This is a genomic window from Pseudocoprococcus catus, assembly GCF_019734885.1.
GTDB classification, from domain to species: domain Bacteria; phylum Bacillota; class Clostridia; order Lachnospirales; family Lachnospiraceae; genus Coprococcus_A; species Coprococcus_A catus.
In genome coordinates this window covers 186,257-243,927 of sequence record NZ_JAAXCM010000023.1, presented here as the reverse complement: position 1 = coordinate 243,927, position 57,671 = coordinate 186,257, and the positions used below count along the sequence as shown (strand labels likewise).

59 protein-coding genes, 1 pseudogene and 1 CRISPR repeat array (1 of these 61 cut by a window edge) are annotated in these 57,671 nt (G+C 38.8%); of the genes and pseudogenes, 54 read left to right on the top strand and 6 right to left on the bottom strand.

Annotated elements, in window-relative coordinates; genetic code table 11:
• The 10 genes from cas8c to HED67_RS06600 all read left to right on the top strand — a co-directional run.
• Positions 1 to 1,294: the 3' portion of a type I-C CRISPR-associated protein Cas8c/Csd1 gene (gene cas8c / locus HED67_RS06640; RefSeq protein ID WP_221717809.1), read on the top strand. The gene continues 656 nt to the left of window position 1, outside the view; 1,294 of the gene's 1,950 nt are visible here — the last part of the coding sequence; its start codon lies off the left edge, out of view; it ends in the stop codon at positions 1,292 to 1,294.
• Between the two features lie 18 nt (positions 1,295 to 1,312).
• Positions 1,313 to 2,161, top strand: coding sequence for a type I-C CRISPR-associated protein Cas7/Csd2 (cas7c, locus tag HED67_RS06635; RefSeq protein WP_221717808.1), 849 nt, complete (start codon positions 1,313 to 1,315; stop codon positions 2,159 to 2,161).
• Positions 2,122 to 2,829, top strand: coding sequence for a CRISPR-associated protein Cas4 (gene cas4, locus HED67_RS06630; RefSeq protein ID WP_221717807.1), 708 nt, complete (start codon positions 2,122 to 2,124; stop codon positions 2,827 to 2,829). The genes cas7c and cas4 overlap by 40 nt, the downstream gene beginning before the upstream one ends.
• Entirely contained in the window at positions 2,826 to 3,857 is a 1,032-nt protein-coding gene (gene cas1c / locus HED67_RS06625) for a type I-C CRISPR-associated endonuclease Cas1c (protein ID WP_221717806.1), read from the top strand. Before cas4 ends, cas1c begins: the two co-directional genes overlap by 4 nt.
• An 8-nt stretch (positions 3,858 to 3,865) precedes the next feature.
• Positions 3,866 to 4,156 carry a CRISPR-associated endonuclease Cas2 gene (cas2, locus tag HED67_RS06620; protein ID WP_221717805.1) on the top strand — a complete coding sequence of 97 codons (291 nt, stop codon included), beginning with the start codon at positions 3,866 to 3,868 and terminating at the stop codon, positions 4,154 to 4,156.
• A gap of 170 nt (positions 4,157 to 4,326) precedes the next feature.
• Positions 4,327 to 5,219: direct repeats of the CRISPR family, unit length 32 nt; unit sequence GTCGACCTCTTCGTGAGGTCGTGAGTTGAAAT.
• Between the two features lie 106 nt (positions 5,220 to 5,325).
• Positions 5,326 to 5,610, top strand: coding sequence for a transposase (locus HED67_RS06615; RefSeq protein WP_221717804.1), 285 nt, complete (start codon positions 5,326 to 5,328; stop codon positions 5,608 to 5,610).
• The gene (locus tag HED67_RS17020) at positions 5,607 to 6,050 is read left to right on the top strand and encodes an IS3 family transposase (RefSeq protein ID WP_246612126.1); all 444 of its coding nucleotides are present in this window, start codon (positions 5,607 to 5,609) and stop codon (positions 6,048 to 6,050) included. Before HED67_RS06615 ends, HED67_RS17020 begins: the two co-directional genes overlap by 4 nt.
• The gene (locus HED67_RS17015; protein ID WP_331467090.1) at positions 6,047 to 6,520 is read left to right on the top strand and encodes a DDE-type integrase/transposase/recombinase; all 474 of its coding nucleotides are present in this window, start codon (positions 6,047 to 6,049) and stop codon (positions 6,518 to 6,520) included. Before HED67_RS17020 ends, HED67_RS17015 begins: the two co-directional genes overlap by 4 nt.
• Positions 6,521 to 6,690: 170 nt before the next feature.
• Positions 6,691 to 7,032, top strand: a complete 342-nt coding sequence (locus HED67_RS06605) for an arsenate reductase family protein (RefSeq protein ID WP_215631830.1) — start codon at positions 6,691 to 6,693, stop codon at positions 7,030 to 7,032.
• A gap of 6 nt (positions 7,033 to 7,038) precedes the next feature.
• Entirely contained in the window at positions 7,039 to 8,139 is a 1,101-nt protein-coding gene (locus HED67_RS06600) for a transglutaminase domain-containing protein (RefSeq protein ID WP_221717803.1), read from the top strand.
• A 48-nt stretch (positions 8,140 to 8,187) separates the two neighbouring features.
• On the opposite strand, the gene HED67_RS06595 is transcribed toward HED67_RS06600, so the two are convergent.
• Entirely contained in the window at positions 8,188 to 8,823 is a 636-nt protein-coding gene (locus HED67_RS06595) for a LysR family transcriptional regulator substrate-binding protein (RefSeq protein WP_221717802.1), read from the bottom strand.
• A gap of 1 nt (position 8,824) precedes the next feature.
• On the opposite strand from HED67_RS06595, the gene HED67_RS06590 reads away from it, so the two are divergent.
• The 13 genes from HED67_RS06590 (at position 8,825) to HED67_RS06530 (ending at position 22,528) form a co-directional block, all read left to right on the top strand.
• Positions 8,825 to 9,607 (top strand): altronate dehydratase family protein, encoded by a 783-nt coding sequence (locus tag HED67_RS06590; protein ID WP_260702701.1) that lies wholly within the window; start codon positions 8,825 to 8,827, stop codon positions 9,605 to 9,607.
• 249 nt (positions 9,608 to 9,856) lie between these two features.
• On the top strand, positions 9,857 to 10,543 hold the full coding sequence (locus tag HED67_RS06585) for an SH3 domain-containing protein (RefSeq protein ID WP_221717801.1): 687 nt from the start codon (positions 9,857 to 9,859) through the stop codon (positions 10,541 to 10,543).
• A gap of 155 nt (positions 10,544 to 10,698) precedes the next feature.
• A complete protein-coding gene (locus tag HED67_RS06580) occupies positions 10,699 to 10,929 on the top strand; it encodes a hypothetical protein (RefSeq protein ID WP_221717800.1) in 231 nt (76 codons plus the stop codon).
• Positions 10,930 to 10,960: 31 nt separating this feature from the next.
• The gene (locus tag HED67_RS06575) at positions 10,961 to 11,629 is read left to right on the top strand and encodes an aldo/keto reductase (protein ID WP_246612125.1); all 669 of its coding nucleotides are present in this window, start codon (positions 10,961 to 10,963) and stop codon (positions 11,627 to 11,629) included.
• A gap of 228 nt (positions 11,630 to 11,857) precedes the next feature.
• A complete protein-coding gene (gene trkA / locus HED67_RS06570; protein ID WP_221717799.1) occupies positions 11,858 to 13,249 on the top strand; it encodes a Trk system potassium transporter TrkA in 1,392 nt (463 codons plus the stop codon).
• Between the two features lie 12 nt (positions 13,250 to 13,261).
• Entirely contained in the window at positions 13,262 to 14,761 is a 1,500-nt protein-coding gene (locus HED67_RS06565; RefSeq protein ID WP_221717798.1) for a TrkH family potassium uptake protein, read from the top strand.
• 72 nt (positions 14,762 to 14,833) lie between these two features.
• A complete protein-coding gene (locus tag HED67_RS06560) occupies positions 14,834 to 16,000 on the top strand; it encodes a galactokinase (protein WP_221717821.1) in 1,167 nt (388 codons plus the stop codon).
• A 16-nt stretch (positions 16,001 to 16,016) separates the two neighbouring features.
• Complete coding sequence (gene galE, locus HED67_RS06555) at positions 16,017 to 17,024, top strand: UDP-glucose 4-epimerase GalE (protein ID WP_221717797.1); 1,008 nt, start codon at positions 16,017 to 16,019, stop codon at positions 17,022 to 17,024.
• A 9-nt stretch (positions 17,025 to 17,033) separates the two neighbouring features.
• Positions 17,034 to 17,312, top strand: coding sequence for a DUF1292 domain-containing protein (locus HED67_RS06550; protein WP_221717796.1), 279 nt, complete (start codon positions 17,034 to 17,036; stop codon positions 17,310 to 17,312).
• 270 nt (positions 17,313 to 17,582) lie between these two features.
• Complete coding sequence (locus tag HED67_RS06545; RefSeq protein ID WP_221717795.1) at positions 17,583 to 18,842, top strand: BMP family ABC transporter substrate-binding protein; 1,260 nt, start codon at positions 17,583 to 17,585, stop codon at positions 18,840 to 18,842.
• Between the two features lie 65 nt (positions 18,843 to 18,907).
• The gene (locus tag HED67_RS06540; protein WP_221717794.1) at positions 18,908 to 20,458 is read left to right on the top strand and encodes an ABC transporter ATP-binding protein; all 1,551 of its coding nucleotides are present in this window, start codon (positions 18,908 to 18,910) and stop codon (positions 20,456 to 20,458) included.
• Complete coding sequence (locus HED67_RS06535) at positions 20,451 to 21,533, top strand: ABC transporter permease (RefSeq protein ID WP_221717793.1); 1,083 nt, start codon at positions 20,451 to 20,453, stop codon at positions 21,531 to 21,533. The genes HED67_RS06540 and HED67_RS06535 overlap by 8 nt, the downstream gene beginning before the upstream one ends.
• Positions 21,534 to 21,547: 14 nt before the next feature.
• Positions 21,548 to 22,528, top strand: a complete 981-nt coding sequence (locus HED67_RS06530) for an ABC transporter permease (protein ID WP_178437926.1) — start codon at positions 21,548 to 21,550, stop codon at positions 22,526 to 22,528.
• 126 nt (positions 22,529 to 22,654) lie between these two features.
• Here HED67_RS06530 and HED67_RS06525 read toward each other — a convergent pair whose 3' ends face one another.
• On the bottom strand, positions 22,655 to 23,551 hold the full coding sequence (locus tag HED67_RS06525) for a selenium metabolism-associated LysR family transcriptional regulator (RefSeq protein WP_221717792.1): 897 nt from the start codon (positions 23,549 to 23,551) through the stop codon (positions 22,655 to 22,657).
• A gap of 253 nt (positions 23,552 to 23,804) precedes the next feature.
• On the opposite strand from HED67_RS06525, the gene modA reads away from it, so the two are divergent.
• The 5 genes from modA to HED67_RS06500 all read left to right on the top strand — a co-directional run bounded on the left by modA (position 23,805) and on the right by HED67_RS06500 (position 29,371).
• Positions 23,805 to 24,680 (top strand): molybdate ABC transporter substrate-binding protein, encoded by an 876-nt coding sequence (gene modA / locus HED67_RS06520; RefSeq protein ID WP_221717791.1) that lies wholly within the window; start codon positions 23,805 to 23,807, stop codon positions 24,678 to 24,680.
• Positions 24,658 to 25,350 (top strand): molybdate ABC transporter permease subunit, encoded by a 693-nt coding sequence (gene modB / locus HED67_RS06515; RefSeq protein WP_221717790.1) that lies wholly within the window; start codon positions 24,658 to 24,660, stop codon positions 25,348 to 25,350. The genes modA and modB overlap by 23 nt, the downstream gene beginning before the upstream one ends.
• A gap of 1 nt (position 25,351) precedes the next feature.
• Positions 25,352 to 26,413, top strand: a complete 1,062-nt coding sequence (locus HED67_RS06510) for a sulfate/molybdate ABC transporter ATP-binding protein (protein WP_221717789.1) — start codon at positions 25,352 to 25,354, stop codon at positions 26,411 to 26,413.
• Between the two features lie 364 nt (positions 26,414 to 26,777).
• On the top strand, positions 26,778 to 27,815 hold the full coding sequence (locus HED67_RS06505) for a threonine aldolase family protein (RefSeq protein WP_178437916.1): 1,038 nt from the start codon (positions 26,778 to 26,780) through the stop codon (positions 27,813 to 27,815).
• Between the two features lie 203 nt (positions 27,816 to 28,018).
• Positions 28,019 to 29,371 carry a murein hydrolase activator EnvC family protein gene (locus tag HED67_RS06500; RefSeq protein WP_221717788.1) on the top strand — a complete coding sequence of 451 codons (1,353 nt, stop codon included), beginning with the start codon at positions 28,019 to 28,021 and terminating at the stop codon, positions 29,369 to 29,371.
• A 63-nt stretch (positions 29,372 to 29,434) separates the two neighbouring features.
• On the opposite strand, the gene ymfI is transcribed toward HED67_RS06500, so the two are convergent.
• Complete coding sequence (ymfI, locus tag HED67_RS06495) at positions 29,435 to 30,175, bottom strand: elongation factor P 5-aminopentanone reductase (protein ID WP_221717787.1); 741 nt, start codon at positions 30,173 to 30,175, stop codon at positions 29,435 to 29,437.
• Positions 30,176 to 30,192: 17 nt separating this feature from the next.
• Entirely contained in the window at positions 30,193 to 30,453 is a 261-nt protein-coding gene (locus tag HED67_RS06490; protein WP_178437910.1) for a metal-sensing transcriptional repressor, read from the bottom strand.
• Between the two features lie 276 nt (positions 30,454 to 30,729).
• Here HED67_RS06490 and HED67_RS06485 point away from each other — a divergent pair, with 276 nt between their 5' ends.
• The 9 genes and pseudogenes from HED67_RS06485 (at position 30,730) to HED67_RS06445 (ending at position 41,361) form a co-directional block, all read left to right on the top strand.
• Positions 30,730 to 33,306, top strand: coding sequence for a heavy metal translocating P-type ATPase (locus HED67_RS06485; protein WP_221717786.1), 2,577 nt, complete (start codon positions 30,730 to 30,732; stop codon positions 33,304 to 33,306).
• A 525-nt stretch (positions 33,307 to 33,831) separates the two neighbouring features.
• A complete protein-coding gene (locus tag HED67_RS06480) occupies positions 33,832 to 34,920 on the top strand; it encodes a PucR family transcriptional regulator (RefSeq protein WP_221717785.1) in 1,089 nt (362 codons plus the stop codon).
• Positions 34,921 to 34,949: 29 nt separating this feature from the next.
• Positions 34,950 to 35,633, top strand: a complete 684-nt coding sequence (gene ftsE, locus HED67_RS06475; protein WP_178437895.1) for a cell division ATP-binding protein FtsE — start codon at positions 34,950 to 34,952, stop codon at positions 35,631 to 35,633.
• A complete protein-coding gene (ftsX, locus tag HED67_RS06470) occupies positions 35,626 to 36,531 on the top strand; it encodes a permease-like cell division protein FtsX (protein ID WP_178437893.1) in 906 nt (301 codons plus the stop codon). Before ftsE ends, ftsX begins: the two co-directional genes overlap by 8 nt.
• A gap of 228 nt (positions 36,532 to 36,759) precedes the next feature.
• Complete coding sequence (locus HED67_RS06465) at positions 36,760 to 38,046, top strand: S41 family peptidase (protein WP_221717784.1); 1,287 nt, start codon at positions 36,760 to 36,762, stop codon at positions 38,044 to 38,046.
• Between the two features lie 203 nt (positions 38,047 to 38,249).
• A pseudogene (locus HED67_RS06460) lies at positions 38,250 to 38,525 on the top strand (DEAD/DEAH box helicase family protein); the annotation flags it as partial.
• A gap of 979 nt (positions 38,526 to 39,504) precedes the next feature.
• The gene (locus HED67_RS06455) at positions 39,505 to 40,410 is read left to right on the top strand and encodes an ABC transporter ATP-binding protein (protein WP_044963362.1); all 906 of its coding nucleotides are present in this window, start codon (positions 39,505 to 39,507) and stop codon (positions 40,408 to 40,410) included.
• A 2-nt stretch (positions 40,411 to 40,412) separates the two neighbouring features.
• On the top strand, positions 40,413 to 41,189 hold the full coding sequence (locus HED67_RS06450) for an ABC transporter permease (RefSeq protein WP_021739052.1): 777 nt from the start codon (positions 40,413 to 40,415) through the stop codon (positions 41,187 to 41,189).
• A 1-nt stretch (position 41,190) separates the two neighbouring features.
• Positions 41,191 to 41,361: a hypothetical protein gene (locus HED67_RS06445; protein ID WP_155958133.1), complete on the top strand. Its 171-nt coding sequence runs from the start codon at positions 41,191 to 41,193 to the stop codon at positions 41,359 to 41,361.
• A 99-nt stretch (positions 41,362 to 41,460) separates the two neighbouring features.
• On the opposite strand, the gene HED67_RS06440 is transcribed toward HED67_RS06445, so the two are convergent.
• Positions 41,461 to 42,663, bottom strand: coding sequence for an IS110 family RNA-guided transposase (locus HED67_RS06440; RefSeq protein WP_021739051.1), 1,203 nt, complete (start codon positions 42,661 to 42,663; stop codon positions 41,461 to 41,463).
• A gap of 370 nt (positions 42,664 to 43,033) precedes the next feature.
• On the opposite strand from HED67_RS06440, the gene metK reads away from it, so the two are divergent.
• The 4 genes from metK (at position 43,034) to HED67_RS06420 (ending at position 48,871) form a co-directional block, all read left to right on the top strand.
• Complete coding sequence (gene metK / locus HED67_RS17010; protein WP_246612124.1) at positions 43,034 to 44,176, top strand: methionine adenosyltransferase; 1,143 nt, start codon at positions 43,034 to 43,036, stop codon at positions 44,174 to 44,176.
• Between the two features lie 190 nt (positions 44,177 to 44,366).
• Positions 44,367 to 45,221 carry a GNAT family N-acetyltransferase gene (locus tag HED67_RS06430; protein WP_021739023.1) on the top strand — a complete coding sequence of 285 codons (855 nt, stop codon included), beginning with the start codon at positions 44,367 to 44,369 and terminating at the stop codon, positions 45,219 to 45,221.
• Positions 45,214 to 46,422 (top strand): MFS transporter, encoded by a 1,209-nt coding sequence (locus HED67_RS06425; RefSeq protein ID WP_021739022.1) that lies wholly within the window; start codon positions 45,214 to 45,216, stop codon positions 46,420 to 46,422. The genes HED67_RS06430 and HED67_RS06425 overlap by 8 nt, the downstream gene beginning before the upstream one ends.
• An 805-nt stretch (positions 46,423 to 47,227) precedes the next feature.
• Positions 47,228 to 48,871 (top strand): AMP-binding protein, encoded by a 1,644-nt coding sequence (locus HED67_RS06420; protein WP_021739021.1) that lies wholly within the window; start codon positions 47,228 to 47,230, stop codon positions 48,869 to 48,871.
• 259 nt (positions 48,872 to 49,130) lie between these two features.
• Here HED67_RS06420 and tnpA read toward each other — a convergent pair whose 3' ends face one another.
• Positions 49,131 to 49,457 (bottom strand): IS66 family insertion sequence element accessory protein TnpA, encoded by a 327-nt coding sequence (gene tnpA / locus HED67_RS06415; RefSeq protein WP_187118757.1) that lies wholly within the window; start codon positions 49,455 to 49,457, stop codon positions 49,131 to 49,133.
• A 610-nt stretch (positions 49,458 to 50,067) separates the two neighbouring features.
• Here tnpA and HED67_RS06410 point away from each other — a divergent pair.
• From HED67_RS06410 to HED67_RS06350, 13 genes are all read left to right on the top strand, one after another.
• Complete coding sequence (locus HED67_RS06410) at positions 50,068 to 50,445, top strand: helix-turn-helix domain-containing protein (protein WP_118146357.1); 378 nt, start codon at positions 50,068 to 50,070, stop codon at positions 50,443 to 50,445.
• A 27-nt stretch (positions 50,446 to 50,472) separates the two neighbouring features.
• Entirely contained in the window at positions 50,473 to 51,198 is a 726-nt protein-coding gene (locus HED67_RS06405; RefSeq protein WP_021739018.1) for a LytR/AlgR family response regulator transcription factor, read from the top strand.
• Positions 51,191 to 52,492: an ATP-binding protein gene (locus HED67_RS06400; RefSeq protein ID WP_021739017.1), complete on the top strand. Its 1,302-nt coding sequence runs from the start codon at positions 51,191 to 51,193 to the stop codon at positions 52,490 to 52,492. The genes HED67_RS06405 and HED67_RS06400 overlap by 8 nt, the downstream gene beginning before the upstream one ends.
• Positions 52,493 to 52,709: 217 nt before the next feature.
• Positions 52,710 to 52,862, top strand: a complete 153-nt coding sequence (locus tag HED67_RS17635) for a cyclic lactone autoinducer peptide (RefSeq protein WP_021739016.1) — start codon at positions 52,710 to 52,712, stop codon at positions 52,860 to 52,862.
• A gap of 1 nt (position 52,863) precedes the next feature.
• Positions 52,864 to 53,445, top strand: a complete 582-nt coding sequence (locus tag HED67_RS17630) for an accessory gene regulator ArgB-like protein (RefSeq protein ID WP_021739015.1) — start codon at positions 52,864 to 52,866, stop codon at positions 53,443 to 53,445.
• A 440-nt stretch (positions 53,446 to 53,885) separates the two neighbouring features.
• Positions 53,886 to 54,023, top strand: coding sequence for a hypothetical protein (locus HED67_RS06385; protein WP_154104359.1), 138 nt, complete (start codon positions 53,886 to 53,888; stop codon positions 54,021 to 54,023).
• 6 nt (positions 54,024 to 54,029) lie between these two features.
• The gene (locus tag HED67_RS06380; RefSeq protein WP_021739013.1) at positions 54,030 to 54,584 is read left to right on the top strand and encodes a hypothetical protein; all 555 of its coding nucleotides are present in this window, start codon (positions 54,030 to 54,032) and stop codon (positions 54,582 to 54,584) included.
• Between the two features lie 36 nt (positions 54,585 to 54,620).
• The gene (locus HED67_RS06375) at positions 54,621 to 55,568 is read left to right on the top strand and encodes a ParM/StbA family protein (protein WP_021739012.1); all 948 of its coding nucleotides are present in this window, start codon (positions 54,621 to 54,623) and stop codon (positions 55,566 to 55,568) included.
• Between the two features lie 11 nt (positions 55,569 to 55,579).
• On the top strand, positions 55,580 to 55,933 hold the full coding sequence (locus HED67_RS06370) for a hypothetical protein (protein WP_021739011.1): 354 nt from the start codon (positions 55,580 to 55,582) through the stop codon (positions 55,931 to 55,933).
• Between the two features lie 46 nt (positions 55,934 to 55,979).
• Positions 55,980 to 56,348, top strand: coding sequence for a hypothetical protein (locus tag HED67_RS06365; protein ID WP_044963348.1), 369 nt, complete (start codon positions 55,980 to 55,982; stop codon positions 56,346 to 56,348).
• A gap of 184 nt (positions 56,349 to 56,532) precedes the next feature.
• The gene (locus tag HED67_RS06360; protein WP_221717783.1) at positions 56,533 to 56,976 is read left to right on the top strand and encodes a sigma-70 RNA polymerase sigma factor region 4 domain-containing protein; all 444 of its coding nucleotides are present in this window, start codon (positions 56,533 to 56,535) and stop codon (positions 56,974 to 56,976) included.
• Entirely contained in the window at positions 56,957 to 57,184 is a 228-nt protein-coding gene (locus tag HED67_RS06355) for a helix-turn-helix domain-containing protein (RefSeq protein WP_021739072.1), read from the top strand. Before HED67_RS06360 ends, HED67_RS06355 begins: the two co-directional genes overlap by 20 nt.
• Positions 57,185 to 57,376: 192 nt before the next feature.
• Positions 57,377 to 57,610, top strand: a complete 234-nt coding sequence (locus tag HED67_RS06350) for a hypothetical protein (protein ID WP_021739073.1) — start codon at positions 57,377 to 57,379, stop codon at positions 57,608 to 57,610.
• Positions 57,611 to 57,671 lie beyond the last annotated feature (61 nt).

Below are 57,671 nucleotides of genomic sequence, written 5' to 3'. Positions count from 1 at the left end.
GACAGGTAATATAGAAACTATTTCTTATCTCCATTCAAAAAAAATTCGGAATGAAGGTGATGGTGCAAAGCTTATTTCCGCTAATGATAGCCAGAATTTTACTTACAGAGGGCGTTTTGTGGACAAGGAGGAAGCTTTTTCTGTAGGAAGTGTAGCATCTCAGAAAGCACATAATGCATTGAAATGGATGATCCGAAAACAGGGAATTTATTTTGATACTATGACTATTGTTACCTGGGAATCAAATCAATTAAGTATGCCAAAATGGAATGTGGATACGGATTCAATTGCATCTGATTTTGGGATTGAGCTAGAGAAAAATGAATCAGACGAATGGGAAGATGAGTGGTCAGAAGAAAAGGCAGTGTCTGATGGCAATCCCATTACAGCTGAGAAGTTTTATAAAGCGTTAAAAGGATATGGGAAAAAAGTTGACAATACATCGAACATGATTTTGCTAGCTTTTGATGCAGCAACTCCGGGACGGTTGGCAATGATTGAGAATATGACATTGAATACAGCAAGATATCTGCAAAATATAGAAAAATGGCATGAAGATTGTAGTTGGATTCATGAAAAAATGAAAGAGAAAAAAAGAATACAGTTTTCAGGAATGGTTGGTGTCAGAGATATTGCGGATATTTTATATGGAATTGAGAGTAAAGGAACATTGTCAATAGTTGATACAAATGGCAAAAAACTATATGCAGAAGTAGCAAAAAGGTTGCTTCCATGTATATGGAATGCTAGCCATATTCCATATGATTGTGTGAATATTGCGGTAGTGAAGGCTTCTAATCCGTTGGCTTATAAAGACCGAAAGAATTGGGAGAGAGTTTTAACTTTGGCATGTTCTTTGGTGAAAAAATATAAAAAAGAAAGAAAAGGGGAGGAATGGAACGTGGCATTAGATAATAAAGAGAAGGATAGAAATTATCTTTATGGAAGATTATTGGCTGTTGCAGATAGAATTGAATATTCTACTTACGATGAGAAAGATGGTGGAAGAGTGACAAATGCGAAGCGGTATATGAGCACTTTTTCTCAAAGACCTTATGAAACTTGGAAGGTGATAGAAGAAAATATTCTTCCATATATGAATAAATTAGGTATAGCGACACAGAAGTTTTACGAGAATCTGTTGAATGAAATTTATGATTTGTTTGAGAAAGAAACATTCATGGACAATAAGAGATTAGATGGTTTATATTTGCTTGGTTTTCATAGTCAAGCATATGATTTAAAATTAAAAAAAGAGAAGGTTGAAGATAAAAAAGAAAGTTCAGAAAATTAAAAAAAGGAGGAGTAGACTATGAGTGAATTAAAAGGGAAAATTGATTTTACATTATTTATCAGTGCAGTTAATGCGAATCCAAACGGGGATCCGTTAAATGGAAATCGTCCGCGTATTAATATGGATGGATATGGAGAAATTTCAGATGTTTGTATTAAAAGAAAGATAAGAAACCGTTTTCAGGATTTAGGACAGAAAATTTTTGTTCAGTCGGATGATAGAGCAGATGATACCTATACCAGTTTGAAAGACCGTGCAGATAGCTGTGAGGAATTAAAAAAGGAGATGGGAAATAAGAAAAATGCGAATAGGGATGCATGTGCAAAAATTGCCTGCAGAGAGTGGTTAGATGTGAGAACCTTTGGACAGGTGTTTGCATTTAAAGGTATTCCGGTATCTTTTGGTGTAAGAGGACCGGTTTCTATCCATCAGGCAGTAAGCTTATCACCCATAGATATTATTAGTATGCAGATTACAAAGAGTGTAAACAGTGAGTCAGGAAAAGAAAGCAAAGCATCTGATACAATGGGAACAAAACACAGAGTGGGATTTGCAGTATATAAAGTTATGGGCAGTGTTAATGTTCAGCTGGCGGAAAAAACCGGATTTAGTCAAGAGGATGCAGAGGTATTAAAAGAAGCGTTAAGAACATTATTTGAAAACGATGCATCTTCAGCAAGACCGGAGGGAAGTATGGAGGTTTGCAAGATGTACTGGTGGCAGCATGATGAAAAAACACCGTCTGTTTCAAGTGGAAAACTTCAGAGAGGATTTCAAATTAAAGCAAACACAGTTCATCCAAGAAAATTTGAAGATTATGATATTTCATGGTCTGTGGAAGGCTGCAAAGAACCGGAGGAATTTTAATATTGTATAATGAAGAAGATTTCCTTCAATTATCGGGAATTCAACATTTTGAGTTCTGCAGAAGACAATGGGCGTTAGCCTATATGGAGATGCAGTGGCAGGAGAATGTGAGAACAGTAGAAGGCAGAATACTTCATGAAAATGCACATGATGCAGGTCTGAAAGAAAAAAGAGGAGACCTGATTATTGTAAGAGCAATGCCGATTCACTCCCGGGAAATGGGAGTGAGCGGCGAATGTGATGTGATAGAATTTCATAGAGCAGAGGATGGAATCAATTTATTAGGAAAAGAGGGCTTTTACAAGGTGGTTCCGGTAGAATACAAAAGGGGAAAACCAAAGACAGATGATTCAGATATTCTGCAAGTTGCAGCACAAGCATTATGCTTGGAAGAAATGTTATGCTGTGAGATTCCTTATGGTTACATTTATTATGGAGAAGTACGACGTCGTATAAAAATAGAATTTACTGAGGCAATACGGGAGAAAGTAAGAAATATTTTTGCGGAGATGCATAAATATTATGAACAACGCTATACGCCAAAAGCAAAGACAAGTAAGAAGTGTAATGCCTGTTCACTAATAGATATTTGTGTACCTGTGCTTAACAAGAAAAAATCGGTTTCCGGATATATTGATAAAATCATTTCAGAAGAGGAAAATACATGAAAAGGCTTTTAAATACACTATATGTAACGTCTGGAAATAAATATCTTTCTTTAGATGGAGAAAATGTTGTTGTTTTGGAAGATCAAAAAGAAATTGGGAGAATTCCGTTGCACAATTTACAGTCAATTGTTACTTTTGGGTACACGGGAGCCAGTCCGGCACTTATGGGGGCCTGCACAAAACGAAATATAGATTTATCTTTTATGTCAGGTAATGGAAGGTTTTTGGCCAGGGTTACAGGTGAAGTTAAAGGAAATGTTATTTTAAGGAAACAACAGTATAGAATTAGTGATAATCAAGAGGAAAACGTTCATATAGCCAGAAATTTTATTCTTGGAAAAGTATATAATTCAAGATGGATACTGGAAAGAGCTGTAAGAGATTATGCAATGCGTCTGGATATGGAAAAAATAAAGAGAAAATCGGCATTTCTGGCGCAGAGCATGAAAGCAATACGAATATGTGAAAGTGCAGATGAATTACTAGGCTTAGAAGGAGAGGCTGCTTCTGTATATTTTTCTGTATTTGATGATTTAATTTTACAACAAAAAACAGAGTTTTATTTTCATGGAAGAAATAAAAGACCGCCGTTGGATAATGTAAATGCAATGCTGTCATTTGGATATTCATTGTTAGCGGGAATGTGCGGAGGTGCATTAGAAGCGGTTGGACTGGATCCGTATGTAGGATTTTTTCATACAGTTCGTCCAGGACGAATGTCGTTGGCATTAGATATTATGGAAGAATTTCGAAGTGTCATGGTAGATAGGTTTGTCCTGACTCTCATTAATAAGAGAATTATGAAAGAAAAATATTTTATAAAGAAAGAAAATAATGCGGTCATTATGACAGATGAAGGCAGAAAGGCTTTTTTATCAGCATGGCAAACCAAGAAACAAGAAATTATTAAACATCCATTTCTAGATGAAAAAATCGAATGGGGAATGGCTCCATATGTTCAAAGTATGTTATTAGCGAGATATTTAAGGGGTGATATAGACGAATATCCTCCATTTTTCTGGAAGTAGGTGATTGAATGTTAGTGTTGATTACATATGACGTGAATACGCAGACATCAACCGGCAGAAAACGCTTGAGAAAAGTAGCAAAAGAATGCACTAATTATGGACAACGTGTACAAAACTCTGTTTTTGAGTGTCAGATGGATACAACAAAATGCAGGCAGGTGAAAAATATTTTGGAAAATATAATCGATAAAGAAACTGATAGCTTACGATTTTACTATCTTGGGGATAAATACAAAAATAAAGTAGAGCATATTGGAGTAAAACCAGGATTTGATGTTACGGATACACTAATATTATAGTGCGAATGTTAAGTACACAGAAATTTTCTGGAATATTCGCACCGTGAACCAAGAGTATTTGAATGTAATTATACTCAAAAAACTATTTTAGTATAATAAAAAATGTTCAAAAATATAATATAAGCACAAAAAAGACAATTTTAAATGACGTAGTGTTGTATGAAATTGCTGTCGACCTCTTCGTGAGGTCGTGAGTTGAAATATCAATTATTGCATAAATAAACGCATCCCCGTGGTCGACCTCTTCGTGAGGTCGTGAGTTGAAATACATCGGGTTTTAATACGCAATTTTTAAACATTCGTCGACCTCTTCGTGAGGTCGTGAGTTGAAATATTTTCAACAAAACCCTGTGAATTCGTTTCAAACCGTCGACCTCTTCGTGAGGTCGTGAGTTGAAATATTTCCGTTGTCGCTTGACGCAGCATTCGTCCATCCCGTCGACCTCTTCGTGAGGTCGTGAGTTGAAATATCTCCAGACCCAGCTCATCTCTGAAAAATCGGGTCGACCTCTTCGTGAGGTCGTGAGTTGAAATGTATTTAGAAAGCGGAATCACTTCACCTTCGGTGTCGACCTCTTCGTGAGGTCGTGAGTTGAAATAGCTAAAGCACCTAAAGTTAAGCCTAAATCTGCTGGTCGACCTCTTCGTGAGGTCGTGAGTTGAAATGAAACTGGCAGATAAAGAGATTGACCGTTTAAAGTCGACCTCTTCGTGAGGTCGTGAGTTGAAATTCTTTTTGCTAGCCCATCTGAAACCATTTTGTTGTCGACCTCTTCGTGAGGTCGTGAGTTGAAATAGCGATACTTATATGAGATTTGCCAATAAAGATGTGTCGACCTCTTCGTGAGGTCGTGAGTTGAAATATCGTATAAACTCATAATACCACCTTTCTAAAATGTCGACCTCTTCGTGAGGTCGTGAGTTGAAATATTTTTTCTGTCTTCAACTGCCAAAAAAGGGACTCGGGTCGACCTCTTCGTGAGGTCGTGAGTTGAAATATTGAATAATGTATCGGCAATTATAAAAGGAATGTCGACCTCTTCGTGAGGTCGTGAGTTGAAATACAGGATGTATGGTGCTAGAATATAAATAGTACAAGTCAAAATGAGAATCCTTAATTACAAATTTTATGGTACTATGTAGTTACCGCACTGAAGGAGGATTTCATTATGGCAAAGCACTATGACAAACAATTTAAATTGGATGTAATCCAGTATTATCATGATCACAGAGAATTAGGATTGCAGGGTTGCGCTTCAAACTTAGGAATCAGTCATCAGACACTGTCTCGCTGGCAGAAAGAACTGCGTGACACCGGAGACATTGAGAGCCGTGGTTCCGGCAACTATGCTTCTGATGAAGCAAAGGAAATTGCACGTTTAAAGCATGAACTACGTGATGCACAGGATGCACTTGATGTATTAAAAAAAGCCATCAACATTCTGGGAAAATGACGGAAGCCATTTACCTCGAAGTTACTGAGAAGGCAGAAGAAGCCCGCAAGGCTAAACGCCGTGTTTCTGTCTCCGGAAGGTTGAAAATACTTGGCGCTTCACGTTTTGGCTATCACGCATGGCTGAAACATGTTCCTTCAAATGCTGAAAAGTGTCGGGAATCAGTAAAGGCCAAAATCAAGGATATTTACGATAAATCTAAACAGAATTACGGTGCTCCCAAAATCACACAAGTGTTGCGAAAAATAGGAGAAACTATTTCCGAGCGTACTGCTGGGCAGTACATGAAACAAATGGGCATTAAGGCTCAGCGGGTAAAGCCGTGGACAATCACCACAAGAGACTCCGATTTCAGTAGCAAACTTCAAAATATCCTTGATGAACAATTTAATCCAGAACGGCCAAATGTAGGTTGGTGTTCTGACATTACCTATATCTGACGATAGATGGCTTCCTCTATTTGACCAGTATTATGGATTTATATTCCAGGAAAATCATTGCCTGGACGCTGTCAAATACATTAGAAGTGTCCTGCGTGATTGAAACAATAAACAAAGCTAAGGCAAGACGAAAAATCGAAGAACCATTGATTATGCATTCTGATCGCGGTGTACAGTATGTTTCCAAGGAATACCAACGTATCACTGCAAACATGCAGCGCAGTTATTCTAAAAAGGCTTATCCTTGGGATAATGCCTGCATTGAATCATTTCATTCAGTGATCAAGCGCGAATGGCTGAATCGCTTCAAGATCCGCGATTATAATCATGCATATCGCTTGGTGTTCGAATATCTGGAGGCATTCTACAACACCAAGCGAATCCATAGTCATTGCGATTACATGTCACCAAATGACTACGAAGAATTATACCGTAGATTGCAACAGAACGAAGAGTCAATGGCAAGTTAAGATGGGGAAAACCTCATTTTAACTTGTACTAAATCTTGACATAGGACCAGTCGTGAGTTGAAATGAGAATGATGTAATGGTATAAAATAGGAAATTCTCTGTCAAGTTTGACAGGGAATTTTGTTATTTGGTAATTATTAAGAATGCAATATATTAAGAAAGGATTTTTTATGAACATACAGATTTTCGGCACTTCAAAGTGCTTTGATTCAAAGAAGGCCATGCGTTATTTCAAGGAGCGTGGCATTAAGTATCAGTGGATTGATATGAAGGAAAAGGGGCTCAGCAAAGGGGAGTATACAAAGGTGAAACAGGCGGTAGGCGGTCTGGATGCCATGCTGAATCCGAAGTGCAAGGATCAGGATACACTGGCGCTGATAAAATATATTGCTGATGAAGATAAGGATGAAAAGGTGCTGGAGAATCAGCAGGTACTAAAGACACCTATTGTCCGAAATGGTGCGCAGGCGACAGTGGGCTATCAGCCGGATGTTTGGAAAGGCTGGAAGTAAGCTAAGATGGAACCGTATTATTATCAGAAGATGAATAAGCAGAAGCAGGCGGTGTACCATGTCATTTTACAGGGGATTACAGCTTTATCAGATGAATTCCAGATTCCTGCCCTGGATGGACCGGAGTTGTACGATGTATTTTTCCAGCTGCGGCTGGATCATCCGGAGATATTCTGGGCAACAAGTTTCAAATACAAATTTTTCAAGGGTTCACCGAATTATATTTTTATCCCGGAATATATTTTTGAGAAGAATAAGATCCGGGAGCATCAGAAGGCGCTGAAAGCCAGAGTGGACAAACTGGCAAGACCGGCAAAAAATTTTTCAGACATTGAAAAAGAAAAGTATGTTCATGATTTTATCTGTGAAAATGTACGTTATGATAAGCTGAAAAAGGCCTATTCCCATGAGATTATCGGACCGTTGGGGCAGGGCGTCGGGGTCTGCGAGGGCATTGCCAAGTCGGTGAAAATTTTGTGTGATGCATTGAATGTCTGGTGCATTATTGCAATTTGCGGTAATAATCCGGAGAAAGGTATTAAATACAGACATACATGGAATATTATTCGACTGGATGGAAAGTATTATCATCTGGATGCTACATTTGACAACAGCCTTGGGCGCAGCGTGAGCGGCGAGCCGGAGATTCGTTATGATTATTTTAATCTGGATGACAAGTCTGTATTCAGAGACCATGAACCACTGATTGCACCGGCACCGGCATGTACAGATAATAGTCGTTTCTATTACAAAGACAAGAAGTTATCTTTCACGAAAACGGAGGATGTATATAAACGTTCTCTTCAGGCGGCGAAAAAGGGGAAAACACTGACTTTTCACTGGAGAGGCGGTTATCTGACACGGGAAGTATTGGGCGAATTGCTGGACTTGATGCAGCAGGCTGGGGCCCAGAAGAATAAAACGGCTGTTGTTAGTTTGAATTGGGCGCAGGCAGTATTGCGGCTGCATTATGTGGATACTGCAGAGGGAGGAACAGGAATGACAGCAGTGGATGAAAAATCTGCCAACAATCCTGAGGCCGCAGAGAGACAAGTCCATTTTACGATGGAAGAAGCAAATGAGGGCGAACAGATAGATATAGAGTGATTGCAGATGCAGATACATCAATGTATCATTGAGGAATATGTAAAATAATCAGGTCAGTGCTTGAAAATATCCGGCAGCCAGGGAGATGAATTCCCTGGCTGCTTTTGTCAGGTAATGATCTTTTCTGTGGGCTGCACATATATTCCATTCAGGATGCTCCGGCAGAGCAAAATAGCGGATATGGGGATCCTGTGGGCGAACATAATACATAGGGATAATACCGCAGCAGATGCCGGAATGAACAGCAGATACAATGGCATGATTGTTGGATGTTTCGAAAAGTACATCCGGTTTAAATTCGGCATGGGTGAATGTGTGATCGACAAGTTCACGAATGGTTGAGTTCTTGTGGGTTAGGACAAAAGGATAATCTTTAAACAATGTCAGATTGCACTCTGGAAAGAGAACCTTATAGTTGTCGGAGGCTGAATCAGAAGCTGAAAATGAGCCATGCAGAGCCATCTGTTTGGCAAGGTCAGATGGAACGGCGAGGACAAGACTTTCTTTGGTAATACGAAGATATTCAAGCCCCTTTTTTTCCTGACTTTCAAAAAGAGTCATGAAACCGATGTCCAGCTGACCGGACAGAAGAAGAGGATTCTGGTCGTGCACACTCAATTCCATAGGATCTATATGAACCTGCGGATAAAGCTGATGAAATTCCGGATAGATATTTGAAAACATTGTGATTGCTGTAAAAGAAATTAAAGCAGGTATTCAGATTGCAGAAGATCTGGTGACACGTCAGGATATTCCGCAGGCACATAAAGTTGCCTTAACCAGAATTCCAAAAGGAAAGCCGGTTATTCGTTATGGCGTTGTGCTTGGATACGCAATGGAAGATATCGAGAAAGGTGATTGGATTAACGAATTTATGCTGGAGCTGCCGACACCGCCGTCTGTTGATCATATGACATATGGAACAAATATTGTGACTGATCTTCCGAAGGCACCGAGAACAACTTTTATGGGATACAGAAATCCTAATGGCGGTTATGCCGGCACAAGAAATATTCTTGGAATCAGTACAACTGTACAGTGTGTAACAGGCGTTTTGAATGTGGCTGTAAAGCGAATTCGTGAAGAAGTGTTGTCTCCGGCTGAGAGGCCATCTAAGAAAGACTTAATCTACGCTGCAACACCGGCCAGCGATATTGTCTGCGGACCATGTCAGCTTGCTTCTGGTATTACGCTTCAGGTATTTATGACAGGCAGCGGTACACCATACGGTCTCGCCGCTGCACCGGTTATTAAAGTCTGTTCAAGAAATGAAATGAAGGAAATGTGGCAGGATTTGATCGATGTTAATGCAGGTCCTGTTGCTACAGGTGAAGCAGAAATATCTGAAATCGGTACAGAGATATTTAATAAAATTCTGGCAGTAGCCAGCGGTGAAGATCAGAGCTTTGCCGAAAAATATAAATTACATAATGATTTGTGCATTTTTAATCCTGCACCGATCACCTAAAAAGAAAAAGTCCGGAAGATACAGAGCTTCCGGGCTTTTTCGATGTTTAGGATATTATTTTGTACTTATAATTGTGGAGCGTGTCAGGCTGTGGAAAGATATGTCGGAAACATAAATTTGACAAATACTTAATAATATGATATATTACCTGTAATGTTTTTGTAACAAATGAAATATTTTATTAAAAAACAGATGCCACTATTACAAAAAGAAAATGTAAGACTACGTTTTTACAGGAGGTTTATATCAATGATTAAAAGAAAACTTGCATTACTTGGCACTGCTGTTGCAGTAGCTTTACTGTTGACAGTACCGGCATTTGCAGCTGACACCAAAGATACAGACACTGCACAGAACGCACAGAATACACAGAGCGTACAGGAAGAGAAGACAGAGGAGGATACAGAAGAGGATACAGGCTATGTAACATGTTCTGTTCTCAATGTGCGCAGAGCCAGCTCTGAGAAATCAGATAAAGTCGGAACACTGAAGAGGGGTGAAGAAGTCAAGATTCTAAGAGATGAGGAGAATGGCTGGTATGCAATTGATTTTGAAGGTCACATCCGATATGTTCACGGTGATTATATTACAACAGATCAGGACGAGGTGAATGGTTATACAGCCAGTGACTGGGATGGGCCGGTTCTGACAGCTTTTGCAGGTACGATTACTGGTCCGAGCGGTAAGGAAACATATTACAATCTGAATATGTCAGGCGTCGTCAGTATTATGAGAAGTCTTGGAAATACAGATGAGTATTGGGTCAGAGATGACGGTGTGAAGATGCTTGGTGATTATGTGATGGTTGCCGCTAATCTGGATGTTCATCCAAGAGGTTCTCTTGTTGAAACAAGTCTTGGCATGGGCATTGTCTGTGATACAGGAAGCTTTGCTTCAGGCAATTCCACACAGCTTGATATTGCAGTCAGCTGGTAGGGCAAATGCTCATTGCAGTCAGGCTGTCCGACAATTTGAAGAGTAATTAAAAACGGAAACAATTCTATGATAGAAATAAGTCGAAGAGCGGTGCTTTTCGGCTTATTTTATGTTATGATAAAAAAAGTTTGATGATGAAGACAAGGAGGTAAGCGATGATTAAAATTGGAATGCTTTTGCCTTATGAAGATATGATGCTGATTGCAAAGCGTGTTATTGAAGAGACTGGCATACAGGTAGATTATATAAAAGTTGTGAATACAGTGGATGCGGTGAATGAAGCGAGAAATGCATTTGAAGCCGGGGCGTATATCCTGATTGCGCGAGGTTATCAGGCAAAATTGATCCAGCAGTATACCAGGCTGCCGGTATTCTGCACAGACTAGTTTCCAGAATATCCGAACAGACAATGAGAAGATGCAGCAGCTCCTTGAGGAAGCTAAGATCTATGCATTATCTTCCAGCCCGGTAATGATTTATGGACAGGCGGGAATAGAGGATTATTTGATTGCGGAGGCTATAAAAGGAATAGACAGAAGTTCACTTTTTATTGTTTCAAAAGTATATCCTCATAATGCGGGACGTGCCCATATTTTTGATGCGCTGGATCGTTCATTGAGAAATTTAAGGACAGATTATCTTGATTTATATTTACTTCACTGGCGTGGGCAGGTACCTTTGAGAGAGACCGTTGAGTGCATGGAGCAGTTGGTCAAAGAAGGAAAAATCCGCAGATGGGGTGTTTCTAATTTTGATACAGATGATATGGAAGAATTATTTTCTGTAAAAAATGGAGATCATTGTACAGTGAATCAGGTATTATACCATTTGGGGTCAAGAGGTGTAGAATATGATCTGATGCCGTGGCTTGAAGAGCATCATGTTCCGCTGATGGCCTATTGTCCATTGGCACAGGGCGGTGATCTCAGAAGGGGACTGCTGAATAATAAGGCTGTTCAAATGGTCGCAGAGCATGTTCTTGAAAATTACCAGGCGGCGGAAATTAAGCTGACAGAAGAGAAATACAGACTTCTTGATCGGGCATTTCCTGCGCCGGATCACAAGGTCTGGCTTGATATTGTTTAATTGAATGACAAAGTACAGGGCGGTCTGTATGTAAAGGTGATTTGTTTAGTCAGGGATGGAATAGATACATTTATCTATTCCATCCTTTTTTTGAGTATGTTATACTATATGGAGTCTGAATGAGATAGCATTGAAAATATTTCAGTTTGTTAGGTGTTACATTTTTATAGAAGGAACGAATTCTGAGCAGTAAAATGCTGTCATTATCATAATGGAGGAAATAAAGAAATGGCAAAAGACCGGAAGCAGGGAAAGAGAGGCCTGAATATTATTATCGTGGGCTGCGGCAAAGTTGGTGCTTCCCTGACGGAACAGTTATATAAGGAAGGACATGATATTACGCTGGTGGACAGAAGTTCAGAACGGCTTCAGGTACTGACGGATATGTATGATGTCATGGGTATTGTGGGAAACGGTGCCAGTTATAAGATTCAGCGGGAAGCGGGAATTGACAATGCAGATCTGATGATTGCTGTGACAGATTCGGACGAGCTGAATCTGCTGTGCTGTACGGTGGCAAAACGTGTGGGTGACTGTGCAGCCATTGCCCGTGTTCGTACACCGGATTACAGTGATGAAGCTTCTTATTTAAAAGAAAAGCTTGGACTGGCAATGATCATTAATCCTGAGATGGAAGCGGCCAATGAGATTACGCATGTATTCAGTTTGCCGGCAGCTTTGGGCGTCAATTCATTTGCACATGGACAGGCACAGATGATTCGATTCAAAATTCCTGAGAATAACCGTCTGGATGGTCAGAAGGTTATGACCATGGCCAGGAATATTTCAGGAGATGTGCTTGTGTGTGCTGTCGAACGAGAGAAGCAGGTATTTATTCCGGATGGTAATTTTGAGCTGCATCAGGGAGATGTTGTCTCTTTTATTGCAACATCCAAGGCGGCAAAGGAGTTTTTTGAGCGTATCGGTATGCCAAATAAGCCGGTACATAACACAATGATCATCGGTGGCGGCAAGGCAGCTTATTATCTCGGCAAGATGCTGATTGACATGGGAATTGAAGTCAAGATTATTGAGATAGACAGAAAGCGATGCCGGGAATTGAGTGAATTGCTTCCGCAGGCCACGATCATCAATGGAGATGGTACCGATGAAGAGTTATTAAATGAAGAAGAAATCGCCTATGTGGATTCGCTTGTGCCGCTGACAGGTATTGATGAGGAGAATGTATTGCTGGCTCTTCATGCAAGGGAAGTTTCTGATGCCAAGGTCATTACTAAGGTGAACAGAAATGCTTTTCACAATTTGATAGACAAACTGGATCTTGGCAGTGTTATTTATCCGAAGTATATTACGGCGGAGGCAATTGTTGCTTATGTGCGTGCAAAACAGGCATCTGTAGACAGCAGCAATGTGGAAACTATTTATCATATGTTTGATTCCAGGGCAGAGGCTATTGAGTTTAATGTCAGTGCAAAATCAAGAGTGACAGATGTACCCTTGAAGGATTTGAATACGAAGGATAATTTGCTGATTGCATGTATTAATCGTTCTGGAAAGATTATTATTCCGGGTGGTATGGACAGCATTCAGGCTGGCGATACCGTTGTTATTGTGACGACCCATACAGGGTTCCAGAATATTGAAGATATTTTACGGTAATGGAGGCGTCAGATGAACGGAGGAATGATTAGATTTATTCTGGGCAGTGTATTGAAAGTAGAGTCGGCACTTCTCCTTTTTCCATGTATTGTTGCAGTTTTTTACAAAGAGTCAGCCGGCTACTGGTTTTTATGCACGGCCGTGCTGAGTTTTGTGTTGGGATATCTCCTTTCAAGAAAGAAACCTCATAATACAGTTTTTTATTTGAAGGAAGGATGTGTCACGACAGCCATGTCCTGGATTGTGATCAGTCTTGTGGGATGTCTGCCATTTTATTTGTCTGGTGAAATTCCGTCTTTTACAAATGCTTTGTTTGAGACGATTTCCGGTTTTACAACAACTGGTGCCAGTATTTTATCGGATGTTGAATGTCTGTCGCAGAGCATTCTTTTCTGGCGGAGCTTCAGTCATTGGATCGGCGGTATGGGCGTATTGGTATTCCTTTTGGCTATTATTCCGCTGAGCGGCGGATCTCATATGAACCTGATGCGGGCAGAGAGCCCGGGACCGTCTGTGGGTAAGCTGGTGCCAAAGGTACGTGCAACGGCGCGTATTCTCTACATGATCTACTTCGGGATGACTATTGTACAGCTGATTTTTTTGCTGCTTGGCAAAATGCCGTTTCTTGAGGCATTGATGATTACGTTTGGCACAGCAGGTACAGGCGGCTTTGGTGTCCGCAATTCCAGTATTGGCGGATATTCCCCTTATATTCAATGGGTTGTGGCCATCTTCATGATTTTATTTGGTGTTAATTTTAATGCTTATTATTTTATTTTATTAAAACGTTTTAGACAAGCCTTTGATATGGAAGAAATTAAGGGATACTTTTTGATTATTGCGGCAGCCAGTGCTATGATTTTTGTCAATATTTATGACAAAACAATGACTGCGGCAGATACCCTTCGGCATGTGGTGTTCCAGGTGGGGTCATTGATGACTTCCACGGGATATTCAACAGTAGATTTTGATCTATGGCCCAGTGCATCCAAGGTTGTGCTGATTATTATTATGTTCATTGGGGCCTGCGCAGGAAGTACCGGCGGCGGCATCAAAGTCTCCCGTGTGATCATGATGCTAAAGAGTGTCAAAAGAGAACTGAATGCTTATCTCCATCCGAAGAGTGTCCGTACGATTAAGATGGAAGGAAAGGCACTGAATCAGGGAGCTATCAGTTCAGTGGCGGTTTATTTTATTACATTTACACTGATATTTGCCGCATCATTTTTGCTTGTTTCATTGGAAGGCAGGGATCTGACAACGAATTTCACAGCGGTATTGACGACCATGAACAATATGGGACCGGGGTTGGCTGATGTTGGACCATCGAGAAACTTCGGAGAACTTTCCGTGCTGTCAAAATATGTCCTGATGTTTGATATGCTGGCCGGACGACTGGAGCTGTTCCCAATGCTTGTTTTATTCCATCCTGTATTGTGGAAAGAAACATGGGCCGGCAGCAAGCGGAAGAGAAGACGCAGCAGGCGTGAAAAAAGAGCGGCTGCAAAGTAAATATAAAATAAGTGCAATTGTCGGACGGCATAAAGATGTCAGACGAAGGCCGGGAAGGCGGGATAAATGATGATGAAAGAAAGATTATTGAGGGAATTCGCAGAGCGATTCGGTAATGCGGAAGGTGCACAGGTGTATTTCGCTCCGGGGAAAGTCAATCTGATCGGTGAGCATATTGATTATAACGGCGGCCATGTATTTTCGTGTACACTGGATATCGGTACTTATGCTGTTGTGAGAAAACGTCAGGATCAGAGATTATTCTTTTATTCGATGAATTATCCGGATGTGGGCATTATTAATTGTTCTCTGGCCAATGGTCTGGAGAACGATGAGGAAGACGGATGGGCCAATTATCCCAAAGGAGTAATATGGGCCTTTGGCAAGAGGGGTATGCAGCCTGACTGTGGCCTTGACATGATGGTTTACGGCAACATTCCCAGCGAGTCCGGCCTGTCTTCATCAGCATCACTTGAGGTCTTGACAGGATGGGTTCTGAGGGATATATTTGATTTTGAAGTATCAGATCAGGACATTGCATGGATCGGACAGTATTCAGAGAATGAATTTAATGGCGTGAACGGCAGTATTATGGACCAGTTTGCGATTGCCATGGGCAGGGAGAATCATGCGATTTATCTGAATGCAGAAGATTTATCTCATCGCTATATTCCGATTCATCTTGATGGTGTGCAGCTTGTAATTGCCTGCACGAACAAGGAAAGAGGTCTTGCAGATTCAAAGTATAATCTCAGACGTATGGAATGTGAGAGAGCTGTGGCGAATCTTCAGAAAGCAGTTGCCATTGAGAAACTGGGAGAATTATCGCAGAATGATTTTGAAGCCTGCCAATCAGCAATCGAAGATCCGGTCTGCATCAGACGAGCGAGACATGCAGTCACAGAAAATGAGAGAACGATTCAGGCTGTGGAAGCGCTGGAATCGAATGATCTTGATACATTTGGCCAACTGATGAATGACTCCCATCGTTCATTGCGGGATGATTATGAAGTCACAGGAGATGAGCTGGATGCCCTGGTTGAAGCGGCATGGGAGACAGAAGGTGTTTTAGGTTCCCGTATGACAGGCGCAGGCTTTGGCGGATGTACCATCAGCCTTGTCCGTACAGATGATGTAGATAATTTCATTAAGAAAGTTGGCAGAAGCTACAGACAGCAAATAGGCTACCCGGCCGATTTTTACATCTGCAAAATAGGCGGCGGCCCGGTAAAATTATAAAAGAAAGGAATTTACCATGAAAATTTTAGTATCAGGCGGAACAGGTTATATTGGTTCCCACACTTGTGTGGAACTGCTGAATAAGGGCTATGAAGTAGTCGCATTTGATAATCTTTACAATTCCAAGATTGATGTTGTTGACAGAGTGGAGAAGATTACCGGCAGGAAATTGGTTTTTTATAAAGCGGATATGCTGGACAAAGAGTCTATGCGTCCTATATTTGAAGAACATAAGTTTGATGCGGTGATTCACTTTGCTGCACTCAAAGCTGTTGGCGAATCCGTTCAGAAGCCGCTGGCTTATTACAAGAACAATATTTCCGGTTCATTGAATTTATGCGAACTGATGAATGAATATGGCTGCAAGCGCATTATCTTCAGTTCTTCAGCAACTGTTTACGGTGCTCCGAAGACAGTACCGATCACAGAAGATTTTCCATTATCCACAACGAATCCATATGGTTCAACTAAGCTGATGCTTGAAAGAATTTTCTCAGATTTCTGTGTACCGGATCCGGAATGGAGTGTAGTATTGCTTCGTTATTTCAATCCGATCGGTGCCCATGAAAGCGGTCTTCTCGGTGAGAGTCCGAATGGTATTCCAAACAATCTGATGCCTTATATTGCACAGGTGGCTGCCGGCAAGCTGGAATGCCTTGGTGTATTCGGTGATGATTATGATACACCGGATGGCACGGGTGTCAGAGATTATATCCATGTGGTTGACCTGGCAAAGGGACATGTGAATGCGGCTGAGAAAGTAACTTCTTCTACAGGTGTGAATATTTACAATCTGGGTACAGGTATTGGTTACAGTGTACTGGATATTGTCAAAGCATTTGAAGCTGCCAATGGTATCAAGATTCCATATGTGATCAAACCGCGTCGTGCAGGCGATATTGCCATCTGCTATGCGAATCCGGGCAAAGCAAAGAGAGAACTTGGCTGGGAAGCAAAGTATGATCTTGAACGTATGTGCAAAGATTCATGGAACTTTACAAAGAAGAGCCTTGGCTTGGAATAGGACGGTTTTATGGCAGATTTAATAACATTTGTGACAGAAGAAGGTCAGGTTATCAGAGGTTCTGTGATGGGAGCCTTTGAGGATGATCTTTCCGGCAAGAATTACGTGATTTATACAGATAATTCTGTAAATGAGACAGGCAATTACAATATTTTTGCAGCATCTTATAATCCTGAGCAGGAAGAAGAACAGATCCTGATTCACGCCATTGAAACTGAGGCAGAGTGGCAGCGCATTGAGCTGATGCTTCAGAAACTCAGCAATGGTCCTGAGGGTTATGGAGAATAGTTGAAATATTCAGAATATTTTGAATAAATTAATACGATCAAAGACAAAATGATTCGAATCTGGAAAATATATACATTCTTATAAATGAAATAAGTAAAACGAAAGACAGAAATTGTTGACACGATGAAAATCAGTGTTATACTAAAATTAACAGATCGTTTGAAAACAATGACAGAAAGAGATGGTATTTTGTCATGCAAAGAGGCATGAATAGTGAGAAGTTCGTGTCTCTTTTTGTTTTTAAGCACATGTAATAAGGAGGTAGTTACTATGAAAAAGTTTTTGGCACTTGTTTTGTCTGTAGTCATGGTTGCTTCACTTGCAGCCTGCGGCAATTCAGGAACAAAGGAAACTCAGGCACCTGCCGCATCAGGTGACAGTGCGACAGCAACTGAGTCAACAGCAGCAGAATCAACAGGTGAGACAGCAGAGAAGGTTGGAGACGGTGTTGATGCTAAGGATCTGAAGGTTGGTTTTATCTTTATCGGTGATGAGAATGAGGGTTATACAGCCGCTCATTATGCCGGTGCAAAAGGTATGCAGGAAGCACTTGGACTTTCTGATGATCAGGTCATCATCAAATGGAATATCCCTGAAGATGAGACATGTTATGATGCAGCCGTAGACCTTGCAGACCAGGGATGCAACATCATCTTTGCCAACAGCTTTGGCCATGAATCCTACATCCTTCAGGCAGCAGCAGAATTCCCGAATGTACAGTTCTGCCATGCAACAGGATATCAGGCAGCAGGCAGCGGACTTTCCAATATGCACAATTACTTTACATCTATTTATGAATCCCGTTATGTATCCGGTGTTGTAGCAGGTATGAAATTGAACGAGATGATCGCAGACGGCAAGATCACAGAAGATACAGCTAAGGTTGGTTATGTCGGTGCCTATCCATATGCAGAAGTTATCAGCGGTTTCACATCCTTTTTCCTGGGTGTAAGAAGCCAGTGTCCATCTGCTACAATGGAAGTGAAGTATACAAACAGCTGGGCAAGCTTTGACCTTGAGAAAGAATGTGCTGAATCTCTGATCGCAGACAAATGTGTCCTGATCAGCCAGCATGCAGATACAACAGGTGCTCCTACAGCTTGTGAAGCAGCAGGTGTTCCTTGTGTAGGCTACAATATCTCTATGATTCCGACAGCACCTAACACAGCTCTGACAAGTGCTTCTATTAACTGGGAGCCTTATTATGAATATGCAACAAAGTGCGTCATCGACGGTACAGCTATTGACACAGACTGGTGCAAGGGCTTTGCAGAAGGTGCAGACAAGCTGACAGATCTCAATGACAAGGTCGTTGCAGAAGGTACAGCTGAGAAGGTAAAAGAAGTTGAAGATGCAATCATCGATGGCAGTCTTCATATATTTGATACATCTACATTCACAGTAGATGGCAAGGAACTGACAGATGCTGACAGCGAATACATCAGCGATGGTTATTTCCATGAATCCGAAAAAGCTTCTGCACCAGCTTTCGATTTCATTATCGATGGCATTACAGCAGTAACACAGTAATCGTATGATATCTAAGGTGGGGCTGTCGATTGACAGCCTCATTTTGGTATGTTGAAGGAGGCTTGATGGTGGAAGCAGTAAATGCCATTGAATTAAAGAATATTACAAAACGTTTTGGTACAAAAGTTGTAGCAAATGACAAAGTTAATCTGATTTTGAGAAAAGGTGAAATTTTATCTCTTCTGGGTGAAAACGGAAGCGGTAAGACCACACTGATGAATATGTTGTCAGGTATCTATTTTCCGGATGAAGGGCAGATTTTTGTGAATGGAAAGGAAGTACTCATTTCTTCACCAAAGGATTCCTTTGATCTGGGTATTGGAATGATCCATCAGCACTTCAAACTGATCGAGGTACTGACAGCGGCTGAGAATATTATTCTCGGTCTGCCGGGCAGGATGAACCTGAATATGGATGAAGTGATCAAAGATATTCAGGCACTGGTGGATAAGTATGGTTTTGAGATGGACTGCAGGAAGAAGATCTATGAAATGTCCGTATCTGAGAAGCAGACCGTTGAAATTGTGAAGATGCTTTATCGCGGTTCTGAGATTTTGATTTTGGATGAACCGACAGCTGTTTTGACACCGCAGGAGACAGAGAAGTTATTTGCGGTACTCAGAAACATGAGAGCGGATGGCCGTTCCATTATTATCATCACGCACAAATTGCATGAAGTACTGGCACTTTCAGACAGAGTATCTGTTTTGCGTAAGGGCAAGTATATCGGTACTGTCAATACATGTGATGCAACGGAGAGTTCGTTGACAGAGATGATGGTGGGTGAAAAGGTCAGCCTGAATATTGATCGTCCTGAACCGGAGAATCCGAGGGAAATCTTAAAAGTATCCGGACTTACCTGTCTGGATAATGAAGGTGTGAAATCACTGGACGATGTCAGCTTTACTGCTTATGGCGGTGAAATACTCGGCGTGGCCGGAATTGCAGGAAGCGGACAGAAAGAACTGCTGGAGGCCATTACAAATCTCTGTCCGATTGCCGGAGGTACCATCAGCTGTGTGAGCGAGCAGGGCAAAGAAGTTGTTATTTCCGGTAAGTCTCCGGAACATATTGAGAATGAGGGGATACATATTGCACATATCTCCTTTGTCCCGGAAGACCGACTTGGTATGGGACTTGTAGCTTCCATGGACATGACAGATAATATGATGCTCCGAAGTTATCGGGACGGCAAAGGTATTTTTGCGGACAGAAAGAAACCGAAAGCCCTGGCGGAGAGCCTGATCAATAAGCTTGGTATTGTGACACCGGGCGTTTCTACTCCGGTTGGACGATTATCCGGCGGTAATGTCCAGAAGGTGCTTGTGGGACGTGAAATTGCCATGAATCCGGATATTCTTCTGGTGGCTTATCCGGTGCGAGGTCTGGATATTAATTCTTCTTATCAGATTTATAATCTGATGAATGAGCAGAAGAAAAAAGGTGTTGCGGTTATCTGTGTTATTGAAGACCTGGATGTATTGTTGGAATTATCTGATAGAATCCTTGTTTTGTGCGGAGGACGTGTGACAGGTATTGTGGATGGGCGGATAGCCACAAAGGATGAAATCGGTTTACTGATGACAAAGGGACATAAGGAGGAGAGCCATGTTTAAAGATTCATCATTGCATATTGCAGCCAGGGATTCTATTGCCTGGTGGAAGGCATGGCTGATCAGACTGATTGCAGTTTTTCTGTCACTGATTGTCTGTGCGATTGTTATTTTCGGATTAACAAAAATGAATCCGGTTGAGGTTTACAAAGGAATTTTTGACGGTGCCGTAGGCACCAGCCGAAGAACCTGGGTGACAGTCAGAGATACTATGGTACTGCTCTTGATTGCCATTGGGTTGACACCGGCTTTCAAGATGAAATTCTGGAATATCGGTGCAGAAGGTCAGATCCTTGTAGGTGGTGCGGCGACAGCAGCGCTGATGATTTATGCCGGAGATTCAATGCCTACACCGGTACTGATGATTTTGATGTTTGTTGCCAGTCTGGCAGCAGGTATGATCTGGGGAATTATTCCGGCGATTTTCAAAGCTTATTTTAATACGAATGAGACATTATTTACATTGATGCTGAACTATGTAGCGATGCAGATTGTTACATTCTGTATTGTTTATTGGGAGAATCCTGCGGGATCCAATACAGTCGGTATTATTAATTCAGCAACTCGTGCTGGATGGCTGCCGGCGTTGGGAGGTCTGACCTACGGTTGGAATGTGTTGATTGTTCTGGCATTTACATTTGGAATGTACATTTATATGAAGTACAGCAAGCAGGGCTATGAAGTTGCTGTTGTAGGTGAAAGCCAGGATACAGCACGGTATGCACGAATCAATGTGAAGCGCACTATTATCCGTACAATGGGTATTTCAGGCGGCATCTGCGGTATTGCCGGATTCCTTCTGGTCAGCGGTGCCAGCCATACGATTTCAACATCCACGGCAGGCGGACGCGGCTTTACAGCCATCATCGTTGCGTGGTTATCAAAATTCAATGCATTTGTGATGATCCTTGTTTCCTTCTTCCTTGTTTTCATGGAGAAGGGTGCAATTCAGATAGCATCACAGTTTAATCTGAACGAGAACGCATCCGATGTTATTACAGGTATCATTTTGTTCTTTATTCTGGGCAGTGAATTCTTTATCCGCTACAGAATTGCATTTACCAAAGCACATAAGTAAGGGAGGCCGATGAGATGAGTACATTGATTATATTTATTCAAAAAGCCATTGCTCAGGGCATCGGTATGCTCTTTGGTGCGACAGGCGAGATTATTACAGAAAAATCCGGCAACCTGAATCTGGGGGTTCCGGGGCTGATGTATATGGGCGGCATCGCCGGACTGATGGGCGCATTCGTCTATGAAAACGGAACAGAAAATCCAATCGGAATTGTGGGTGTCATTATTTCCATGTTATGTGCATTGATTGCATCTGGTTTAGGGGCATTGATCTACAGTGTTCTGACAATTACATTGAGAGCCAATCAGAATGTAACAGGTCTTGCACTGACCACATTTGGTGTCGGTTTCGGTAACTTCTTCGGTGGTTCTCTTTCACAGCTGGCAGGTGGTGTCGGTCAGATTTCTGTTGCTGTGACAGGTGCAACTTACAAAACAAAGATTCCGGGATTATCCAAGATTCCGGTGATCGGAGACATTTTATTTTCCTATGGTTTTATGACCTATTTTGGTATTATTCTTGCTATCCTTGTTTCATGGTTTATGTTTAAAACAAGAAAGGGACTGAATCTCCGTGCTATTGGCGAAAGCCCGGCAACAGCTGATGCAGCGGGCATCAATGTTACACTTTATAAATATGCAGCAACTGTCCTCGGCGGAGCCATCAGCGGTCTTGGTGGTCTGTATTTCGTTATGGAATATTCAGGCGGTACATGGACCAATAATGGTTTCGGTGACAGAGGCTGGCTGGCCATTGCCCTTGTTATCTTTGCATTATGGAAACCGATCAATGCCATCTGGGGATCATTTCTCTTCGGTGCCCTGTATATCCTCTACCTCTATATACCGGGACTTGGTCGTTCCATGCAGGAAATCTTCAAGATGCTGCCGTATCTTGTAACCATCATTGTGCTGATTTTTACAAGCTTCCGAAAGAAGAAAGAATATCAGCCTCCGGAGAGCCTTGGCAACTCTTACTTCCGAGAAGATCGATAAATGAAAAGAGTTTTACAATACCTGAATATGCCAATAAACTCCAAAACCGTCTAAACAGATGGCGGGTCTCTATAATCAACGTGTTTGTTATAGAGACCCGCCATCTGTTTTGACGGTTGAGTTTTTTTACTGAGGCTGATAATAGCTTCTGACAAACTGTATAAACCGTCTGACATGGGGCAGCAGAGCATGTTCCTTCCTGTATACGATATAAAGGCTTCTGGTTGGTGCCGGATGAGCCAGAGGAAAAATTAGAACCTGTCGACTGGCTTTCAGGTCCTGGACGGATTTGGCTGAGAGGATGGAGATGCCAAGTCCGTTGATGATGGAACGTTTGACTGCTTCCAGGTCATTCATACGGGCAACAACATTGAGAGCACCGGATGGAATCCGCTGCTGATCAAAATACTGGTCAATGGCCTTTTTAGTACCGGATCCCTTTTCGCGGAGGATAAATGGTTCATTCAGCAAATTATCCAGAGAGACATTTTCTTTGGAAAGTTCAAGATAATGAGGGCTGACAGGGGTAACGATGACAAGCTCATCCTCAAGAAATGGGATAAAAACCAGTTCTGACGAGTCTGTGGTCATGCCAACAAGGCCAAAATCCAGACCTCCGTTTTCTACTTGTCGGATAATCCCCATACTGTCGGATAGTTCTGAATGAAAATAAATATCCGGATTCAATTGACCGAATGCACTGAGTATTTCAGGGAGTATATAGGAGGAGGGAATCGTAGAGGCTCCAAGTTCAATAATCTGTTTGTGTGAGCCGATAAACTCATTTAAAATATGGTCGCGAATCTTCAGCATGGAAACGGCTGAATCATAAAGATCGTATCCCTGAGGGGTGACATGCAGTTTCTTAGTTGTACGGGAAATGAGTTTCGTATCCAATTCCTTCTCAAGGGAGGCTACGTGGGCGCTGACCGTTGGCTGTGTCAGAAAAAGATGACGTGCGGCTTCTGAAAAGCTATTGTAATCAACGACGGCCACAAAGGCTTCTAATTGTTTTAATTCCATAAAAATCTCCTGTTTATTGAAAATAACAATAATATTTAGACTTAATAAAAATAATTTTGGAAAGGGTGCCATTTCATTGTACTTTTTATAAGATATATTGATAATATCTATAAATAGAGCATAACACAGTTGACATAAAATGGCAAGAACAATGTATTTCCGGCATCAGTCAGTTTGACTTTTTTCGGTAAATTGAGTATGCTGTGTTTAGTAAAATTTTCTATTTATTATTTATATCAGGAGGGGGTTTCGAATGAAAAAGTTAGTAAGCAGTGTTTTTGTACTTTGCATGACTGCAGCGGCTTTAGTGGGTTGCGGCAATAAGAACACAGAAACAACAAAGGCAACAGAAGCGGCAGCATCTACAGAGGCAGCAGCTTCCACAGAAGCAGTATCTGAGACTCAGGCAGCAGCAGGAGAAGCAGCGACTGTTCAGGTATATATTGCAGCCAGCTTAAGCAATGCAATGGATGAAATTTCAGCAAATTATAAGTCTGTTCAGCCGAATGTTGACCTTGTCTTTAATGCAGGCAGCTCAGGCAAGCTTCAGACACAGATCGAAGAAGGCGGTGCTTGTGATGTTTTCTTTTCTGCAGCAACAAAGCAGATGGATGCACTTGTTGAAGGCGGATTTGTTCAGGAAGCAGATGTCACAGATCTTCTTGAGAACAAGGTTCAGTTGATTAAACCAGCTGGTACAGAGACAAAGGTTACAGGTTTTGAGAATATTACAGATGCAGCAAACCTTGCACTTGCGGCAGATACAGTTCCTGTTGGACAGTATGCAAGAGAGATTTTTGATAACCTTGGTATTACAGAACAGGTAATGGCGATGGAGATTAATGAATGTGAAGATGTAAGTGCTGTACTTGCAGCAGTCAGCGAAGGCAGCAATGAAGTAGGTATCGTTTATGCAACAGATGCAGCTTCAGTTGCAGATAAAGTTGAAGTGATTGCAACAGCCAATGATACAGAACTTAAATCCAAAGTTATCTACCCTGTTGGTCTTGTAAAGAATACAGAAGCAGATGATGCTGAAACAGCAGCAGCTAAGGCTTTTGTTGATTATCTTAAGACACCTGAAGCAGCAGCTGTATTCGAAAGATATGGATTTTCTTGCATCAATTGATCTGAGTCCACTGCTTATATCGTTGAAAACAGCGATCATAGCAACGGTGGTGGCCTTTTTCGGCGGGATTGCCTGTGCGAGATGGGCAATGAAATTAAAGCCGCTGTCTAAGAGTATTCTGGATGGCATTCTGAATCTGCCGTTGGTACTGCCTCCGACGGTTGCCGGATTTTTACTGCTGCTTTTATTCAGTTTGAAGCGCCCTCTTGGTATTTATCTGTGGGAGCATTACCAATTTAAAGTTGTTTTATCATGGCCGGGATGTGTCCTGGCAGCGACTATTGTTGCATTTCCGCTGATGTACCGTAATGCACGAGCGGCTTTTGAGCAGGTGGATGTAAATTATATTTATGCCGGGAGAACATTGGGATTATCAGAGTGGACAATTTTCAGAAAGGTTGTTATTCCGGTAGCGGGACCAGGCATCGCATCGGGTACAATTCTTACATTTGCAAGAGCTTTGGGCGAATACGGCGCCACCTCCATGCTGGCAGGCAATATTCTGGGAAAGACCAGAACTATGGCTGTAGCCATTGCCGCAGAAGTCAGTGCACAGAACTATGATGTGGCAGGTTTCTGGGTGATTGTTCTGGTAGCCATTGCCTTTCTTTTTATTTTTGCAATCAACATCATAACCATGCATGGCATCAGCAAGATTCAGAGGTGGTAAAATGGCATTATCAGTAGAATTACATAAAAAGTTTAAGGGATTTCAGATGGATGTTGCTTTTGAACATGATGGCGGCAGTCTGGGGATTCTCGGTGGTTCCGGTATGGGCAAGAGCATGACTCTGAAGATGATTGCAGGACTTGTGAAGCCGGATTCAGGGAAAGTCATTGTGGACGGCAGGACCGTTTATGACAGCGTAGCGAAAATTGATATGCCGCCAAGAGAACGTCATATAGGTTACCTTTTTCAGCAGTATGCGCTTTTTCCGACCATGACAGTGGCAGAGAATATCGGCATTGCCATGAAGAAAAGTGGGGATGAGAAGAAGAAAGAAATTGACAGACTTCTTGAACAGTTTGCCCTTCAGAACCTTGGCGGACGTATGCCGAATGAATTATCCGGCGGTCAGCAGCAGAGGGTAGCACTGGCTAGAATTCTTGCCAGTGAACCGCAGATGCTTTTGCTGGATGAACCTTTTTCGGCTCTTGACAGTTTCCTGAAGGAACAGCTTCTGGAAGATATGATCAGGCAGCTGAGTGATTATGCAGGAGATGTGATTATGGTATCCCACAGCAGAGATGAAATTTATCAGTTCTGTGACAGACTGCTGATTCTGGACCAGGGCCGGGTTATTGTCACCGGTGACACCAAAGACATCTTTGATCAGCCGGGATACAGAGAGGCAGCCAGACTGACAGGCTGCAAAAATATCACTGAGGCCAGAAAGATTACCGAAAACAGTATCGAAGTACCGCGGTGGCATTGTACTCTGGAGATGGATACACCGGTTGCGGATGATATCCATGCTGTCGGTATTCGCGCCCACTATATAGAAGTATTGGCAGAAAAACCGGAAAATACGAAAAATCTTATAAAGGTTACAGTGGAGAATGTCTCAGAACTGCCATTTGAATGGTACTGCTTCTTCAGAGTACCAAATGGCGAGCGGATCTGGTGGAAAGTTGCCAAAGTCGGTGAACATGGAGCAGCCAAATACATTCCTGCAAAAGGAGAACATGTCTATCTGCGTATGCCGCCTCTGAGCATCATTCTTCTGAAATAAGCAGCATTGCAAACTTCAAGTAAATAATAAGTATGATGGTGTTCTAACAGTTCCATACAGGCACACTCGCGTTGCCTGACATTGGCAGCGGTACATAAGGCAGCAAAAAACGCTGCCTAAGTACCGGCCATGTCAGAAGAGAATAATAACGATTGCAGAAAGATCAGGAAAAGGGTATAATACAAAGAGATTGTTTGAAACGGCAGTCTCTTTTTGCGTTTTATAGTATAATAGTTAAGAAGCAAGTATAAAGAGATGTAAAAGATTGCTGTATGGAATAATTGTGAAATACATGGTTCTCTTGATAGAAAATCATCTTCGAGAAACTGAAGTATTTCGCGGCAAGTTTTTTGGAGGTAGAACAATGATAGAGTTTCAGTGTGATTATGCAGAAGGCGCTCATCCGAAGATTTTGGAACGTATGATAGAGACAAATATGGATCAAACCCCGGGATACGGGCTGGATCCTTATTGTGATGAGGCGAGACGTTTGATCCGTAAGGCCTGCGGCCGTGAGAATATTGATGTGCAGTTTCTGGTTGGCGGCACACAGACCAATACGACCATTATCTGTTCGGTTCTTCGGCCATATCAGGGAGTTTTGACAGCTGCCAGCGGTCATATCAATGTGCATGAGTCGGGGGCAATTGAGGCAACAGGACATAAAGTATTGGCACTGCCATGCGGCCGTGAAGGAAAGATAACAGCGGAGCAGATTAAGGCAGCTTATGAGGCACATATGAATGATTCCAGTGCGGAACACATGGTTCAGCCGGGGATGGTGTATATTTCCAATCCTACTGAGAATGGAACAATTTATTACAGGAATGAGCTGGAAGCCATCAGTCGTGTTTGCCATGAATGCGGGCTGCCGTTATTCCTGGATGGTGCCCGCCTCGGTTATGGCCTGATGGCGGCTGATAATGATGTAATATTGGAAGATATTGCGAGACTGTGTGATGTTTTCTATATCGGCGGTACAAAGGTGGGTGCTTTATTTGGTGAAGCAGTTGTGATTACAAACCCGGCTATCAGCAAAGATTTCCGTTATATGATTAAACAGCGTGGCGGTATGCTGGCTAAGGGACGCCTTCTTGGCATTCAGTTTCAGACACTTTTTGAAGATGGTCTTTACTGGCAGATTTCAAAACATGCCATTGATATGGCTATGAAACTGAAAAAAGCGTTCAGGGAGTGCGGTTATGATTTTTATGTGGAGAATTCCACTAACCAGCAGCTGCCTGTTTTACCGGATGCTGTTCTTAAAAAATTATCTGAAAAATACAGTTTTTCATTCTGGGAGAAAATGGATGAAGATCATAGCGCAGTGAGAGTTTGTACAAGCTGGGCTACAAAAGAAGAGAATATAGATGCCCTTATTGAAGACCTTAAGAAATTCTGATATTTTAATGGGTAAAATGATAACAAAGCACCTTTAAAACAGGTGCTTTTGTAATAATTCTGAAATAAATTAGAAATATACTTGAAATAGGCCCCTGAAAATGCTATAATTGTACGCAGATGAGTTGATGGTTGCGAGATATCGTGGACAGGCTCAGTAAAAATGAAGAAAGTGTAAAACAGCGTTTTAGGAAGGAGATTTTCATGAAACACGGTTTAAAGAGATTTACCAGATATGTTCTGGTAGCTGCCCTCAGCGTTTCGCTTGCAGTTCCGACAATGGCGGCAACGAAGGCAGAAGTCCAGAGCCAGATAGAAGATTTGAAGAACCAGCAGAGCGAGCTTGAGTCGCAGCTTGCAGAGTTGAAGCAGAATAAGTCAGATACAGAGTCCTATATTTCTGAACTGGATGACAAGATTAAGACATATCTTGCACAGTTGGAGGAAGTATCCGCACAGCTTGAGCAGACAGAATCTGAGATCAGTATCACTCAGGATAATCTTGCACAGGCCAAAGAAGATGAGAAGACACAGTACACAGCATTGAAAGCACGTATTAAAGCCATGTATGAATCAGGAGATGATGATTATCTTCAGATGCTGCTTGGTTCCGGTGATTTGAAGACAATGCTGAACAATCAGGAATATATTTCCAAGATTAACGAATATGACCACAATCTGCTTGTTAATCTCCAAAATATCAGAGATCAGATCGCAGCATATGAAGCTCAGCTTGAAGAGCAGAAGCAGCTGCAGGAAGCTCAGAAGGAGCAGTATGAAGTAGAGAAGGAATCTCTCGAGAAGATTGTTGCTCAGAAGGAAGAAGAACTGGTTGCGATTGGTTCTGATATTGATTCTGTGAATTCCGATATTTCTTCTACACAGGAAGAAATTGATGCAGAGAACAGCCTGCTCCAGCAGATTGTTGAACAGGAACGTAAAGCCGCTGAGGAAGCAGCCCGTAAGAAAGCTGCAGAAGAGGAAGCACGCAAGAAAGCTGCTGAAGAAGAAGCAAGAAGACAGCAGGAAGCAGAGAGCAGTTCATCATCCAGCTCAAGCTCATCCAGCTCCGATTCCAGCTCATCATCCGATTCCAGCAGTTCATCTGATGATTCATCATATGATGACAGTACAGATGATTCAGGTTCATCCAATTCCAACTCCAGTACAGGCATGATCTGGCCGGTTGGCAGTACATCGATCACTTCTTATTTTGGTTACAGAAGTTCACCGACAGCGGGTGCATCTTCTTATCATAGAGGCCTTGACATCGGTGCTTCCTATGGTTCATCCATTTGGGCGGCAGCCAGCGGTACAGTTACGACAGCTAGCTACAACAGCGCAATGGGTAATTACATAGTTATCAGCCATGGTAATGGTGTTTGTACGGTTTATGAACATTGCAGTTCCTTATATGTCAGCGAAGGTGATTATGTATCACAGGGCCAGACAATTGCAGCTGTAGGTTCCACTGGTATTTCTACCGGTGCACATCTTCATTTTGGTGTGACAGTAGGCGGAGAGTATGTGAATCCTCTGTATTATGTAAGTCCATAATTGAATAAAGATTAAGGTTCCCGAATTGTTTCGGGAACCTTTTTTTGATTTGAATACAGACATCTAAATCCATCCGCCATCCAGGCGGATGATCTGACCTGTCATATAATGATGATTTTCTGAAAGATCCAGTACAAGCTCCGCGACTTCTTCAGGACGGCCGAAACGTCCTGAAGGAATCTCATCGGTTAAAGCCTGGCGGTCTTCTTCAGAGAGAAAGGCATTCATTTCAGTATCAATGGCACCGCAGGCAATGGCATTGACCTGAATATTACTTGGCGCCAGTTCCTTGGCCAGAGCCTGAGTAAAAGCGTTGATGCCGCCTTTGGTTGCCGAGTAGGCAACTTCGCAGGAAGCACCGCAGCATCCCCATACAGAAGAAATATTGATGATTTTACCTGAATGGCGATGCACCATCCCGGGAACGGTCAGACGGCAGCTGTTGAAAACAGATGTCAGATTTGTACTGAGAATGTTCTGCCAGTCCTCAGAGGACATATCTGTTAATAAGCCAATGTAAGAAATACCGGCATTGTTGACAAGCACATCAATATGATGAAAATGCTGAATGGTATCGTTCAGCATGGATGCCATTTGTGAATAGTTTCCGGTATCTGCTGTGTAGATCAGACAATCAGTATGGTATTGTTCTGTTATCAAAGTCTGCAGCTCCCTCAGCATATCACTGTTATGACGGCAGCAGAGTGCAAGACGATAACCGGCAGCTGCAAAGCGAATTGCAATGGCGCGCCCAATTCCCCTGGATGCACCTGTAATAAAAACGGTTTTGGTTGTTTGATTCATGGTGAATTGCTCCCGTATTATTTGAGTGCCTTTTTCAGCACTTCGGATATTTCGTTGATCTTTGCTTCACGTTCGCGATCATCTGCGTGAAGAACACAGCATTTTAAATGGGCATCAAGAATTTCAATATTGACCTTTTTCAAAATGGCAATGGTAGCCATGATCTGATTGGAAATGTCGATACAGTATTTATCATCGTCGATCATCTTGTTCACTCCGTCAATCTGGCCCTTTGCCGTATTAAGCAGTCTTTTGATATTTTGTTGTTCTGCCTTCATGGATTACTCCTTTCGTCAGTCACCCACCAGGGGTGTGTACATATTACTACTATTTTAGCATTTTTGCGCGGTGCATTCAATGTTCAGATGCGTGTTTTTTTCAATAAGGAGCATTGACTTTTTTTTCGTATAGGTATAGAATGAATATGACCCCAGGGGGGTGGGGTAATTTGGGCTTGAATGGTAATTCTATTTTGAGTAAGACTACTATATTAGTAGAATGATCCGCAGATGAAAATATCTGTGATGATGAGAAAGAATGGAGGATAGAGCGTCATGCAGCAATTTATAGTGACGGGTATGAGCTGTGCAGCCTGCAGTGCCCGTGTAGAGAAGGCTGTTTCGAAGGTGGAAGGGGTGACATCCTGTTCAGTTAGTTTGTTGACGAATTCCATGGGCGTTGAAGGAACAGCCGCCGATCAGGATATTATTCAGGCTGTGGAAGCAGCAGGATACGGAGCTTCTGTGAAAGGGGAATCCTCAGTGTATTCAGGTGCATCATCCATGGCTGCGGAGGAAGAGATGCTGAAGGATCACGATACACCGGTTCTGAAGCGCAGACTTCTGGCCTCGCTGGGCTTTTTGATGGTGTTGATGTATTTTTCCATGGGACATATGATGTGGGGATGGCCGCTGCCGGCATTTTTTGAGGATAATCATATTGCCATGGGGCTGGTTCAGCTCCTTCTGACCGGTATTGTCATGGTCATCAATCAGAAGTTTTTTATCAGCGGTTTTACAAGTTTACTGCACCGTGCACCGAATATGGACACATTGGTGGCACTTGGTTCAACGGCGGCTTTTGGTTACAGTACTTATGCCTTGTTTGCCATGACGGATGCCCAGGTGAAGGGAGATATGGAGATGGTCATGCATTATATGCATGAGTTTTATTTTGAATCTGCGGCCATGATCCTGACATTGATCACTGTGGGCAAGATGCTGGAGGCTCGTTCCAAGGGCAAGACAACAGATGCACTCAAAGGCTTGATGAAACTGGCACCGAAGACAGCTGTGATCGAGCGGAAGGGTCAGGAAGTGACAGTTCCTATTGAACAGGTGAAGAAAGGTGATATTTTCATTGTTCGTCCCGGGGAGAATGTACCTGTGGACGGTGTGATTATAGAAGGCAGCAGTGCCTTGAATGAAGCGGCTCTGACAGGTGAGAGTATTCCGGTGGACAAGAAAGCCGGTGATGCCGTATCGGCGGCCACATTGAATCAGTCCGGTTTTATCAGATGTGAAGCAACCCGTGTTGGACAGGATACAACTTTATCACAGATCATTCAGATGGTCAGTGATGCGGCAGCTACAAAGGCACCGATTGCAAAAATCGCGGATAAAGTATCAGGTGTTTTTGTACCGGCGGTTATCACTATTGCAGTGCTTACTATGATCGTATGGCTGCTGGCAGGTGAGAGTGTGGGCTTTGCGTTGGCAAGAGGTATTTCAGTGCTGGTTATCAGCTGCCCGTGTGCTCTTGGACTTGCGACACCGGTGGCTATTATGGTGGGCAATGGCATGGGTGCCAGGAATGGTATTCTTTTTAAGACGGCGGTATCCCTGGAAGAGACAGGCAAGGTACAGATTGTCGCTCTGGATAAGACGGGCACCATCACCAATGGTGAACCTGTTGTAACAGATATAGTGCCTGCTGATGGTGTGACAAAAGAGGCATTGATTGGTTTGGCAGCAAGCCTTGAGAAACGCAGTGAGCATCCTCTGGCGAAGGCTATTTTGAAATATGCGGATGAACAGAAGATGTCATTGGAAGAGGTTTCTGAGTTTGAAGCACTTCCGGGCAATGGACTGACTGCTCTTCGAAATGGCCGAAAGCTTGCCGGAGGCAATTATATATTTATTAAGACACAGACAGTGGTGCCTGAGAAGTTCGTTAAACAGTCAGAACAGCTGGCAGAACAGGGAAAGACACCGATGTTTTTCACAGAGGATGGGAAACTGGCGGGCATTATTGCCGTTGCAGATACCATGAAGGAAGACAGCAGACAGGCTGTCGGTGAGCTCCAGAATATGGGTATCCGTGTTGTGATGCTGACAGGAGATAATGAGAGAACAGCCAGAGCCATCGGTGCACAGGCAGGTGTGGATGATGTCATTGCCGGTGTTCTTCCGGAGGGCAAGGAAAGTGTCATCAGAAAGCTCCAGAAGTATGGAAAAGTGGCCATGGTTGGTGATGGCATCAACGATGCACCGGCTTTGACAAGAGCTGATATGGGTATTGCCATTGGTGCCGGTACGGATGTGGCCATTGATGCAGCAGATGTGGTATTGATGAAGAGCCGTCTGAGTGATGTATCAGCAGCTGTCCGTCTGAGCCGGGCAACTCTCAGGAATATCCATGAAAATCTTTTCTGGGCATTCTTCTACAATGTCATCGGTATTCCTCTGGCAGCAGGTGTGTGGATCCCTGTTTTCGGATGGACATTAAATCCGATGTTTGGTGCAGCAGCTATGAGTTTATCAAGCTTCTGCGTCGTCACTAATGCACTGCGCCTGAATCTTTTTGACATGCATGACACAAAAAAGGACAAAAAGTTAAAAAATCAGGTTATAATAGAAGAAGCGGTGGATAACAGCAAACAAGACAACAATAATAATCAAAATAATAAGGAGATGCAGACAATGAAGAAAACAATGAAAATCGAAGGTATGATGTGTGGTCACTGTGAGGCAACTGTAAAGAAGGCACTTGAGGGCCTCGAAGGCGTGGCATCAGCAGAAGTCAGCCATGAAGCAGGTACAGCAGTTGTAGAACTCTCTGCAGATGTAGCAGACGATATTTTAAAGAAAACAGTTGAAGACAAAGACTATAAAGTAACAGCAATTAACTAATCAAAATTTCAAAGACATCAGAAAATGAGGTTCCAATGAAGAATCATCACAAGTTCCTTTGCAATGCCAACGGGCTTGTGGTGAATCAGTTCATTTGGAACCTCAGTTGGATACATGGGGTATATAATTTTCTGGTAACTGTTCAGAGCCAACCTCCAAAATGCTACGCATTTCGTCGATTGTCTAAGGGCCGCATTCACTATATTTATCTCAAAATGATTACAAATTATGTAATATTTGTGAAATAATATTGCAATATTTATGATTTTCTGGTATAGTGTACAGGAACTGTTCTTTGAAAAGCAATTGTGATTATAGACAAAAAACAATAGTAAAATTGGTGATTTTCATGGTTCACTCATTTAAATCGTAATATTATTGTAATTCAATGAGAAAATAACATAGGTTTCAAAGAAAAATATATGAAAAATATATAAAAAACACTTTATTTTTTGGTTGTTGTGCTTTATTATAATAATAAGAGTTCATTACAATAGATTACGGGAAGGCAGGGAGAAGTGCATTATGATTTCAAACCAGATTTTACAGAATACGATTGAGGGACTGAAAGCGATTACTAGAATAGATTTATGTGTGATGGATATTGAAGGAAAGGTATTAGCCTCCACATTTTCCAATGCAGAAGATTATGAGAAGTTTGTACTGGAATTTGTCAATTCACCGGCAGATAGTCAGGTTCTTCAGGGATTTCAGTTTTTCAAGGTTTTTGATGAACATCAGCTGGAATTTATCATTCTGGCAAGGGGAGACAGTGATGATGTCTACATGATCGGCAAGGTAGCCTCATTCCAGATCCAGAATCTGCTGGTTGCCTACAAGGAGCGTTTTGATAAGGATAACTTTATCAAGAATCTTCTGCTTGATAATCTGCTTCTTGTTGATATCTATAATCGTTCCAAGAAGCTGCACATTGATACAGATGTACGAAGAATCGTACTGCTCATTGAGGTGAACAATGATCGGGATATGAACAGCCTTGAGACTGTCCGTTCACTTTACACAGGCCGTCCGAAGGACTTCATTACAGCGGTTGATGAGAAGAATGTCATTGTCGTCAGAGAAGTGAAGGAGAATGAGAACTATGATGATCTCTGCAAGGCTGCCAAAGTCATCTATGAGATGCTTTGCGGTGAGAATCTGCCGAAGGCTAGAATTGCCCTTGGTACGATCGTGCAGGAGATCAAGGATGTATCCAGATCTTACAAGGAAGCAAGAATGGCACTGGATGTAGGCAAGATCTTCTACAATGAGCGCAATGTAGTTGCATACAGCAACCTCGGTATCGGCCGTCTGATCTATCAGCTTCCGATCCCGTTGTGCAAGATGTTTATCAAAGAGATTTTCGACAGCAAGTCACCGGAAGATTTCGATGAAGAAACACTGATGACCATCAATAAGTTTTTCGAGAACAGCCTGAATGTCTCAGAGACATCCAGACAGCTGTACATTCACAGAAACACACTGGTTTACCGTCTGGATAAGCTTCAGAAGAGTACAGGACTTGACCTGCGTGTTTTTGAGGACGCCATCACATTTAAGATTGCACTGATGGTTGTCAAGTATATGAATTATATGGAAACTTTTGATTACTAAAAGATTCCTTCTTGAAGGAGGGGAAGCAATTGATAGCCTTAGATCAGGTGACTAAAACCTATCCGGGAGATGTGAAAGCTTTAAAGGGCATCAGTCTCCGGATTAAAAAAGGCGAATTTGTATTTGTCGTGGGCCAGAGTGGTTCCGGCAAGACAACATTATTTAAGCTACTTTTAAAAGAAATGGAGCCGACATCCGGCACCATTTATATCAACAACAAGAATCTCGGACGACTCCGCAGGAGAAGAGTACCGAAGCTTCGTCGAGGCATCGGCGTTGTATTCCAGGATTTCCGGCTTCTGAAAGACAGGAACGTTTATGAGAATATCGCATTTGCCCAGCAGGTAGTCGGTGCACCGAACCGTCTGATCAAGAAGAATGTTATGGCCATGCTGAAGCTGGTCGGTCTTCCTGACAAGGCCAAGTCCTACCCGAATGAGCTGTCCGGCGGTGAGCAGCAGCGAGTTGCCCTGGCCCGTGCTCTTGTGAATAATCCGCCGTTGCTTTTGGCAGATGAGCCGACAGGTAATCTGGATCCGAAGAATTCATGGGAGATTATGAAACTGCTTGAAGCCATCAATATGCGTGGTACAACAGTTGTTGTTGTTACGCATAACAAAGAAATCGTCGAGAGAATGCAGAAGCGTGTCATCACCATGAGTGAGGGCGAGATCATCAGTGACGAGAGAAAAGGCGGGTATATCTATGAGTAGTTTTTTATATGGCATTAAACAGGGTATTAAAAATGTATTCAGAAACCGTCTGTTCTCACTGGCATCGATTGGTACCATCACAGCCTGTCTGTTTATCTTCGGTATTTTCTATTGCATGGTGATGAACTTTCAGCATATCTTTTCCGAAGTAGAAACAACAGTGGGTGTTACGGTATTCTTTGATGAGGGCGTTGAGGAAGATCAGATTCTTGATATCAAGTCTCAGATTGAGAAGCAGGATGAAGTGGACAATGTTCATTATACTTCTGCTGATGAAGCATGGAAAGAATACAAGGAGAAAGCATTCCCGGATACAGATCAGAACATTCTGACGAATCTGGACAATGATAATCCACTGGCATCTTCTGCCAGCTTGGAAGTTTATCTGAAAGATGCTGCTATGCAGCAGGATCTTGTAGATTATATCAAAGGCATTGATGGTGTACGTTCCGTCAATGCATCCAAGAGCGTGGCAGACAGCTTTGCAAGTTTTGGACGTCTCCTGAGCTATGTATCACTGGCAATTATCGTTATCCTTGTAGGTGTCGCTGTCTTCCTGATCAGCAATACTGTTATGATCGGTATTACAGTCAGACATGAAGAGATTGCCATCATGAAATATCTCGGAGCGACAGACTTTTTCGTAAGAGCACCATTCCTGATCGAAGGTATGCTCATCGGTTTGATCGGTTCCCTGATTCCGGTATGTGTGCTGAAGGTATTGTATGAGAAGGTTGTTTCATTTATGACAACTGAATTTACAAGTCTCAGCAGATTTATGACATTCCTTCCATCCGGTGAGATTTTCAGAGTACTGATTCCGATCTCATTGATTATCGGTCTTGGTATCGGTTTCATCGGAAGTTACGTGACATTGATCAAGCATATCCGTGTCTGATAGAATGAGACAAACTTTGAACATCATTTTGTTTTGTCCTAAAATTAAAATTGAAAAAAGTGTGAACTTTAAGAAAGCTGGCTTCAGACAATTGTCTGGGCCAGCTCTTTGTGTTACTATAAAATAAAATTCAGCAATTTTTAAACAGATGATTGCAGACTGCGATATTTTCTATCATCCTGAATCAATGGCAGTGGGCAATTGTCTGTTTTCAGAAGGAGACAGACTATGGAGAACAGAAATGACAGAAAGAGCTATTATAAAGGCCTGCTGACAGGGGTTATTCTGTGCGTATTGATGATTGGCGTATTGGCGCTGTCGGGATGTTTTATGAAGACATCAGCTGCGTCATCAGGCAGCCAGACAACGGGCACAGGGGATGCGGTGGAAGCATCAGGTTCTGGTTCGTCTGATGATATGACGGATATTTCGAACCGGTATAGTGAGATTGAGCAGAAGCTGAATAAGCTGCATGCGGTACTTGACAAGTACTATCTGGATGTTTCAGATGATTCAGATATCACTCAGGATGATATGGCGGAAGGTATTTACAAAGGCTATGTGGATGCACTGAATGAGCCATATACTGTTTATTATACTAAGGATGAGTATGAACAGCTGCAGGAGTCCACATCCGGCAAATATTCCGGTATCGGTGTGGTTGTCAGCCAGAACAAGGAGACAGGCGTGATTACGGTTGTACGTCCTTTTGAGGGGTCACCGGGTGCTGAAGCCGGTATTCTCAAGGATGATATCCTTTACAAAGTAGCAGGCAAGGAAGTGACTGGTGTCGATGTGACAGAGGTTGTCACATGGATCAAGGGCGAAGAAGGATCAACCGTTAGTATCGAAGTGTACAGACCATCAGAGGATAAATATCTGACATTTGAGGTGGAACGTAAGACAATTGAGATCCCGATGGTAACGTCCAAGATGCTGGACAGCAATATCGGTTACGTCGCTGTTTATGAATTTGAAGAAACAACCGCAGACCAGTTTAATCAGGCCATAGATGAGCTGACAGCTCAGGGAATGAAGGGGCTGATCATTGATCTGAGAGATAATCCGGGCGGTCTGGTGAATTCTGCAACAGCCATTCTTGACAGGATCCTTCCGAAGGATCAGCTGCTTGTTTATACCGTTGACAAGAATGATAAGAAACAGGAAGAATATACAAAGGATGACGATACTATTGATGTACCAATCAGCGTTCTGATTAACGGCAATAGTGCCAGTGCCTCAGAGATTGTCAGCGGCTGCCTTCAGGATTACGGCAAAGCAAAGCTTGTGGGTACCACATCCTTTGGCAAAGGCATCGTTCAGTATGTATTGCCGTTAGGAGACGGTTCAGCCATCAAGCTGACTAGTGCCAAGTACTATACGCCAAACGGACGCAATATCCATGGTACAGGTATTGATCCGGATGAAGAGGTTGAATTGGATTCCGACAGCAAGACAGATACACAGCTTGAGAAAGCCCAGGAAGTCGTACTGGAGCAGATGCAGGCGGAATAAAAAGGGCATCAAAAAAAGCGGTTTAATCCGCTTTTTTTGATGCCCTTTTGTTGTGTCTGTTTCTGATCAAGTTGAAATTATATATACGATTCAAAAAAAGATCAAAATAGAACAAATATTCGAAAACGTATGTACTTTTTATAAGAGGAATGATATAATAGGCGTAGTATATTAAAGTGCAGAAATGAATTAGGAGAATACAGATGGACCATTTTGAGTTACACAGTGAATATGCTCCCACCGGCGATCAGCCACAGGCCATAGAGAAGCTGGTGCAGGGTTTTAAGGAAGGCAATCAGTTTGAGACATTATTGGGTGTTACCGGTTCAGGTAAGACCTTTACCATGGCCAATGTGATTCAGCAGCTGAATAAACCGACGCTGATTCTGGCCCACAATAAGACGCTGGCGGCACAGCTTTACGGAGAGATGAAGGAATTTTTCCCGAACAATGCAGTAGAATATTTTGTCTCCTACTATTTATAAGGCGGAAAATGAGTGGTATTGAGTGCTGTTTTGTGCGTTTTTACGCTGTTTCTGCGGACTGTACGGACAGAATAACACTAGATGAAATAGATAAAAATAGATGGACGGGTGACCTGATTCGTACATAGAGATGGCTATTTTTGTATTCGCCAGAGGGGGATTTAAGGAAAAGAAGGAAGATTTTTAGAAAATGTAATTGCAATTTAGTTGTTTGGTAATTGCAGAAGCGATGAAGAATATTTATGCATAAAGAAGAAAGTAGTGCTATAACGACAAGAAGAGAGGAATATAGAATAAAAGATAAAAGCGTCATATTAGGACACTCAATATATATGATTGAGGATAAAAACGGATTGACAAATCTTTTGTATTAAGTTTATGGAGACAAATTCATTGGATACAATAAGGCATAGAGGGAAAATGGAAAATAATAAATTTTGCGGAGGCAGTGATTATGTAGATAATTGTTGCCTTTTTATGTGTAGTTTTTTTGGTGAAGTTTGAATATAGGTACTTTATTTCAAAGGAAAAATTTTCAAAATTAATGTCACCATTATAGGTTTGTATTCGTATTAAAGTTAAAAGAGAAAATCAATAGGGAGGTGAATCTAATGGGAAAGATAATGAGAGGAATAGGAAAAAACATTTAATGACTACATTTCATACTTTTATATCTTGTTGCGGCAGGTATAATTTTGTTATTCTTTTCGATACTTGCAATAGTAAAAGATTTCAAAGTATTGGATAGTAACTATATTGATAATATTATCGGTATAGCAGCATTAATATTTGGAATTGTATCTATACCAAGAGTAAAAGAGTGGTTAGGAAAAAAAGTTAAATGATGTCTACAACAAAGAAACCCATCTTAGCTATTGTTAGAGATGATCTTAATGAAAATAATAATATAATAAATTTTCATTAAAGTTATGTTAAGGTTTGTATGATATTCTATACAAAACGGAGGGACGATATGGAAATTTTAACAATAAAAAATCTTACAAAAAAATATGATAAAGTAGAAGTATTAAGAAATATCAATATGCATGTAACAGAAGGTGAAATATACGGTCTGATTGGGAAAAATGGTGCTGGAAAGACTACATTGATGAAAGCAATTTTAGGTCTGACAGATATTGCCGGTGGAGAAATTAAGTTATGGGGAAAAACTATAAGTAATATGCCTTCATTATATAATAGGATTGGAGCTAATTTAGATTTCCAGGGATTTTATCCGGAGTTATCTGCTTATGAAAACCTGAAGGTATTTTCAAATATAAGGGGAGTGACAAAAAAGTATGCTATAGAAGAGGCACTTGAAAAAGTAGACTTATTTAATGAAAAAGATAAAAAGTATAAAAGATTTTCTCTCGGGATGAAGAAAAGACTGGGCTTAGCAAACGCTATCATTCATGAACCAGAATTTATTATTTTGGATGAACCTACAAATGGGCTTGATCCAATTGGAATTTCACAATTTAGAGAATATTTAATGAAAATCAGTAAAGAGCAGGAAACCACTATTATGATTTCAAGCCATTTATTGTCTGAAATAGATATTATGGCTGATCGTATAGGTGTTTTAAATGAAGGTGTTTTAATAGCTGAGAAAAGTATAGAAGAAATCCGACAAGGAAATAGAACACATATCAAAATTTTAGTGACTAATGGGGAACTTACATGTGGAATTTTAGAGAAAATTTTTCATGTTGAAGATTACGAAGTGGTAGATAAAAATACAATATATATTTATAATCTTAAATTAAACAGAGAGGAATTTTCTAAGGAATTGGCAAAATACGGAGTAGGAATAATGGAAATAGGTGTAGAAGAAGAAAATTTAGAGGCTTATTTTAAAAAAATAATACAAGGAGATTGAAAATGAAAATGTATATTGCTTCAGAACTTCTAAAAGAAAAAAGAGAAAAACATATTTACTTAGGTGCGATTTCTATCCTTATGTGTTTAATATTAACCTTAAGTAATTTCTATAAATTGACACAAAGAGCAAGTGTTTTAGACCTATATTGTGATAATATGGAGTTTATTTTTTTTATAACACTATTGTTTACTGTTCTTTATACGATTGTGATTTTTGCTGATGAGCATCGATATGGAACTATTTATCAGCTGGAGATTATACCAGTATCATCTCGAAAATTTGTATTGGCAAAATTAGTTGTAATTGCTTTTTTTAGCACTATAACAATGGTCTTGCCATCGCTTGTGTATGCGATTATTATTGGGATTCGAGGATATGATTTTTCTTTTTACACAATTGCTGTTTTGTTATTGATAAACATAATAGATGCGTTGCTGCTTACAGCGGTAATGTTACCTATTGTGTTTATAGTTACACTTTGTAAAGGGAATTACATTCCTTCTTTACTTTTAAGTTTTGCATATATGATATTGTGTTTTTTCATACCAAGTTTTCCGATTAGTCAGAGTTTAGCGCAAAAGTTACTTGCATATGCACATCCATTAGGGGGATACGCCCTAATTCATAATTGGTTAATATATAAACTAGTTCCATACGAAACCTCAATGATATTAGAACCGAAAGAAAACGGAATATTGGCATTAGGGGGAATGATATTGTGGGGAATGCTTTGCCTTAGCTTCTCAATAATAATTATGAAAAGGAAGGGAAAATAAAATGATTGATGTAAAATACAATGAAGTTAAAGACAGAAATAGTTGGATTGATGGAAATTATTTAAATGCAACAATATGTGTAACAGAAGACTGCAATTTGAGATGTACATATTGTTATATGGTAGGGAAGAATAATGTAAATAGAATGAAACCTGCTAAGAAAAGTCAATAATTATTTTTATCTTTTTTATTTTCTGTCACAAAATATATTTGCGTACTACAAATAGACTGTCTGATTGGCAGTCTAAAAAATTATTTATTTTATATAAGATTATATATTTTTATATAGTTCGGTTACTCGAGCATAATAAATGCGTAAAAACTTATTTAATCCGGCTATCTTTGCTGATTTTTTACTTTTACCTTCTGATTCCTTTTTTACAACATATCGGTAAACCGGATCTTCTGGTCTGGAACGCATTTTTAAACTTCTCATTGTTTCGTATCCTACTTTGCGCAATGATGCTGAACCACGTTTCGAGATTTTCCTATTACAACCTACAAATTGACCAGATTCATACGGTGGTGGATCAATTCCTGCGAATGCAACCAATGCCTTCCCGTTGCGAAATCTGCGAACATCTCCTATTTCTGCAATTAACTTTGGGGCTAATGTATTTCCCACTCCACCCATTTCTCTTACAACCGAATATTCTGGCAAAATCTTGGCTATTTCCTGCATCCGTGATAAAATTAGACCAAGGGTTGCATCAACTTCCTTGAGCACCCGAACTGCTTCAGTCACCAGCATTTTGATCGATGAGGTTTCTGAAGGTAATGTGGGAATACTTTCCTGAGCCAGGGCGTATATAACTTTGGCTTTTTCCTGGCTTGGGACGTATTTCTTTTCTTTTGCCCAAAGTATATACTCTTCAGTAAATTCCTGTTCAGACATAGATGTTATTACATCATAATGCCAAAAACGTTCCACAAAATCACTTCTTTTATCTTTCCGATTTGTTTCATTCCAACTTGCAAGAAGATTCTTTATTCCGGGCATGGTCAAATCTAAAAGATGGGTCAATTCAGCAAGAGATAAAAGATGAAGCTTCATATAATGCCGATATTGCTGTCCAAGCAACTTCAACTCTTCATAAATCTCTCCAGAAGTTTGAAATTCTTTCATTTTAAACCAATGATCAATTCCATAATTAGCAATGATACGGGAATCAATCTTGTCGGTTTTGGCTTTTCGCAGACTTTCGTTACGATAACTTTTCATAAGATACGGATTAATTACAGAAACAAAAAATCCTTTTTCCTGTAAATATGTAAGAACTGGAAGATGATAAATTCCGGTTGCTTCCATAACGATTTTGACTTCATCATTTAGTCTGAAAAGCATGGAAGATAATTCGCTTAAATCCTTTTGGGTATGGGTAATATTGAAAGGCTTACTAACAATCTCTCCATATGGTTTCAAAATACATACTGTACTTTTCCCTTTTGATACATCAATTCCTACGCTGATCATAATATACTCCTTTTCTTTTTATAGAATTGCAGTTGTTTATCCCATCTACACTTATTATGATTCAGTTTAGTTCGTTACGCGAAAGCTCCTGCGAGTTTCAACCTGCTTAAATGAATGTTTATAATAAGGGGATGGCTGACGGTTTCATTCACGGATGTGAAAATCCTAATGGCAATATGTCATACCAACTACTTCCCTTATTATAATAAAATAAGTGTAGATGTTAGAGTTAATTACTCTCTAACAACTACACTTTTATGGTACTAATTGGGAAACAGGAAAGCAAATTATCGATTTTCTGTTAGACAATCCATATACGTCAGAAATGTCGGATAGTATTATGCTGGATTTCATTGGCGGAGAACCGCTTTTGGAAATGGATCTTATAGATAAAATGTGCGATTATTTTATTTTGAGAATGTATTCGGAAAATCATAAATGGTTTCCAAATTATGTATTTACATTTTCAACAAATGGAGTTTTATATGGAAAAGAAAATGTGAGGAATTATGTAAATAAACATGGTGAACATTGTGCTTTTTCCATAAGCATTGATGGAATAAAAGAGAAACATGATATGACTCGCAAGAAAATTGATGGTTCAGGTTCATATGAAGATGTAATAAAAAATCTTCCAATGTATTTGGAAGAAAATTATAATCCGTCCACCAAATCAACATTTGCAAGTGCAGATCTTCCATTTCTAAAAGATAGCATTATACATTTATGGGATTTAGGATTTAAAGATGTTGAGTCAAACTTAGTTTATGAAGATGTGTGGAAAGCAGGAGATCCAGAAATATTTGAAGAACAGCTGAAGGAACTGGCAGATTATATGTTTGAAAGCGGAAGATATAAAACAGTTTCTGTAGAATATGATACACAGGGAATGCCGACACGTTTGGAATCAGTTGTTATTTCTACACAACATGATCCAGACATCACACAGGAACAATTGCAGAAAGATATTAAAAAATACGTTTTAGATGCAATTTTACCTCCTGAAATGGTGGATGATAACACAAAGATTTTTATTAATCCTACAGGGAGATTTGTTGTAGGTGGACCTCATGGGGATAGTGGTGTTACGGGAAGAAAGATTATTGTTGATACCTATGGTGGAATGGCACGTCATGGAGGAGGAGCTTTTTCAGGAAAAGATTGTACAAAAGTGGATCGGTCAGCAGCATATGCAGCACGCTATGTTGCAAAAAATATTGTGGCTGCGGGATTGGCTAAGAAATGTGAAATCCAAATTTCTTATGCTATTGGAGTAGCTGAGCCAACTTCAATTATGATAGATACATTTAGCACAGGTAGAATTTCAGACAAGAAATTATCAGAGATTGTATCAGAAGTATTTGATTTAAGACCTGCTGGTATTATAGAAATGTTGAATTTGAGAAGACCTATATATAAACAAACATCTTCATACGGACATTTTGGACGCCAAGATTTAAATCTACCTTGGGAGAAATTGGATAAAGTAAAAATATTAAAAAAATATTTATAAAGTAAAAAATCAAACCATACTCGTATTTAAAGCGTAAGTATGGTTTGATTTTATCTTCTTCACAGATAAATTATATTGATTTTTTGCTATATTTGCATATAAAGTTATTTCATTAAATAACATAGCAAGAATTGTAAAAAAAACGGTTTAAGATTCTGTTATTCTATTCAACGGAAAGGAGGACACAAAAATGAAAAAAAAATCAGTGATTGATATTGAAGCAGTTATAAGCTATATTGAGAATAATCTTGACGGAAAAGTAGAATTAGATACAGTCGCACGTTATGTTCATTATTCAAAATATTACATACATCGAATGTTTACTAAAACAGTTGGCATGACAATACACGATTACGTGGTACGGAGACAACTTACAGAAGCAGCAAAATTGTTAGTTTTTTCTACAAAGCCTATAATTGAAATAGCATTTATCTGTGGTTATGAAAGTCAGCCAGCATTCACAGTAGCATTTAAAGCAATGTATAAAATAACACCAGCAGAATATCGTGAACGTCAGGAATTTTATCCCTTACAATTGAGAGTTACATTGCATAGTAAGAATGTAAAAATAAATTTTTCAAAATCAGATATTAGATTAGCTAAGATGGAAGATATATCAGCATGGATGGAACTTGTAAGGCTAGTGATTGATGGCTATCCCAATTTGAATGAACTAGAATATATAGAAAAGCTAAAAGTGTGCATTGAACAAAGAAATGCACTTATTTTAGAAAAACAAAATACTGTAGTTGGGGTTATGGCGTTTTCTTATGATACTGGAAGTATTGAATTTATGGGAATACATCCTCAATATCGTAATAAAGGAATTCAAAAACTTTTTTTGGATAAATTAATTGAAGAGTATATTCCTGATCGTGAAATCAGTACGACAACATATCGTAAGCATGATAGAGCAGATACAGGATATAGAAATGAATTAATGCAACTTGGCTTTGCCGAAAGAGAGTTATTAATTGAGTTCGGTTATCCGACGCAACGATTTGTACGTTCTGATCATATAATGGAGGTTAAAAATAGTGATTGAAAAGAGAATAGTTAATTGGAAAAGTAGGACAGTACTTTTCCTTATAAGTCAATGCGTTACACTTTTTGGATCTACACTTGTGCAAATGGCAATTGTATGGTATGTAACGCTTAATACTTCATCTGGAGTGTGGGTAGCAGCTTTTAGTATTTGTTCATATCTTCCACAGTTCTTAATGTCTTTTATTGGTGGTGTATGGGCCGATAGATATAGCCGTAAAAGATTAATTATTGGTGCAGATATATCAATTGCAGCAGTTACATTTATTATGATGTTAGCAATGCCTTTTATTAGAGAAGAAAAATTTTTACTTGGAGGTTTACTCGTAATGTCAATAATTCGCTCAGTAGGGGCTGGAATACAGACACCTGCTGTTAACGCTGTAATACCTCAACTAGTGCCAGAGTCTCAGCTTATGCGTTTTAATGGTATTAATGCCACTATGCAATCACTTGTCCAATTTGCGGCACCCGCAGCCGCAGGTTTGTTATTATCACTTAGTACATTACAATCCACATTAATTATTGATATTTTAACAGCAGTATTTGGGGTGGGAATACTTTCCTGTGTATTGATTCCTAAACAAAGAAGCATAGAAAAATCAGCTTCAGTTATAAAAGATATGCGTATGGGAATTCATTTTGCTTTTTCAGATAAACTGATTAGAAAATTACTTATAGTTTATGGATTATTCACTTTTTTGTGTGTTCCTGCAGGATTTCTTGCTGGTCTTTTAGTTAACAGGGTTTATGGCAATACATATTGGTATCTAACAGCTGTAGAATTAATTGGTTTTTTTGGAATGATAATGGGTGGATTATTGATGAGTTTATGGCGAGGTTTTAAGAGCCGCATAAATACTCTTGTATTTGGGCTATTTATCTTCGGAATAATGGCTGTTGGCATGGGATTGACAAAAAAATTTATATTATATCTTATTTTAATGGCATTATACGGTGTTGCTCTAACGATAGTACAAACTTCGATTACAACATTGATTCAAGAAAATGTGAAAAGCTTAATGCAAGGCCGTATTTTCGGATTAATGGGATCTATGTATTCTGGCTTTATTCCGATAGGAATGGTGATTTTTGGACCGATGGCAGATATAATTCCTTTAGAATGGATTATAGTATGTTCAGGAGTGCTAGTGATGATGATTGCAATGATTCTTCGTTTTGATCATCAACTTTATAAATAATAGCTTATGTGTCTGTTATTTATTTTACAAAATGGCAATTACAGATAACTCAATAATTATTTATATGATAAAGAATATAATCTCTGAAAAGAAGGGGTTATATTTTTTTATATAAAAAAATGATTGTTATTTAAGAGAGAGGTCTGTATTTCTTGAGTAATGTTAGGACAAATTATACATCTGGTAGTTTCATCATACAAAAATATCTATTTGTGGAAATTCTTAGTTTATCGTGCGTAAACGTAAAAACGCTCGTTTTGTCTGATTATGGTTTATACGAGGTGTTTTAAAAGTATGAAAAACTAGTAGCTTTTTAGAGGAGTGATTATACTGGTGTACTGTGAACCACCGAACTGGATTATAAGAGATATCATTCCAGAGAATGAGAGTCAGTAAAAGCTACAGATTTTGTTTCGATAAATTACGTACTGGAGCAGTGCTTATAAAGACGGCTAATGCCCCGTTAAAGCAGATCTAATCTTGACAAACTCAAAGTGGCTTTGCGTTGGCGGAATCATGGTTCTGACTTTATCGGACAGGTAGTTCTGATATACCATGATAATCAAGAGAAGGTTGAATTATATATTTAAGTTGAATGTAGATTATTTGGGAAAAATAATGTACTTAATACAACTGTGCAAATAACCTTCTTTTTTAATCCCATAAAACTGACATGAGAAGAAAAAAATCAGAAAATATTACATATAAGTTCTGAATAATTACAAAGATAAGAATTATTATAAATTTATATGTTAAAGTATGTCGGTCATGATTAGACTATATTTAACAGTGAGGAGTAGTACATATGAATTTAGATGAAAATGTAGTGGAAAACTATATAAATACGGTAATAATTGAGAATAAGATTAGTGAAGTATCATTTAAAAATCTCGAAAAGTTTCATTTTGCATATGACATCATAGATAAAATAGCAGAAATAAATCCTAAAAAAATAGCAATATTGCATATTGATGAAAATAAAATAGAAAAATCCATAAACTATAAGGAATTAAAAAACTGTTCTAATAGAATGGCAAATTTTTTTGCAGCTCAGGGAATAAAAAAAGGAGATGCGGTATTGATAGCGTTACGAAGAGCATATCAATTTTGGTATATTTTTTTAGGACTAATAAAAATTGGTGCAATACCAATTCCAGTAGTAAGTCAATTAAGAGAGGTAGATATTAAAGCAAGAATAAATATATCTAACGCAAAGGCAATAATCTCACTATATGGCGAGGATTTTCAAAAAGAAACCGACAAAGTGATAAACGAGTGCGTTAATACTACAATACTTAGATTCTCTATTCGAGGTGGAAATAAAAATTGGATAAATATAGATAAAGAAAATGAGAAGTTTTCTAATGACTTAGTGAAACCTCAAGATTATAATGCGATGGATATAATGTTTATTTTATTTACGTCTGGAACATCAGGAACACCTAAAATGGTAGTACATGATAATTTGTACCCTCTAGCACATTATATTACAGGTAAATATTGGAATAATATAGAACAAGATAAATTGCATTTAACTATTTCAGATACAGGATGGGGAAAAGCATTATGGGGGAAGTTATTCGGACCGTGGCTATCCGGCGGATGTGTCTTCGTGTATGATTTCAGGAAATTTGAAGGTTCAGATATATTACATATGATTGAAAAATATAAAATTAATACTATATGTATGCCACCGACAATGTATAGAATGTTATTGCGTTCGGAGATAAAAAAATATGATTTATCTTCAATTACATGTGCTTGTTCAGCTGGTGAAATACTTCCAAAGGATATAATAAATCGTTTTTATTTATTGACAGGAATAAAGATTGCAAATGGATACGGACAGTCAGAAACAGGGTTACTTATAGCTGATTTTAAAAAAAGAAAATGTAATACTGGAAGTATTGGATATCCAAATCCTATATACAAAATCGAATTAATGAAGAATACAGGAGAAATTATAACTTCTGAAGAAATAGGTGAGGTAGGAGAAATAGTAATTGATTGTCGCAAAAAAATACCAATCGGATTGGCATCATATTTGCAGGTTAGTGAAAAAAAAGAAACTAGTCATATTATAAATGGATATTATCATACTAATGACTTGGCTTATAGAGACGCGATGGGAGCTTACTGGTATATAGGAAGAAATGATACCCTTATAAAATCTTCGGGATATAAAATTAATCCTTATGAAATAGAAAGTGTACTTGCAAATTTAAATTATATAAGAGAGTGTAAAGTCTATGGAGTAGTCGATGAAATTAGGGGAAATATAATCAAGGCGGACATTGTATTATCGGAAGAAAAGGTTGGAACAGAGGAATTGAAAAAAGAAATACAAGATTTTGTGAAAACCACTACTGCACCATATAAATATCCTAGAAAAATAGAATTTGTCAGTGCAATAGAAAAGACTATGACTGGTAAAATTGTACGTAATTAAGAAAAAAACAGCCATTGAATAGGTCTTAGCAGAATAATCCTTTGTTCTGCTTGATTACTGTATTCTACAGCCTGAAATCGTGTCAATGGTAAGCGCAAAATATTGCTACGTTACTCGTAAATTACGCTTGCACCAAAATGATAGATGCAAGCGTTTTCCTCTATTTTAGTTTTGACAGTTAGCTTTCACAGTCTCGCTTCATGGGGCGAGTTGTTCCAACTGTTCATCGAATCTGTTTCCGGATTACGCTCCGGCTCATTCAGCACAGCCTCATTGGCTCTGCCACGGAAATGTTGTTTCTTTTCGTAGATGCCGGGATCATATTTAATGGCTGTTCATAGGAAAGTGTGTCGGTGTCATGAAAATCCACTCTGACAACTTCCTGACTTTCCGGAGCGCTATGGCTGCGTCCGGTTGATGCCGGTAAATCCATACAACTTTTTTGACGTAATCGTTTTACCCAGTTGTAAAAAGTTCCTGGTTTGATGTCATGTTCCACACACCATTGATGATCTGTCAATCCACTTTGACGGCATTCCATGATGAGACGGTATTGTTCTTCTGCAGGTATTCTTTTGCTTCTCATGAGCAGTCCTCCATAAATCGAATCGAGTAAGAGGCTCTCACCTATCATTTCTAGCAACAGAAGATGAAGCAAAGTGCTTGCATTCTCTAATGATTATTATGGACTGAATTTTAGGGCAAAGCAATCCATCGAATTATTTTGCGCTTACTGTCAATGGGGCATTTATGCCGGCTTTAACCCTTTTGCTATTGACTCGGATTGAAGACTGAGGTAAAACGACTGTTTTACCTCGGAAACCGGCCGTTCTAAAACGGAATGGTGGACACTGGGTCCCGTAAACCACATTTATATATAATATCATAAAATTATTTGGTTATTATAAAAAAGGAAAGATGATCTAACACGATAATTATACTGATTAGAGAAGTTGTTTCGTTGATGAGACATTTTTGTTTAGGAAAAAATTACTTATAACCTTTTAATTTTTACATAATACATTAAGTGTTAATTTTTTACTGTATAATTTAATTTTGCATATAAGTGGGTTGTATATCATAAAAAGACTCCTAAATGGGTAATATATATACCTAAAATAAGAAGTATATATGTGTTAATAAGTCACATTTGCATGTGTATGATATATATATTGTTATTATACAGAGGTGAATTTATGGAGTCTAAAATAAAAACAAGCAGTAATAATTCATATTTACGAAAAAGTCAAAAACCCTTGTACATTGATATGGGAAAAAGACTTCGGATATTAAGAATTGAATTGAATTATACACAAGAACAAATGGCAGAAATTCTAGAAATGAGTTCAGCTTATTATGGAAAAATTGAAAGAGGCATTCATGGGCTATCGCTTGATAAGCTGGTAATTGTAAATAAAAAGTTGGATATTGATATAAACTATCTTTTAACGGGGGTTAAAAGAGGAGATTTTTCACTTGATAAAGTGTTAATGGAATGTCCTAGGACTAAAAGATATGACATAGAGCAGTTGATAAAACATGCTTTGAATTTAGTTCGAGACGTAGACAACTAAAACTAGATATAACTTGAAGGGGAAAAAATGTTAGAAATTGCGGTATGTGATGATGATATATTAATTGCAGCAGATATTGAAAAGATGTTAGAAAAGCTATCACTTATTGTTGCTATTAAGGTTGAAATAGATGTGTTTTATGATGGCAGTACATTAGTTGATTATATTAAAAAAGGGAAAAGATATGATATTATTTATCTTGATATAGAAATGCGAAAACAAAATGGTGTAGAGGCTGCTAGAATTATACGTAGAATTGATAAAAAAGTTTTGATAATTTATGTTACCAGTCATGAAAGTTTTGCAAAAGAAGTATTTGAAGTATCTGCCTTTAGATTTATAACAAAACCTATTGTTCCAGATGTTTTTCAAAGATATTTTCTGGCTGCCAAAAATGAGATATTAAATCACCCTCAATATTTTCAGTATCAGTATAACAAAATATCATACAGGATACCTATCGATGAGATAATGTATTTTCAAAGCGATAGAAGAGTCACTTATATTATTACAAAAAAAGGAAATAGAAAATGTTATGGAAAGTTGAATGATATCGAGAAACGCTTAAATGAAGCTAACACATATTTTTATAGAACGCACCAATCATTTTTGGTTAATCCTAAATTTGTAGCTGCATATATTTATGACTCTATGGAATTAATTGATGGAACAACATTAGCAATCAGTGAAAACAGAAGAAAAAATGTGAGTGAACTTTATTGTGCATTAAAAGGGGAAGATATTATTGTTTAGGTATTTTGGAGGAGCATGTGCAGACTTATTGCTGACATTGATATCCATTGTGATATTGAAAATTTATTTTGAAACGTTTTTTGAACAAGACAAAAGAGGGATTATAGGGGAGTTTTTTTGGATATTTTATTTTATGTGGCAATTCATATTGGGAAGAACAAATGTATTGCCGGCATATATAAATGTCATGATTAATGTTTTTCTTGTGAGTATGCTCTGTATAAATACATATGAGGGAGGAATTCTACAAAAAATTGTATTTTCAGTTCTTATTAATACGATATGGATGTTAGCGGAGTTTTTAGTTGGATATATGTTCGTTTTATGTGGAATACATTACATGGTTCCGCAATTTTGGGGATCATTGTTTTCAAAATTATTCACACTATTTATGATTATTTGTTTAAAAAAATTTTTCCAAAATGAAAATGTTAAAGATTTATCAAACAAATATAATATTACATTATTACTTATACCAATAGGAAGCATGTTCGTTGTATATAACACCTTTATGTTGAGTGTTGATATTAACAAAAAGGTTCACATCAAAGAATCTCTGACAAGTTTGATAATTATTTTATTAATTAACATTGTCATATTTAAACTGTATCTGGTCATGTCTAAGGAAAAGGAACTAGAAAAATATAATGCCGTATATGAGCAACAATTAGAATTATGTACACAACATATGCGTGAAAAAGAGAATATTATGATGGACTTCAGGAATGCTCGTCATGATATAAAGCAACACGTTATTGTACTTATTGAAATGTTAGATAATAATCAAAATGAGTCAGCAATAGATTATTTAAGAAAATTAATTAATATAGTACCACTAAACAATCTTGGAATATCAAGAACAGATAATATAGTTGTTGATTCTTTGATTAATGCAAAATATGCAATTGCTTTAAAAGAAAAAATAAAGTTTAATGTGGATATTCACATACCAATGCAACTACCTTTTTATAGTGCTGATTTAAGTATCCTATTGGGGAATATTCTTGATAATGCAATTGAAGCATCGTTACAGGTGACAGAAGATAACCGTTATATTAAGTTATTTATGAAATTTGAAATGAATGTATTGATAATTACAGTTGTTAATGCTTACAATGGTAAATTAGTTAAAAATCGGAACGGTAAAATTGTGACAAGTAAAGCAGAAACTGGGTATCATGGAATAGGTTTAGAATCTGTTCAAAAAGTTGCAACAAAATATCACGGTTCAGTAGTGGTAGAAACGAAACAAAAAGTCTTTACTATTAAAGTGATTTTATGTGATTTATCGTAAAAGTTACAAATAATATCGTAAAAATTACGAGATAAATAAAATAGTTGTTGATGGTAGTATAATATTAAAGATTAAATCGAAGTGGACGATGTGGTGAAATCGGCTATTTTTTATGAGTTATTGAAAAACAAAAATTTTAATTTCAAATTTCTCTATAATAGCTAAAACAAAATGATTTTAATATCTCAAAGTCAACTTTATAGTATAGGAGGATAAAATGAGGAAAATTAAATTTTTTATGAAGAATCACGCAAGTGTAATGGCAAGTATTGCCATGGTATTTAGTGTAATGGCTATTAATAGCCGATGTGTGTGCATCTATCATCAACCGCCAATGCCGGATAGTTTACAGAAATTAAAGAAAAATTGATATGGAAAAACTATCCAAACTATTAACCGACTACATAGTTAAAAAAAACACAATCTCTGAAACAGATTATGAAATATATAAATATGGATTTCTTATAGGGATAGAATTATTAACCTGTATGGTTATATGTTATATATTAGCTATAAAGATGCAGATGTTTTGGGAATGCACAGCCTTTTTTTTATTATTTTTTTCTTTGCGATCACTTGTCGGCGGGTTACACATGAATAGTTTTAAGGTGTGTTTCCTTTGTTCATGTTTAGTTGTGTTTTTTACACTTTCGATGATTAAGTATTTTCCTATATCGAAGGAGTTTTCTTTAGTAATTTCTGTTTTTGAAATTATTATACTATATTACATGAAACCTGTAGAAAATATAAACCGCCCTGTGAATGAGAAGGAGAAAAATGTATTTTCAAACAGAATAAGACAGACTTTAATAATTATAACATTTTCTGTATGTTTTTTTTATCTAGCTAATATACTAAAATATCTGGTTACCATTGTGTATACATTAGGAATTATCATTATATCGATGATTTTAGGAAAAGCAAAAAATCAAATAGAAAGGTGTAGAGGATAATTATGTAAAAGTGGAGATATTATTAATTAGTGAAAGTGATATTATTTTTCAACAAACAAAGAGAGTTTAGGACTGCCTAAATCAACAACGACTGAATAAGAAAACTCGTTTGGCGAAAGTAGTAAACTGTGCCCAAAATCAGAAAATAACTGTAAAACTTAAAAGAGAATAAAATGTTTGCATTTGTCTTTTCGGTACGAGCATAACTTATGCATAGAGTAGCAATATTTTGTTCTTATTGCAAAAGTGGATTAGAAAATTTCTAATACCACTTTTTTTTTGCCCTTTTTTACAGAAAATCCATGAATTTTTAGTTGGTATATAGTAGGAGCACCTTGATAATTTCATAGAGTAAATTTAATTCTGTCAAGAATAATAGCAGTGATCCATCAATTTCCAGGTGGAAGATTTAAAAGATGAGGGACATAAGGAGAATGAAAATGATTAAAATAGCAGTTATCATTTTATGTATTATAACAATCAGTATGATTGCTTGCATCTTATGTACGTCTGTTATAGCAGGCAAGAGAGCAGATGAGAGTATAGAAAGATATTTTAAGGAACAGAAGAGAGGGTAGAATTATATGAGAAAATCGGGTGTGGTATCAAAAGATGTAAAAGGAAAAGATAATGAAGTTTACCATGATATTATATCTCTATTTAAAATATACAGATCTGTGAATTGGAAAATGCAGATAAAAATCAATCAAGTAAAGCAATGCTTTCATACAGAGTATGGCACCGATGTAGATGAATTTTTAGATAGTGTTTACCAGGCAGGAATGGATATCAATCTGGATATGGAAGATATGAGGGAGAGGATCGAATCTATCAATCAGGCCAATAAGTATCTGAAGCTGATTGATGAGGCGGTAGAGTTAATGAGGAAATATCACCCACAGGGCGAAAAGTATTATTGGGTACTTTATTATACCTATATGTCAGCTTATAGAGCAGAGAATACAGATGAAATTCTGGATAAACTGGAGCCGCATTTTCCACGGATACCAAGAATGCACAGAGCCACTTATTTTAGATGGCGAGATAAGGCTTTTGAGGCAGTCAGCAATATATTATGGGGATACGAAACAAAAAATCAGCAAATATTGAAACAGGTAAACCAGAATTATCAGGAATAGGTAAATAAAATAGTCAAAGGGCTGGAAAGGAGAAACATGGGAGTTGTTATGAGCATAGATACGGGAAATAAAATGATGAAAACCAACCATTTTATTTTTCATTCGGGAATTAAAAGAAAAGAACAAAAAATTCTTCCTGGAGAAGAAGGGATTTTTTTTAAAGGGATTAACTACTTGGAAAGTAATCAGAGGATTTCCTATTTGGAAGATAAAACCATTGATGACAGGTATTATATTTTGACATTACTCGGAGTAGCCAAGGAACTGGAAAAAGAAGGAATAGAAACTGGTATTTATGAAGGGGGAACCATTCCGATCCAGTTATTAGTTGGACTTCCGCCGGGGGATTACGGAAAACAGATCCGAAAATTCCGGGAATATTTTTGGCGGCAAGGAAAAGCCGTTTATTTTTCCTATAAAGGAAAACCATACAGAATACGCTATGAGAGCGTAAATGTATATATGCAGGGATATTCTGCGTACATTTTGGTAGCAAATCAGCTCTATTTACAAGAACAGCCAAAGGTTCTGCTGATAGATATTGGAGGATTTACAGTAGATTATCTGTTAGTCCGGTATGGAGTAGTAGACAGAACAAGAATTGATTCCCTTCCGGAAGGGATTATTATGCTTTATAAAAGAATTATGGTAGGAATAAGGCAGCGCTTTAATCTTTATCTGGAAGAAGCAGATATCGATAATATTCTTTTTAAAAGGAAAACACCGTATTCAGAACTAGTTGTTCGAAGAACGTTTGAAATTGCTGCAGAATATATGGGTGATTTATTAGGTTCTTTTTTAGAATTTGGTATTGATTTTCGAACAACAGTGACTGTTTTTGTGGGAGGTGGAACGGTTCTTTTAAAGGATATTATTGATGAAGTTTGGAAAAGATATCATTCAACATATTATGTTGTTGATGATCCGAGAGCAAATGTAAAAGGCTTTATCAAACAATATATGGCAGAAAAAGCGGGATATTAAGGGGAGGACGTATGGCAAAACAAAATCCGTACAGATTTTCCTTGGGATTTGATGAAGAGGACCCGGATCATCAGGAAGTTGCAAGAATACTAAACCAGTTAGGGCATAGAAAAGCAAAGTTTGTTGTAAAGGCGGTTCTTGCATATCATCAAAACATAGAAGGAAAATTTTCAAAAGAGCAGGCGGTGATAGACAAGAAGCTGGATATACCAAAGAAAAACAGAGTCGTACAATTACAAGATGAATTTCTTCCAACACTGCAAGAGGAGGATATTCTCATGATACAGAAAAATAAAGAATTGCTTCAGGAAATGGAGAAAGAGGAATTAGAGGAAAATAAAAGTTTCTATAAAGAAGAACTTTAGAAAGAGAGGAAAAATGCGGAATAGAGTAGAGTATATTTTAGGAGGAATGACAATTTTACAAGGACTGCTTGTGGGGATGGCATGGAATGGAAAGAAATGGGCATTTCTGCTGTTGACATTATTGTTACTTTTGCAGGAAATGGTTCTTATTCTTCTTTTAGTGAGAAAGAGATATCAAAAAAAGTTTTGCCCGAAATGTGGAATTGAGATTATTATTTGGTATCGGATTTGTCCTAATTGTGGACACATATTCAAACCTGGATGTAAAAAAGAAGATTTAACAGAAATGATTGAAGATGCTTTGGACCAAGAGGAAATTGGAGAGTTTGATCAGTTGGAAAATTCGACAGACAGAATGGAGGAAATAGAAGAGTGCATGATTGAAAGATATATACATAATGAAAAAAATATATAAGTTTATTTATGCTGTCTTTTGATGCAAAAACATAATTAGAGTAGTAAAGGAACATTATGCTGTTAGAAGAATTCTAGCAGCTTTTTTGTAATTATTACTTAAAAGCAAGTAATAGTAACATAGAAGTAAAACTCTCCGCCTGGAAACGGATTATAGATTAAAAACAGATTTCAGGAGGAGATTTATGGATAAACAAAAACGAACTACTATAGATGAATTTAGTGCATACCTACAGAGTGCAGTAAGAAATACCACTATTAACTATATGAACGATAAAAGTAAGATTAAAGAGCATGAGATTACTTTAGAAGAGGATTTGGAAAATGTAGAAGGAAGGGGAATAGAATGGAATGAAATGATGGAAGCACACGATATTTTTTGGGGAAAGATTGATACGGAAAAATTGTTTGCTCAGGTGACAGACAATAAACTTTTACATATACTGAAAAGTTTTTCGGCATTGCATATAAAGGTTCTCTGTCTGCGAATATTGTACGAAAAGACATTTGATGAAATAGGAATGGCTATAGGAATATCTGGAAAAAAGGCTGAAAATACCTATTACAACGTAATTAAAAAAATTCGCAGGGAATTAGGAGAAGGAAAAGATGCAGGAAAGAGAATTTGAAGAATTATTATGGAAAGCACGAAATAAGGATAAAAAAGCAGTATTTGAAATTATAGAAATGTACCGTCCTTTGTTGTTAAAATACGCAAAAAGTAATGGGAAATTTGATGAGGATTTATACCAGGAATTGGTATGTGCAGTTTTAAAAAGTATTATAAAATTTCCTATGAAAACAGAAGAACACAATAATTTGTATATTAAGTATTGATATACACAAGATATTGTGCTATGATGATTGTGTAGTTATTTATGATATCAGTATAGACTGACATCACAAAGGTATAGTCCTATTTTAAATAGGAGAAAAATTTAGGATAGGGATATATCCACAAGAAAAAGAATGGCATTGATTGTTATTGGACAGTCAGTGCCTTTTTTATGTTGAAAAGGAGGAACAAGGATGGTAAAAAGCAAGAAAATCAAAAAAATGATATGGACGCATGGCTGGGTGGTATTTCCAGTTATTACAGGTAGACCACTACACTATTACTGGAAAGGTAACAAATTCCAAACAGAAGTAGTTAAAAAAATTATTGCTTTGGATGTAAATCATATTGTAGTAGAAGGAGAAGAAAAGACCTATTATATACAGTTTTTTGCAGATGAAGCAGAAAGTTTAAAAGCAGCAGCGTAGAAAAAGGGCAGGATCAAGAAGGGTATTAAAATTCTTGTTCCTGCTTTTTCAAAAGAATAAG

Excerpts from the sequence above, each read along its gene's own strand:
- HED67_RS06480 (WP_221717785.1), top strand. The coding sequence starts at position 33,832 with ATGATTTCAAACCAGATTTTACAGAATACGATTGAGGGACTGAAAGCG.
- trkA (WP_221717799.1), top strand. The coding sequence starts at position 11,858 with ATGGCAAAAGACCGGAAGCAGGGAAAGAGAGGCCTGAATATTATTATC.
- HED67_RS06500 (WP_221717788.1), top strand. The coding sequence starts at position 28,019 with ATGAAACACGGTTTAAAGAGATTTACCAGATATGTTCTGGTAGCTGCC.
- HED67_RS06380 (WP_021739013.1), top strand. The coding sequence starts at position 54,030 with ATGAGAAAATCGGGTGTGGTATCAAAAGATGTAAAAGGAAAAGATAAT.
- HED67_RS06490 (WP_178437910.1), bottom strand. The coding sequence starts at position 30,453 with ATGAAGGCAGAACAACAAAATATCAAAAGACTGCTTAATACGGCAAAG.
- ftsX (WP_178437893.1), top strand. The coding sequence starts at position 35,626 with ATGAGTAGTTTTTTATATGGCATTAAACAGGGTATTAAAAATGTATTC.
- HED67_RS06420 (WP_021739021.1), top strand. The coding sequence starts at position 47,228 with ATGAATTTAGATGAAAATGTAGTGGAAAACTATATAAATACGGTAATA.
- HED67_RS06430 (WP_021739023.1), top strand. The coding sequence starts at position 44,367 with ATGAAAAAAAAATCAGTGATTGATATTGAAGCAGTTATAAGCTATATT.
- HED67_RS06370 (WP_021739011.1), top strand. The coding sequence starts at position 55,580 with ATGGCAAAACAAAATCCGTACAGATTTTCCTTGGGATTTGATGAAGAG.
- HED67_RS06505 (WP_178437916.1), top strand. The coding sequence starts at position 26,778 with ATGATAGAGTTTCAGTGTGATTATGCAGAAGGCGCTCATCCGAAGATT.
- HED67_RS06530 (WP_178437926.1), top strand. The coding sequence starts at position 21,548 with ATGAGTACATTGATTATATTTATTCAAAAAGCCATTGCTCAGGGCATC.
- HED67_RS06565 (WP_221717798.1), top strand. The coding sequence starts at position 13,262 with ATGAACGGAGGAATGATTAGATTTATTCTGGGCAGTGTATTGAAAGTA.
- HED67_RS06365 (WP_044963348.1), top strand. The coding sequence starts at position 55,980 with ATGACAATTTTACAAGGACTGCTTGTGGGGATGGCATGGAATGGAAAG.
- HED67_RS17635 (WP_021739016.1), top strand. The coding sequence starts at position 52,710 with ATGAGGAAAATTAAATTTTTTATGAAGAATCACGCAAGTGTAATGGCA.
- cas1c (WP_221717806.1), top strand. The coding sequence starts at position 2,826 with ATGAAAAGGCTTTTAAATACACTATATGTAACGTCTGGAAATAAATAT.
- HED67_RS06560 (WP_221717821.1), top strand. The coding sequence starts at position 14,834 with ATGAAAGAAAGATTATTGAGGGAATTCGCAGAGCGATTCGGTAATGCG.
- HED67_RS17020 (WP_246612126.1), top strand. The coding sequence starts at position 5,607 with ATGACGGAAGCCATTTACCTCGAAGTTACTGAGAAGGCAGAAGAAGCC.
- HED67_RS06575 (WP_246612125.1), top strand. The coding sequence starts at position 10,961 with ATGCAGCAGCTCCTTGAGGAAGCTAAGATCTATGCATTATCTTCCAGC.
- HED67_RS06525 (WP_221717792.1), bottom strand. The coding sequence starts at position 23,551 with ATGGAATTAAAACAATTAGAAGCCTTTGTGGCCGTCGTTGATTACAAT.
- HED67_RS06360 (WP_221717783.1), top strand. The coding sequence starts at position 56,533 with ATGGATAAACAAAAACGAACTACTATAGATGAATTTAGTGCATACCTA.
- HED67_RS06585 (WP_221717801.1), top strand. The coding sequence starts at position 9,857 with ATGATTAAAAGAAAACTTGCATTACTTGGCACTGCTGTTGCAGTAGCT.
- HED67_RS06535 (WP_221717793.1), top strand. The coding sequence starts at position 20,451 with ATGTTTAAAGATTCATCATTGCATATTGCAGCCAGGGATTCTATTGCC.
- HED67_RS06375 (WP_021739012.1), top strand. The coding sequence starts at position 54,621 with ATGGGAGTTGTTATGAGCATAGATACGGGAAATAAAATGATGAAAACC.
- HED67_RS06440 (WP_021739051.1), bottom strand. The coding sequence starts at position 42,663 with ATGATCAGCGTAGGAATTGATGTATCAAAAGGGAAAAGTACAGTATGT.
- cas2 (WP_221717805.1), top strand. The coding sequence starts at position 3,866 with ATGTTAGTGTTGATTACATATGACGTGAATACGCAGACATCAACCGGC.
- HED67_RS06605 (WP_215631830.1), top strand. The coding sequence starts at position 6,691 with ATGAACATACAGATTTTCGGCACTTCAAAGTGCTTTGATTCAAAGAAG.
- HED67_RS06510 (WP_221717789.1), top strand. The coding sequence starts at position 25,352 with ATGGCATTATCAGTAGAATTACATAAAAAGTTTAAGGGATTTCAGATG.
- cas7c (WP_221717808.1), top strand. The coding sequence starts at position 1,313 with ATGAGTGAATTAAAAGGGAAAATTGATTTTACATTATTTATCAGTGCA.
- HED67_RS06410 (WP_118146357.1), top strand. The coding sequence starts at position 50,068 with ATGGAGTCTAAAATAAAAACAAGCAGTAATAATTCATATTTACGAAAA.
- galE (WP_221717797.1), top strand. The coding sequence starts at position 16,017 with ATGAAAATTTTAGTATCAGGCGGAACAGGTTATATTGGTTCCCACACT.
- HED67_RS06355 (WP_021739072.1), top strand. The coding sequence starts at position 56,957 with ATGCAGGAAAGAGAATTTGAAGAATTATTATGGAAAGCACGAAATAAG.
- ymfI (WP_221717787.1), bottom strand. The coding sequence starts at position 30,175 with ATGAATCAAACAACCAAAACCGTTTTTATTACAGGTGCATCCAGGGGA.
- HED67_RS06405 (WP_021739018.1), top strand. The coding sequence starts at position 50,473 with ATGTTAGAAATTGCGGTATGTGATGATGATATATTAATTGCAGCAGAT.
- HED67_RS06350 (WP_021739073.1), top strand. The coding sequence starts at position 57,377 with ATGGTAAAAAGCAAGAAAATCAAAAAAATGATATGGACGCATGGCTGG.
- modA (WP_221717791.1), top strand. The coding sequence starts at position 23,805 with ATGAAAAAGTTAGTAAGCAGTGTTTTTGTACTTTGCATGACTGCAGCG.
- HED67_RS06385 (WP_154104359.1), top strand. The coding sequence starts at position 53,886 with ATGATTAAAATAGCAGTTATCATTTTATGTATTATAACAATCAGTATG.
- HED67_RS06545 (WP_221717795.1), top strand. The coding sequence starts at position 17,583 with ATGAAAAAGTTTTTGGCACTTGTTTTGTCTGTAGTCATGGTTGCTTCA.
- HED67_RS17630 (WP_021739015.1), top strand. The coding sequence starts at position 52,864 with ATGGAAAAACTATCCAAACTATTAACCGACTACATAGTTAAAAAAAAC.
- tnpA (WP_187118757.1), bottom strand. The coding sequence starts at position 49,457 with ATGAGAAGCAAAAGAATACCTGCAGAAGAACAATACCGTCTCATCATG.
- HED67_RS06465 (WP_221717784.1), top strand. The coding sequence starts at position 36,760 with ATGGAGAACAGAAATGACAGAAAGAGCTATTATAAAGGCCTGCTGACA.
- HED67_RS06580 (WP_221717800.1), top strand. The coding sequence starts at position 10,699 with ATGATTAAAATTGGAATGCTTTTGCCTTATGAAGATATGATGCTGATT.
- HED67_RS06550 (WP_221717796.1), top strand. The coding sequence starts at position 17,034 with ATGGCAGATTTAATAACATTTGTGACAGAAGAAGGTCAGGTTATCAGA.
- cas4 (WP_221717807.1), top strand. The coding sequence starts at position 2,122 with ATGGTCTGTGGAAGGCTGCAAAGAACCGGAGGAATTTTAATATTGTAT.
- HED67_RS06600 (WP_221717803.1), top strand. The coding sequence starts at position 7,039 with ATGGAACCGTATTATTATCAGAAGATGAATAAGCAGAAGCAGGCGGTG.
- HED67_RS06445 (WP_155958133.1), top strand. The coding sequence starts at position 41,191 with ATGATTGATGTAAAATACAATGAAGTTAAAGACAGAAATAGTTGGATT.
- HED67_RS06485 (WP_221717786.1), top strand. The coding sequence starts at position 30,730 with ATGCAGCAATTTATAGTGACGGGTATGAGCTGTGCAGCCTGCAGTGCC.
- HED67_RS06540 (WP_221717794.1), top strand. The coding sequence starts at position 18,908 with ATGGTGGAAGCAGTAAATGCCATTGAATTAAAGAATATTACAAAACGT.
- HED67_RS06615 (WP_221717804.1), top strand. The coding sequence starts at position 5,326 with ATGGCAAAGCACTATGACAAACAATTTAAATTGGATGTAATCCAGTAT.
- HED67_RS06455 (WP_044963362.1), top strand. The coding sequence starts at position 39,505 with ATGGAAATTTTAACAATAAAAAATCTTACAAAAAAATATGATAAAGTA.
- HED67_RS06595 (WP_221717802.1), bottom strand. The coding sequence starts at position 8,823 with ATGTTTTCAAATATCTATCCGGAATTTCATCAGCTTTATCCGCAGGTT.
- modB (WP_221717790.1), top strand. The coding sequence starts at position 24,658 with ATGGATTTTCTTGCATCAATTGATCTGAGTCCACTGCTTATATCGTTG.
- HED67_RS06450 (WP_021739052.1), top strand. The coding sequence starts at position 40,413 with ATGAAAATGTATATTGCTTCAGAACTTCTAAAAGAAAAAAGAGAAAAA.